At 71.9% G+C, this 56,912-nt stretch carries 49 protein-coding genes and 1 tRNA gene (1 of these 50 running past the window's edge); 24 read left to right on the top strand and 26 right to left on the bottom strand.

Annotated elements, in window-relative coordinates; translation table 11 throughout:
- Together ABZ930_RS09855 and ABZ930_RS09850 are read left to right on the top strand one after the other, a co-directional pair.
- A protein-coding gene (locus tag ABZ930_RS09855) for a S8 family peptidase (protein ID WP_361544362.1) crosses the window boundary here: on the top strand, positions 1-460 show its 3' portion. Its footprint begins 1,280 nt before the window's first position; 460 of the gene's 1,740 nt are visible here — the last part of the coding sequence; its start codon lies off the left edge, out of view; the stop codon is at positions 458-460.
- A gap of 38 nt (positions 461-498) precedes the next feature.
- Positions 499-1,146 carry a hypothetical protein gene (locus ABZ930_RS09850; RefSeq protein ID WP_361544359.1) on the top strand — a complete coding sequence of 216 codons (648 nt, stop codon included), beginning with the start codon at positions 499-501 and terminating at the stop codon, positions 1,144-1,146.
- A gap of 111 nt (positions 1,147-1,257) precedes the next feature.
- Here the strand turns inward: ABZ930_RS09850 and ABZ930_RS09845 are convergent, their stop codons facing one another.
- From ABZ930_RS09845 to ABZ930_RS09820, 6 genes are all read right to left on the bottom strand, one after another.
- A complete protein-coding gene (locus ABZ930_RS09845) occupies positions 1,258-4,341 on the bottom strand; it encodes an NPCBM/NEW2 domain-containing protein (protein ID WP_361544356.1) in 3,084 nt (1,027 codons plus the stop codon).
- A 148-nt stretch (positions 4,342-4,489) separates the two neighbouring features.
- Positions 4,490-5,719 carry a cysteine--1-D-myo-inosityl 2-amino-2-deoxy-alpha-D-glucopyranoside ligase gene (gene mshC, locus ABZ930_RS09840; protein ID WP_361544353.1) on the bottom strand — a complete coding sequence of 410 codons (1,230 nt, stop codon included), beginning with the start codon at positions 5,717-5,719 and terminating at the stop codon, positions 4,490-4,492.
- A 113-nt stretch (positions 5,720-5,832) separates the two neighbouring features.
- A complete protein-coding gene (locus ABZ930_RS09835; protein WP_361544350.1) occupies positions 5,833-6,273 on the bottom strand; it encodes an SRPBCC domain-containing protein in 441 nt (146 codons plus the stop codon).
- Positions 6,274-6,316: 43 nt separating this feature from the next.
- Positions 6,317-7,156: an SCO1664 family protein gene (locus ABZ930_RS09830; RefSeq protein ID WP_361544347.1), complete on the bottom strand. Its 840-nt coding sequence runs from the start codon at positions 7,154-7,156 to the stop codon at positions 6,317-6,319.
- Positions 7,120-7,710: a DUF3090 domain-containing protein gene (locus ABZ930_RS09825; protein ID WP_361544344.1), complete on the bottom strand. Its 591-nt coding sequence runs from the start codon at positions 7,708-7,710 to the stop codon at positions 7,120-7,122. The genes ABZ930_RS09830 and ABZ930_RS09825 overlap by 37 nt, the downstream gene beginning before the upstream one ends.
- A 71-nt stretch (positions 7,711-7,781) precedes the next feature.
- A complete protein-coding gene (locus ABZ930_RS09820; RefSeq protein ID WP_361544341.1) occupies positions 7,782-8,468 on the bottom strand; it encodes a histidine phosphatase family protein in 687 nt (228 codons plus the stop codon).
- 62 nt (positions 8,469-8,530) lie between these two features.
- Between ABZ930_RS09820 and corA the strand changes: the two genes are divergently transcribed.
- The gene (corA, locus tag ABZ930_RS09815) at positions 8,531-9,538 is read left to right on the top strand and encodes a magnesium/cobalt transporter CorA (protein ID WP_361544338.1); all 1,008 of its coding nucleotides are present in this window, start codon (positions 8,531-8,533) and stop codon (positions 9,536-9,538) included.
- A 22-nt stretch (positions 9,539-9,560) separates the two neighbouring features.
- Here the strand turns inward: corA and ABZ930_RS09810 are convergent, their stop codons facing one another.
- Together ABZ930_RS09810 and ABZ930_RS09805 are read right to left on the bottom strand one after the other, a co-directional pair.
- Positions 9,561-10,349: a ferritin-like domain-containing protein gene (locus tag ABZ930_RS09810; RefSeq protein WP_361544335.1), complete on the bottom strand. Its 789-nt coding sequence runs from the start codon at positions 10,347-10,349 to the stop codon at positions 9,561-9,563.
- Between the two features lie 247 nt (positions 10,350-10,596).
- Complete coding sequence (locus tag ABZ930_RS09805) at positions 10,597-11,661, bottom strand: LLM class F420-dependent oxidoreductase (RefSeq protein WP_361544332.1); 1,065 nt, start codon at positions 11,659-11,661, stop codon at positions 10,597-10,599.
- 146 nt (positions 11,662-11,807) lie between these two features.
- Here ABZ930_RS09805 and ABZ930_RS09800 point away from each other — a divergent pair, with 146 nt between their 5' ends.
- Together ABZ930_RS09800 and ABZ930_RS09795 are read left to right on the top strand one after the other, a co-directional pair.
- Entirely contained in the window at positions 11,808-12,791 is a 984-nt protein-coding gene (locus tag ABZ930_RS09800) for an aldo/keto reductase (RefSeq protein WP_361544329.1), read from the top strand.
- Positions 12,788-14,995, top strand: coding sequence for a helix-hairpin-helix domain-containing protein (locus ABZ930_RS09795; protein ID WP_361544326.1), 2,208 nt, complete (start codon positions 12,788-12,790; stop codon positions 14,993-14,995). Before ABZ930_RS09800 ends, ABZ930_RS09795 begins: the two co-directional genes overlap by 4 nt.
- Positions 14,996-15,127: 132 nt before the next feature.
- On the opposite strand, the gene ABZ930_RS09790 is transcribed toward ABZ930_RS09795, so the two are convergent.
- Positions 15,128-15,787: a hypothetical protein gene (locus tag ABZ930_RS09790; RefSeq protein ID WP_361544323.1), complete on the bottom strand. Its 660-nt coding sequence runs from the start codon at positions 15,785-15,787 to the stop codon at positions 15,128-15,130.
- A 47-nt stretch (positions 15,788-15,834) separates the two neighbouring features.
- On the opposite strand from ABZ930_RS09790, the gene ABZ930_RS09785 reads away from it, so the two are divergent.
- Complete coding sequence (locus ABZ930_RS09785) at positions 15,835-16,023, top strand: DUF5703 family protein (protein ID WP_111666225.1); 189 nt, start codon at positions 15,835-15,837, stop codon at positions 16,021-16,023.
- A gap of 84 nt (positions 16,024-16,107) precedes the next feature.
- On the opposite strand, the gene ABZ930_RS09780 is transcribed toward ABZ930_RS09785, so the two are convergent.
- From ABZ930_RS09780 to ABZ930_RS09770, 3 genes are all read right to left on the bottom strand, one after another.
- Entirely contained in the window at positions 16,108-16,851 is a 744-nt protein-coding gene (locus ABZ930_RS09780) for a chaplin (protein ID WP_361544320.1), read from the bottom strand.
- 167 nt (positions 16,852-17,018) lie between these two features.
- Entirely contained in the window at positions 17,019-17,252 is a 234-nt protein-coding gene (gene chpH, locus ABZ930_RS09775; protein WP_361544317.1) for a chaplin ChpH, read from the bottom strand.
- A gap of 167 nt (positions 17,253-17,419) precedes the next feature.
- Entirely contained in the window at positions 17,420-18,745 is a 1,326-nt protein-coding gene (locus ABZ930_RS09770; protein ID WP_361544314.1) for a M20/M25/M40 family metallo-hydrolase, read from the bottom strand.
- 197 nt (positions 18,746-18,942) lie between these two features.
- Between ABZ930_RS09770 and ABZ930_RS09765 the strand changes: the two genes are divergently transcribed.
- Positions 18,943-19,030, top strand: a tRNA-Leu gene (locus tag ABZ930_RS09765).
- Between the two features lie 44 nt (positions 19,031-19,074).
- On the opposite strand, the gene ABZ930_RS09760 is transcribed toward ABZ930_RS09765, so the two are convergent.
- The 9 genes from ABZ930_RS09760 to tkt all read right to left on the bottom strand — a co-directional run bounded on the left by ABZ930_RS09760 (position 19,075) and on the right by tkt (position 32,485).
- On the bottom strand, positions 19,075-20,775 hold the full coding sequence (locus ABZ930_RS09760) for a carbohydrate binding domain-containing protein (protein WP_361544311.1): 1,701 nt from the start codon (positions 20,773-20,775) through the stop codon (positions 19,075-19,077).
- Between the two features lie 175 nt (positions 20,776-20,950).
- Entirely contained in the window at positions 20,951-22,642 is a 1,692-nt protein-coding gene (locus tag ABZ930_RS09755) for a methyltransferase (RefSeq protein ID WP_361544308.1), read from the bottom strand.
- 89 nt (positions 22,643-22,731) lie between these two features.
- Positions 22,732-23,967: a 4-hydroxybenzoate 3-monooxygenase gene (locus tag ABZ930_RS09750; RefSeq protein WP_361544305.1), complete on the bottom strand. Its 1,236-nt coding sequence runs from the start codon at positions 23,965-23,967 to the stop codon at positions 22,732-22,734.
- Positions 23,968-24,152: 185 nt separating this feature from the next.
- The gene (gene gnd, locus ABZ930_RS09745) at positions 24,153-25,028 is read right to left on the bottom strand and encodes a phosphogluconate dehydrogenase (NAD(+)-dependent, decarboxylating) (protein WP_361544302.1); all 876 of its coding nucleotides are present in this window, start codon (positions 25,026-25,028) and stop codon (positions 24,153-24,155) included.
- Between the two features lie 50 nt (positions 25,029-25,078).
- A complete protein-coding gene (pgi, locus tag ABZ930_RS09740; protein WP_361544299.1) occupies positions 25,079-26,734 on the bottom strand; it encodes a glucose-6-phosphate isomerase in 1,656 nt (551 codons plus the stop codon).
- Positions 26,727-27,668, bottom strand: coding sequence for a glucose-6-phosphate dehydrogenase assembly protein OpcA (opcA, locus tag ABZ930_RS09735; RefSeq protein ID WP_361544296.1), 942 nt, complete (start codon positions 27,666-27,668; stop codon positions 26,727-26,729). The genes pgi and opcA overlap by 8 nt, the downstream gene beginning before the upstream one ends.
- The gene (gene zwf / locus ABZ930_RS09730; RefSeq protein ID WP_361544293.1) at positions 27,665-29,212 is read right to left on the bottom strand and encodes a glucose-6-phosphate dehydrogenase; all 1,548 of its coding nucleotides are present in this window, start codon (positions 29,210-29,212) and stop codon (positions 27,665-27,667) included. Before zwf ends, opcA begins: the two co-directional genes overlap by 4 nt.
- Positions 29,209-30,336, bottom strand: a complete 1,128-nt coding sequence (gene tal, locus ABZ930_RS09725) for a transaldolase (RefSeq protein WP_361544290.1) — start codon at positions 30,334-30,336, stop codon at positions 29,209-29,211. The genes zwf and tal overlap by 4 nt, the downstream gene beginning before the upstream one ends.
- A gap of 52 nt (positions 30,337-30,388) precedes the next feature.
- Positions 30,389-32,485 carry a transketolase gene (gene tkt, locus ABZ930_RS09720; RefSeq protein ID WP_361544287.1) on the bottom strand — a complete coding sequence of 699 codons (2,097 nt, stop codon included), beginning with the start codon at positions 32,483-32,485 and terminating at the stop codon, positions 30,389-30,391.
- Between the two features lie 184 nt (positions 32,486-32,669).
- Here tkt and ABZ930_RS09715 point away from each other — a divergent pair, with 184 nt between their 5' ends.
- The 11 genes from ABZ930_RS09715 to ABZ930_RS09665 all read left to right on the top strand — a co-directional run bounded on the left by ABZ930_RS09715 (position 32,670) and on the right by ABZ930_RS09665 (position 46,876).
- Positions 32,670-33,581, top strand: coding sequence for an AraC family transcriptional regulator (locus ABZ930_RS09715; protein WP_361544284.1), 912 nt, complete (start codon positions 32,670-32,672; stop codon positions 33,579-33,581).
- A gap of 152 nt (positions 33,582-33,733) precedes the next feature.
- On the top strand, positions 33,734-34,735 hold the full coding sequence (locus ABZ930_RS09710) for a LacI family DNA-binding transcriptional regulator (protein WP_361544281.1): 1,002 nt from the start codon (positions 33,734-33,736) through the stop codon (positions 34,733-34,735).
- A 50-nt stretch (positions 34,736-34,785) separates the two neighbouring features.
- A complete protein-coding gene (locus tag ABZ930_RS09705; RefSeq protein WP_361544278.1) occupies positions 34,786-36,063 on the top strand; it encodes an MFS transporter in 1,278 nt (425 codons plus the stop codon).
- A gap of 32 nt (positions 36,064-36,095) precedes the next feature.
- Positions 36,096-37,868 carry a glycoside hydrolase family 3 N-terminal domain-containing protein gene (locus ABZ930_RS09700; RefSeq protein WP_361544275.1) on the top strand — a complete coding sequence of 591 codons (1,773 nt, stop codon included), beginning with the start codon at positions 36,096-36,098 and terminating at the stop codon, positions 37,866-37,868.
- Between the two features lie 179 nt (positions 37,869-38,047).
- A complete protein-coding gene (locus ABZ930_RS09695; RefSeq protein WP_361544272.1) occupies positions 38,048-39,334 on the top strand; it encodes an ABC transporter substrate-binding protein in 1,287 nt (428 codons plus the stop codon).
- A 43-nt stretch (positions 39,335-39,377) separates the two neighbouring features.
- Complete coding sequence (locus ABZ930_RS09690) at positions 39,378-40,319, top strand: sugar ABC transporter permease (protein ID WP_361544269.1); 942 nt, start codon at positions 39,378-39,380, stop codon at positions 40,317-40,319.
- 20 nt (positions 40,320-40,339) lie between these two features.
- A complete protein-coding gene (locus ABZ930_RS09685; protein WP_361544266.1) occupies positions 40,340-41,197 on the top strand; it encodes a carbohydrate ABC transporter permease in 858 nt (285 codons plus the stop codon).
- Positions 41,194-42,219 carry a LacI family DNA-binding transcriptional regulator gene (locus ABZ930_RS09680; RefSeq protein ID WP_361544263.1) on the top strand — a complete coding sequence of 342 codons (1,026 nt, stop codon included), beginning with the start codon at positions 41,194-41,196 and terminating at the stop codon, positions 42,217-42,219. Before ABZ930_RS09685 ends, ABZ930_RS09680 begins: the two co-directional genes overlap by 4 nt.
- A 43-nt stretch (positions 42,220-42,262) precedes the next feature.
- On the top strand, positions 42,263-44,197 hold the full coding sequence (locus ABZ930_RS09675) for a cellulase family glycosylhydrolase (protein ID WP_361544260.1): 1,935 nt from the start codon (positions 42,263-42,265) through the stop codon (positions 44,195-44,197).
- Entirely contained in the window at positions 44,194-46,473 is a 2,280-nt protein-coding gene (locus ABZ930_RS09670) for a glycoside hydrolase family 3 N-terminal domain-containing protein (RefSeq protein WP_361544257.1), read from the top strand. Before ABZ930_RS09675 ends, ABZ930_RS09670 begins: the two co-directional genes overlap by 4 nt.
- A gap of 22 nt (positions 46,474-46,495) precedes the next feature.
- On the top strand, positions 46,496-46,876 hold the full coding sequence (locus tag ABZ930_RS09665; protein WP_361544254.1) for a YchJ family metal-binding protein: 381 nt from the start codon (positions 46,496-46,498) through the stop codon (positions 46,874-46,876).
- Positions 46,877-47,069: 193 nt separating this feature from the next.
- Here ABZ930_RS09665 and ABZ930_RS09660 read toward each other — a convergent pair whose 3' ends face one another.
- Positions 47,070-47,771: a FadR/GntR family transcriptional regulator gene (locus ABZ930_RS09660; protein ID WP_361544251.1), complete on the bottom strand. Its 702-nt coding sequence runs from the start codon at positions 47,769-47,771 to the stop codon at positions 47,070-47,072.
- A gap of 130 nt (positions 47,772-47,901) precedes the next feature.
- Between ABZ930_RS09660 and ABZ930_RS09655 the strand changes: the two genes are divergently transcribed.
- Positions 47,902-48,426, top strand: a complete 525-nt coding sequence (locus ABZ930_RS09655) for a gluconokinase (RefSeq protein ID WP_361544248.1) — start codon at positions 47,902-47,904, stop codon at positions 48,424-48,426.
- Positions 48,427-48,497: 71 nt separating this feature from the next.
- Entirely contained in the window at positions 48,498-49,904 is a 1,407-nt protein-coding gene (locus tag ABZ930_RS09650) for a gluconate:H+ symporter (RefSeq protein WP_361544245.1), read from the top strand.
- A 118-nt stretch (positions 49,905-50,022) separates the two neighbouring features.
- Here ABZ930_RS09650 and ABZ930_RS09645 read toward each other — a convergent pair whose 3' ends face one another.
- The 4 genes from ABZ930_RS09645 to ABZ930_RS09630 form a co-directional block, all read right to left on the bottom strand.
- A complete protein-coding gene (locus tag ABZ930_RS09645) occupies positions 50,023-50,631 on the bottom strand; it encodes a cytochrome b/b6 domain-containing protein (RefSeq protein ID WP_361544242.1) in 609 nt (202 codons plus the stop codon).
- Positions 50,615-51,268 (bottom strand): molybdopterin-dependent oxidoreductase, encoded by a 654-nt coding sequence (locus ABZ930_RS09640; protein ID WP_361544469.1) that lies wholly within the window; start codon positions 51,266-51,268, stop codon positions 50,615-50,617. The genes ABZ930_RS09645 and ABZ930_RS09640 overlap by 17 nt, the downstream gene beginning before the upstream one ends.
- Before the next feature lie 268 nt (positions 51,269-51,536).
- Positions 51,537-53,075, bottom strand: a complete 1,539-nt coding sequence (locus ABZ930_RS09635; RefSeq protein ID WP_361544239.1) for an APC family permease — start codon at positions 53,073-53,075, stop codon at positions 51,537-51,539.
- Between the two features lie 36 nt (positions 53,076-53,111).
- The gene (locus ABZ930_RS09630) at positions 53,112-54,089 is read right to left on the bottom strand and encodes a hypothetical protein (protein ID WP_361544236.1); all 978 of its coding nucleotides are present in this window, start codon (positions 54,087-54,089) and stop codon (positions 53,112-53,114) included.
- 350 nt (positions 54,090-54,439) lie between these two features.
- On the opposite strand from ABZ930_RS09630, the gene ABZ930_RS09625 reads away from it, so the two are divergent.
- Genes ABZ930_RS09625 through ABZ930_RS09610 form a run of 4 tightly spaced genes read left to right on the top strand, consistent with a single transcriptional unit; the run spans position 54,440 to position 56,633 of the window.
- Positions 54,440-55,330: a DMT family transporter gene (locus ABZ930_RS09625; protein WP_361544233.1), complete on the top strand. Its 891-nt coding sequence runs from the start codon at positions 54,440-54,442 to the stop codon at positions 55,328-55,330.
- 55 nt (positions 55,331-55,385) lie between these two features.
- Positions 55,386-55,895, top strand: a complete 510-nt coding sequence (locus ABZ930_RS09620) for an NUDIX domain-containing protein (RefSeq protein WP_361544230.1) — start codon at positions 55,386-55,388, stop codon at positions 55,893-55,895.
- Between the two features lie 21 nt (positions 55,896-55,916).
- Positions 55,917-56,309, top strand: coding sequence for a DUF202 domain-containing protein (locus ABZ930_RS09615; RefSeq protein WP_361544227.1), 393 nt, complete (start codon positions 55,917-55,919; stop codon positions 56,307-56,309).
- A gap of 3 nt (positions 56,310-56,312) precedes the next feature.
- Positions 56,313-56,633, top strand: coding sequence for a DUF202 domain-containing protein (locus tag ABZ930_RS09610; RefSeq protein WP_361544224.1), 321 nt, complete (start codon positions 56,313-56,315; stop codon positions 56,631-56,633).
- Positions 56,634-56,912 lie beyond the last annotated feature (279 nt).

Raw genomic sequence — 56,912 nt, 5'->3', positions numbered from 1 at the left:
GTACACCGATACCTTCTCCGGCACCTCGGCTGCCTCCCCGGTGGTCGTCGGCGCGCTGGCCGCCCTCCAGGGCATGCTCAAGGCCGGCGGCCAGCGCCCGATGAATTCGCCGCGGGCGCGCGAGGTGCTGCGAGCGTCCGGCTCTCCGCAGCAGGACGCCCCCGGCCGGCCCGCCTCCCAGCGGATCGGCAACCGGCCCGACATCAGAGGAGCGGTGACCCATCTGCTGCCCTCGACGGTCGGTTCGGGCCAGGCAGAGCGGTACTGGGACGAACTGATCCCGTATCCGCGCGAACTCCCGCCCCGGCTCAGGCTGTTCGTGGCGGGGACCTGGCGCAACCTGAACGATCCGTCCCCGGAGATCCGCCAGGCGGTGCACAGCGCCTTCGCGGGGGGACGGCCCGATGTCCGTGTCTGGTTCTCGGACGACGAGATCGTCGGCCTTGTGGTCACGGGCTGAAGCGACGCAGCCAACCATCGATGGAAGGTGGCACCCGCATGAGCATGACCCCGCAGATGAGTCAGCAGGGGCAGCAGTTCCCGAGCACGTCGCCCTACCAGCAGCACCAGCAGCCGTTCGGCCAGCAGGGCCAGCAGGGCTACGGCCAGCAGGGCTTCGGCCAGCAGCAGCCGTTCGGCCAGCAGGGCCAGCAGGGCTTCGGCCAGCAGCAGCCGTTCGGCCAGCAGGGCCAGCAGGGCTACGGCCAGCAGATGGGCGGCTCGCTGGAGCAGCTGCAGCAGCTCGGTCAGCAGCAGCCGTTCCAGGGGCTGCTCCAGCAGCTCGGTCAGCAGCAGGGCTTCGGCCAGCAGCAGATGGGCGGCCAGCAGCAGCAGGTCGAGCAGCAGGTGCTGCAGCACCTCCACCAGATCGCGCAGATGGCGGTGCAGCACGCCCAGCAGCAGGTCCAGCAGCAGGTGCTGCAGGCCGGCATCGCGGACGCGTACATCGACGTGGTGCAGCCGCTGCCCGGTCAGCCCAGCATCATCGCGCTGCGGATCCAGGGCCAGTTCCGGATCTTCGCCAACCCCAACCCGCAGACCCACGACCAGGTCCAGGAGGCCTTCGCCTTCGGGCACCAGGTCGTCGGCGTCTGGGACTCCGGGTCGCCGCACGTCCTGCGCAGCATCCAGGTGCGCAAGATCTGACCCGCGAGATCTGAACCGCGGGATCCGGCCCGTCGGATCCCACAGCGACACATGAGCGGTGACTGGTAGAAGAGGGGCGCTTCCTCCGCCGGGAGGAAGCGCCCCTTTCGGTCAGCTGCCGCCCGCGCAGGTGAACGCGGCGGCGGCCCAGTCACCGTGGTCGCCGGTCTTCGATCCGTTGGTGTCGGTCACCTTCAGCCGCAGGTGCCGGGCACCGCTCACGTCCACGTCGACCGGGACGGCGGCCGAGGCGCCGGTGACCTTCGGCGAGGTCCACAGCACCCTGCCGTCGGCCTCGACGGAGAAGGCGACCTCGCCGTATCCGGCGATCTCGTCGTCGATCCCGACGTCCGCGGTGAGCCTCGAGCACTGCCCGCCGAGATAGACCTCGATGTCGGAGTCGGCGTGCACCCCGATGCCCTTGTCGTAGGTCTTGCCGGCGAGGGTGAGGGGGTGGCCGTCGGTGGCGCCGGACTCGCCGTTGCTGCGGTCGCGTTCGGCGGGCCCGTACCCGTTGGTCGAGGTCAGCCACTCCAGGTCGCTCGCCCAGGTGTGCCCCGCGGGCGGTTTCGGCATGACGGAGACCGCGAAGCGGCCCTGCGCGGTGCGCTGTTGCCCCGCGGCCCGGTAGCGGGCGGTGGATGTGAGCGCCCGCTCCCCCGGCTTCGCGTCCGCGCCGGGTGTGACGGCGACGTCGACGCGCCGGGTGGTCCCGGCCGGGATCCGGTCGACGGTCACCGGGGCGCCCGCGGTCCACCCCTCGGGTGCGTCGACGCCGACGGTGACACCGGTGGCGTCCCGGTTCCCCGCGGTGACGTCGACGGCGACCGTGCCGGTGACGCCCGCGCCCAGCTCCTGGCCCGCGGCGGCGGACACGGCCGCGGCGGCGTTCGGTGCGGCGCCGCCCACGGCCGCGGTGTCGCGCAGGTCGAGGGTGAAGGCCCGCCCGGTGGACCGGGTGCCGGTCTTCACGCGCACGACGCCGCCCCGGTCGTCCGGGTCGTAGAACCAGCCCTGCGCGGCCTTGTCGAACGCGCGCTTCGACCCGGCGCGCGCCAGCTTCTTCCCGTCCAGCTCGACCCGGCCCGGCGCGTCCCCGGTGTGCACGGTGAAGGAGTAGGGCCGGGCGGTCTGCTTCCCCTTGTACGAGCCCTCGCTCGCGCCGATCCGCACCCGCACGTCACCGGGTCCGGACCGCGGCGCGGTGACGGTGGCGCGCTGGGTCGCGAAGGCGCCGCCGCGGTGGTCGCGGGTGACGCCGTCGTCCTCGTACAGCTCGAAGGACGAACTCCCCTGCGGGTACACGTCCCAGGCGACCTGGGAGTCCTCGTCCCGGTCGGTGTACGAGCGGATCCCCGGCCACATCGGCACGGCGGCGCCGCCCTTCACGAACAGCGGGAGGGTGTCGAGCGGCGCGCTGTACCCGTCGATCGTGGTCGGCCCCCGGTAGACCCGGCCGGTCCAGTAGTCGGTCCACGTCCCCTTGGGCAGATAGATGCCGTCGCGCACGGCGGAGTCCTGGTAGACGGGTGCGACGAGGAAGTCCTCCCCGGTCAGGAACTCGTACTTCGCGGCGTCCGTGGCGGCCTTCGGGTCGTCCGGGTACTCCAGCGCGAGCGGCCGTACGGCGCCCACTCCGGTCTTCGTGGCCTCGTGGGCGTACGAGTACAGGTAGGGCAGCAGCGACTCGTGGAGCTTGAGGTACTTCCGGTTGATCGTCGTGTACGGCTCGCCCTGCCGGAACGGCTGCTTGTCGCTGGCCGCCCAGCCGTCCATGGTCATGGTCACGGGCAGCAGAGACTTCCACTGCAGATCGCGTACGTACGTCTTGGGGCTGCCGCCGAAGATGCCGTCCACGTCACCTGTCGTATACGCGAGCCCGGACAGGGTGGCGCCCGCGTACGTCGGGATCTGCCAGCGGATGTAGTCCCAGGAGCCGGACTGGTCGCCCGACCACTGCACCCCGCACCGCTGGGCGCCGGCCCAGCTCTCGGGGGCCCAGGTGAAGCCGCGGGCGTCGGAGTTGTCCTCGATCCCCTGGTAGGCGCCCTTGCAGCCGTCGAGGGCCTTCTTGTAGCCGTCGCCGACCCAGGCGACGTCCAGCTTGGCGACGCGCTGCCCGGCCTTCACCTGGTCGGCGATCCTGTCGATGCCGTCCTCGGTCCACAGGCCCAGTTGCGCCTTGTCGTCTCGGAGTCCGCTCGCGGTCTCGGCCAGGTCCTCGTATCCGCAGCCGTAGCCGTCGTTGACGAGCATCCAGCCGAGCGGCATGTCCTGCTCGACGTACTGCCGGGAGATTTTCAGGGCGTCCTTGGTGTGCCGTTCGCCGCGGTTGGCGTTGTGCAGATAGCAGTCGGCGTCGCCCACTTCGAGCCCGTAGACCGGTGGGAGGAACGGTTTTCCGGTCAGCCGCGTGTACTGGCCGATGACGTCTTTGGCACTGTCCTCGCCGCTGCCCGCGAAGTAGTAGGCGTCGAAGCGCCGCTCGGCTGCGGCGGCGGTGACGGGCGCGCCGAAGGTGTACGTGTTGGGCGCGTAGGTGTTCCGGAAGACGCCGTACCCGGCCGAGGAGAGGTAGAAGGGCACGGAGTTGGGGTGTCCTCCGTCGTCCCAGTCGTAGCTGACCTCGGCCTTCGCGGTCTGTCCGCGCAGGCTGGTGTTGCCCCGCCCGTTCTGCATGCCGACGCCGTAGAACTGTTCGTCGGCGCCGCGGTCGAGGCTCTGGGTGGTGCCGTCGGCGCTCCAGTTGACGGGCGCGCTCTCGGACCACACCTCGGTGCCGTCCTGCCGGAACAGGGCGAAGCGCAGCGGGGACTTGTAGGCGCGCAGGGTGATCTCGGAGCTGCTCAGCTCGTAGCGGTCGCCGCGGTCCTTCCAGCGGGTGGTGGGCGGCGCGCCCTGCGGCAGGACGATGTCGTCGCCCACGGGATCGGTGAACGTGCCGTCGGGCGCGACCTCGATCCGGAAGCTCTCGGCGGACACGAAGCTGACCCGGGCCTCGGCGGTCCCGGCGTCGAAGGTGTAGCGGGACGTCCCCGGATGGAACCCGGTGACGTCGCCGAGAGCTCCGGGACTGTCGGCTGCCCGGGCCGCCTGTCCGGGCCCGGCGAGTGCGGCCGCGAGCCCGATCAGGGCTACGGCGACGAGGGATCTGAGGCGTCCAGAACGCCTGAGCGTGCTCGATGCTGTTCGCATCCCCATGGTTTAGCGCACAAACGAGCACGGCGCTAGAGCACGGAAAAGCCCCTCCGGCGATGGAGGAGCGGGGCCCGGGGCGGAGCCCCGTGACCTCAACTCCCTCGCCCTGGAGAGGCTTTTCGGAGAACGAACAGATCGGCGCAGCCTAGAGCGCGACCCCGAGCAGCGCGTCGACGGCACGCGAGACGACACCCGGCGCACCCTCGTCGGAGCCACCCTCGGCATCCTGCAGCTCGGCCCACCGGTCGACGGCGACCAGCGCGGCGGGCGCGTCGAGATCGTTCGACAGAGCCGCGCGGATCTCCTCGACCAGCCCCTCCGCAGGAGGCCCGTCGGGCCGCGACACGGCGGCCCGCCAGCGGCCGAGCCGGGCCACGGCGTCGGCGAGCACCTGGTCGGTCCACTCCCAGTCCGAGCGGTAGTGGTGGGCGAGCAGCGCGAGCCGGATGGCGGCCGGGTCGACCCCGTCGCGGCGCAGCTGCGACACGAAGACGAGGTTGCCCTTGGACTTGGACATCTTCTCGCCGTCGAGCCCGACCATCCCGGCGTGCACGTACGCCTTGGCCATCGGGAACTCGCCGGTCAGCGCCTGGGCGTGCGAGGCGCCCATCTCGTGGTGCGGGAAGGCCAGGTCGGAGCCGCCGCCCTGGACGTCGAAGCCCATGCCGAGGTGGTCGAGGGCGATGGCGACACACTCGATGTGCCAGCCGGGGCGTCCCTGCCCCAGCGAGCCGCCGTCCCAGCTCGGCTCGCCCTCGCGGGCGGCCATCCAGAGCATCGGGTCGAGGGGGTTCTTCTTGCCCGCGCGATCCGGGTCGCCACCGCGCTCGGCGGAGAGCAGCCGCATCGTGGCGGCGTCCAGGTTCGAGACGGAGCCGAAGTGCGGGTCGGCCTCGACGGAGAAGTAGATGTCGCCGTCCAGCTCGTAGGCCGCACCGGCGTCGCGCAGCCGCTCGACGAGCGGCACGATGCCGGGTATCGCCTCCACGGCGCCTATGTAGTGCTGCGGCGGGAGCATCCGCAGGGCGGTCATGTCCTCACGGAACAGGGCGGTCTCCTGCTCGGCGAGCCCCACCCAGTCGACGCCGTCGCGCACGGCCCGCTCGAGCAGCGGGTCGTCGACGTCCGTCACGTTCTGGACATAGTGCACCTGCCGCTTGGTGTCGAGCCACACGCGCTGCACCAGGTCGAACGCGTTGTAGGTCGCCGCGTGACCCATATGGGTCGCGTCGTACGGCGTGATGCCGCATACGTAGATACGGGCGACGGGACCGGGGTCGAGGGTGACGAGCCCATCGGTCGCGGTGTCGTGGATCTCCAGGTCGCGGCCCTTGCCAGGCAGGGCGGGGACCTCAGAAGCGGGCCAGGCATGCATGTCATGAGCGTAACCGGACGGTGCTTCCGGATACGAACCGGACCAGGTCCGATGGCCGACGAGGCCCTCTTGCGCGCCCACGCCGACGATGCTGTACGGCCCCTGGAGCCCCGCTAGTCGGTCACGGTGGCCCGGATGCCGTCCGAGAGCCCGAAATGGCGGATGCCGTGCAGCAGATAGGCGCGCAGGGTGCACACGAAGTACGTCCAGCCCTGTGTCTGCCCGACCGCGCGCCCCGCGCCCTCGATCCCGTCGCCCATCGGCTGCTCCATCACGGTGAGTGCGGTCGCCCCGGAACCGGTCTCGCGCAGCTCGATGACGACCTGGCCGCCCGGCCAGCTCCACGAGACGAGCCGATCGGGCTCGATCTCGCCTATCTCGACGTCGAACTCCGCGTCGACATGAGGGAAGGTCCAGGTCACCGTGGTGCCGGGCACCATCGGCGCGGAGGTGCGCTCGACGAAGAAACCCGACAGCCCCTCGACCGTGACGATGGCCTCGAACACGTCCTTCACCGGGCGGTCGATCCGGTCCTCGACAATCAACTTGGTCATGCCGTCGAACGTAGCGCGGGCCACTGACACCCGCCGCCGGGCCTCAGATCGGCGGCCACGGGATGGCGGGCCACTCGCCGCTCGGCTCCCGGTGCCGGCCGGACTTCAGCAGCGCGGCCACCCGCTCCCGTACGGCGTCCAGCTCGGCGCCGGTGATCAGCTCGGCCAGCCGCGCCGCGAGCGGCTCGCCCTCGGCCAGCCGTCCCCGCAGCGCCTCCAGCGCCCCGGTCGCCTCCTCGGTCAGCGGTTCACCGGCCCAGCCCCACAGGAGCGTGCGCAGCTTGTCCTCGACGTTGAAGGTGACGCCGTGGTCGATGCCGTACAGCCGCGCCCCGGCGTCGACGAGCAGGTGCCCGCCCTTGCGGTCGCCGTTGTTGATCACCGCGTCGAGCACGGCGAGGCGTCGCAGCCGGGCGTCGTCGGCGTGCACGAGGAGCGCGGTGCGGCCCTCGCCGACCTCCGCGAACCCGACGGCCTTCCAGCCCTCCCCCGGCTCCTCGGCGTCCACGAGCGCCAGCAGCCCGGCGTCGTCGCCCTGCTCCTCGGGGGTGTCGATCCACAGCTGGCACATGCCCTCGCCGTACGGGCCGTCGCGCAGCACGGTCGGCGGGACCAGGCTCCAGCCGAGCGCCTCGGAGACCTCGAAGGCGGCCACCTCGCGCTGGGCGAGCGTGCCGTCGGGGAAGTCCCACAGCGGCCGCTCACCGCGGACCGGCTTGTAGACGCAGGCCGCCTCCCGGTCCTCGTGGCTCACCCGGCACAGCAGGACGGCGTTCGACGCGTCCCTGATCTGCCCCTCGACGTGCAGCTCCCCGCGGGTGAGGAGGTCCAGGGCGTCGCGGCCGGTCACGCGCCGCGCCGGTATCCGTTCTGGCGCGGACATACGTGTCCCTCCGGGTCGAGCGGCAGACTGCACAGCGGGCACGGCGGGCGGCCCGCGTTCACGACCTCCAGGGCCCGCTTGGCGAAGGCGCGCGCCTGGTTGCCGGTGAGCCGGACGCGGAGCATCGGCGGACCGTTCTCCTCGTCCTGGAGAAGCCTTTCCTCGGCCTCGGCCAGGTCCTCGTCGGACTCGGCGTCCATCTCGACGAGGGCCTGCGCCTCGACGATCATGCGCTGTTCGTCGCCGTCCCAGGCCAGTGCCATGGTGCCGACCCGGAACTCCTCCTCGACCGGTGAGTCGAGCGGGGCCGTGTCGGAGATCTCGGTGGGTGCCACGGCGGGCACCGGCGCGTTTCCGCCGCTGCGCCGCACCACCTCGTCGAGCAGCTCGTCCATGCGCTCGGCGAGCGCGGCCACCTGGGTCTTCTCCAGCGCCACGCTGGTGACCCGGGTTCCCGCCGAGGCCTGCAGGAAGAAGGTGCGGCGCCCGGGGAGTCCGACCGTACCGGCCACGAAACGCTCCGGAGGGTCGTAGAGGAACACCTGACGCGACACGTCCTGACTCCATGATCTGGGGATGGGGATCGACTGTGCTTGACGGAGCTTCACCCTACTGCGGCGGACGATCACGGTGCGCCAGCGCCGCCACCGACGGTCGCATCCGGACCCTGCGGCTGCTCGCGCGGGGCGAGCGAGCCGAAGTCGCCGGTGTCCCCGAGGCGGACGAGAAAGGGGCGCAGTCGTGTGTAACGGATCGCGGTGATGGAACACGGCTCTACGGAGATCCGCTGAAAGAGGTCCAGATGAAGCCCGAGAGCGTCCGCCACAAGGGACTTGATGATGTCGCCGTGCGAGCACATGACGTACACGGCGTCCGCGCCGTGATCGCGCTCCACGCGCGCGTTCCACTCCCGCACCGCTTCCGCCGCCCGGTGCTGCATCTGCCGCATGGACTCGCCGCCGGGGAAGGCGGCGGCGGTCGGGTGCTGCTGGACGACCTGCATCAGCGGTTCGTCGGCGAGTTCGGCCAGCTTGCGGCCCGACCAGTCGCCGTAGTCGCACTCGCCGATCCGGTCGTCGGTGTGCGCGCTCAGCCCGGGCCGTGCGGCGAGCAGCGGCGCGACGGTCTCCTGGCAGCGCTGGAGCGGGCTGCTGACGATCTCGGCGAGCGGCAGGTCCTTCAGCCGCTCGGGCAGCGTGGCGGCCTGCGCGCTGCCGCGCTCGTCGAGGGCCACGCCGGGCGTCCACCCGGCGAGCAGACCGGCGGTGTTGGCGGTGGAGCGTCCGTGGCGGACGAGGATCAGCGTGGGCATGCCCGCCAGCCTAAAGGCACGCGGAGGTGCAGTCGGCGAACCCTCTGGGAAGAATGGCTGCCATGATCGTCGACTGCGCCGTGTACCGGGACGGGCGCCGCGTCGAGGCCCCGGCGGACATCAAGGACCTGTCGGACGCCCTCGCGGAGGCACGGGCGTCGGACGACGCCTTCGTGTGGATCGGGCTGCACGAGGCCACGGAGGCCGAGTTCGGGACGGTGACCGAGGAGTTCGGGCTGCACCCGCTGGCCGTCGAGGACGCCATGAAGGCGCACCAGCGGCCGAAGCTGGAGGTCTACGACGACTCGCTGTTCGTGGTCCTGAAGCCGGTCGGGTACGAGCCCAGGAGCGACAAGGTCTCCTCGGGCGAGGTGATGCTCTTCCTGGGCGACTCGTTCGTGGTGACCGTGCGGCACGGCGAGGGGTCGTCCCTGGCGGCCGTGCGCAAGCGCCTGGAGCGCGATCCGGTCTTCCTGCGGCACGGCCCGACGGCGGTGCTGTACGCGGTCGCGGACGCCACGGTCGACCACTACCTGGACGTCGCGACCGAGCTGCAGACCGATCTGGAGGAGCTGGAGGCCGAGGTGTTCTCGCCGGACGGCGGGGGCTCGCGGGACACGGCGTCGCGGATCTACGCCTTCAAGCGGCAGATCCTGGAGTTCCGCCGGGCCACCGGCCCGCTGGCGCTGCCGACGGCCCGGCTCGCGGGGCTCGGCCCGTACCCCACGGCCGTGCCGTTCGTGGCCGAGGACGCGCGCCCGTTCTTCCGCGACGTGCACGACCATCTGACCCGGGTCAACGAGTCCGTGGACGGCCTGGACCGCCTGGTGACGGACATCCTGTCGGCGCACCTGGCGCAGATGAGCGTGCGGCAGAACGACGACATGCGGAAGATCTCCGCGTGGGCCGCGATGGCCGCGGTGCCCACGATGATCGCGGGCATCTACGGCATGAACTTCGACCACATGCCGGAGCTGCACTGGATGTGGTCGTACCCGGCGGTGATCGTGCTGATGGCCGTCCTGGAGATGGTGCTGTACCGGATGTTCAAGCGGCGCGGCTGGCTGTAGCGGCTCACCGGGGACGTGCCGCTCACGCGAACTCGACGGAGGTGGTCGCGGGGCCGCCGAGCGCGTCGCGCCGCCGCGGCATCGACAGGGAGACCATCCGCCGCCAGCCGCCGAGGCGCTCGTACGCGTACACGGCGCGGATGCCGGCGGCGAGCACCGCGGCCTTCGGGGCGGACCAGCCGAGGACGCGGCCCATGCGGTCCATGACGGCGAGGCTCACGTCGCGGTAGACGGCGATCTCGGCGAGGGCGCACTCCCGCAGGACGCGCTGGATGGTGCGGCCGTGGCCCGCGTGGGCGAGGCGCAGCAACTCCTCGTGGCAGTAGGCGAGGTGGTTGTCCTCGTCGTTGGAGATCATCTTGACCGCGCGGCCGATGTCGGGGTGGCCGGAGAAGTGCTTGCGCAGCAGTTCCATCTGCTCGGAGGCGCGCTGCTCGGTGACGCGGCTGTGGGCGAGGTAGGTGACGATGTCCCGCACGGACAGCGGCTCGTCGCGCCGGAGACGCTCGTGCGGGAGGCCGATGCCGTGCCGCTCCAGGAGCATCGTGTAGTCGGTCTCGTCCGGGACCGGCACCGGGGTCAGGCCGCGCTTCTTCAGCAGGGCGTTGAAGATGCGCCCGTGCTTGTCCTCGTCGGCGCCGTGCCGGGCGATCTTGGGCGCGAGGGCCCGCTCGCTCTCGGGGACGAGGGCGGCGATCCGACCGTTCTCCCAGCCGCCCTGCGCCTCGCCGCCGGCCGCGATCGAGCAGAACAACCGGAACGATTCGTCGTCGTCGAGAATCTCCTGGAACAGGCTCTTGGCCGACAGCATCTGGCTACCTCCGTGCCTCCACGCGCGGTCCGCGGCTCCATGGCTCGCAAAGACCGAGTCAAATGCGGGAGGCGGTGACAGGCAACAGGTATGACCGACAACTCGGCCGAAAGGAGGATCCGTGCCGGGATGGGAGGCGTAACCGTGGGCCCGGTGGCGCGTTGTTCTCCATGACGGCCGTGGCGGGGAAGACCCCCCGAGCCCCCACCACGGCCGCGGAAGACTCCGCCGGTGCCGCCGCCGCGATCTAGGCCAGCCCGGCCCGCTCCACCGCCTCGACGCCCGCGCGCAGCGAGGCGAGCCGCTCGTCCAGCGTGAAGCCGGCCGGGGACAGCGTCAGCGTGGTGACACCGGCCTCGGCGTACTCGCGCATCCGGTCCGCGATCCGGTCCACGGAGCCGAGCAGCGTGGTGGAGTCGATGAGCTTCTGCGGGACGGCCGCGGCGGCGCCGTCCTTGTCGCCGGCCAGGTACTTCTCCTGGATCTCGGCGGCCTCCTTCTCGTACCCCATGCGCTGCGCGAGCTGGTTGTAGAAGTTCTGCTTGGCGCTGCCCATGCCGCCGACGTAGAGCGCGGTGTAGGGGCGGAACGCGTCGGCGAGCGCGGACACGTCCTTGTCGCCGCTCTCCGGGCCCACGGCGATCGGCACGGTCGGGCAGACGTCGAAGCCCTCCATGGTCTTGCCGGCCTTCTCGCGGCCCGCGCGCAGGTACTTGATCGCGGTGTCCTCCAGGTGCTCGGCGGACGGGAAGATCAGCAGGGCGCCGTCGGCGATCTCGCCGGTCTGCTCCAGGTTCTTCGGGCCGATCGCCGCGATGTAGAGCGGGATGTGCTCGCGCTTCGGGTGCACGGTCAGCTTCAGGGACTTGCCCGGGCCGTCGGGCAGCGGCAGGGTCCAGTGGGTGCCCTCGTAGGAGACACGTTCGCGGCTCATGGCCTTGCGCACGATGTCGACGTACTCGCGCGTGCGGGCGAGCGGCTTGTCGAACTTCACTCCGTACCAGCCCTCGGAGACCTGCGGCCCGGAGACGCCGAGACCGAGGCGGAAGCGGCCCCCGGAGAGGGTGTCGAGGGTCGCGGCGGTCATCGCCGTCATGGTGGGCTGGCGGGCCGGGATCTGCATGATGGCCGAGCCGACGTCGATGCGCTCGGTCTGCGCGGCGACGTAGCTGAGCACCGTGACGGTGTCGGAGCCGTACGCCTCGGCCGCCCAGCACACCGCGTAGCCGAGCTGATCGGCCTCCTTGGCGACGGCGAGGTTGTCGGTGTCCATCCCCAGGCCCCAGTACCCGAGATTGATGCCGAGCTTCATTGACCACATCCCCTTAACCGCGTGCGGGAACCGCTGGATTACCCATCGGTAACGTCCTCTTCTCCGGGCACCCTAGCGCGGCGGGCGGCACCACAGATATGCACCGGGCCCCCCATCCTGACCTTCGGCCAGTACTCTCAGCGCCCATGGAGCAGAGGCATCTCGGCCGTACCGGCCTGCGTGTGTCCCGGATCGGGCTCGGCACCCTGACGTGGGGGCGGGACACGGACGAGCACGCCGCCGCCGACCTGTTGAAGGTCTTCTGGGAGGCGGGCGGCTCGCTCGTCGACACGGCCGACGTGTACGGGGACGGAGAGTCGGAGTATCTGCTCGGCCGCCTCGTCGAGGGCCTGGTCCCCCGCCGTGACCTGGTCATCTCCACCAAGGCGGGCAGTGTGCCCGACCCGGACCGGCGCTTCGACGGCTCGCGCGGCCATCTGCTCGCCGCGCTCGACGCCTCGCTCGCCCGGCTCGGCACCGATTACGTCGATCTCTGGCAGATTCACGCCTACGACCCCGGCACCCCGCTCGACGAGACGCTCCAGGCCCTCGACATCGCGGTCAGCAGCGGGCGGGCGCGCTATGCGGGAGTGTCCAATTTCTGCGGGTGGCAGCTGGCCAAGGCGGGCACTTGGCAGCTCGCGGCGCCGGGCACCCGCACCCGGCTCGCCAGTACGCAGATGGAGTACTCGCTGCTGCAGCGCGGGGTGGAGCGGGAGGTGCTGCCGGCCGCCCTGGACCTGGGCATCGGGCTGCTGCCGTCGTCGCCGCTCGGGCGCGGGGTGCTGACCGGGAAGTACCGGGGCGGCACCCCGGCGGACTCGCGCGGCGGCTCCGACCACATGGCGCCCTTCGTCGCGCCGTACCTGGACGAGGCAGCGGGGCACATCGTGGACGCGGTCGCCATAGCCGCGGACGGGCTCGCGGTGACGCCGCTCCAGGTCGCCCTCGCCTGGGTCAGGGACCGGCCCGGCGTGACCGCGCCGATCATCGGCGCGCGCAACACCCAGCAGCTCACGGCGGCATTGTCAGTGGAGGCCCTTAGTCTTCCTGACGAGATCTGCCAGGCGCTCGACGATGTGTCGGCGCCCGTGCACCGCTATCCCGATCAGGACTGGAGCACGTTGTGAGTACGGAGTCCGCTGCCGCGGAGAACGAGTCAGGGCAGGTCCCCGACGCCGGGCCGGACACGGAGGCGCCCCTCGATGCCGCCGAGGCGGCCGAGCCGGCCGAAGCGGCCGAAGCGGCCGAGGACGGGACCGAGGAGGCCGGGACCGAGAAGACCGGCACCGAGGACGCGGCGGCCCAGCCGTCCGAGGCGGAGGCCGAGCTGGCCGCGCAGCGGGAGCTGCGGGAGCGCATCGCGCAGCGCAAGGCCGCCAAGGACGGACCGATCGCCGCCGGCACGAAGCTGAGCGGCACGGCCGCCGATCTGCTCGCCGCCGTACGTGCCGTGGAGAGCGGCGAGAAGCCGGCCGTCGCCGAGTTCGCGAAGCGGGCGCCGGAGCCCGCGCCGCGCCCGGCCGCCGCCGTGCCCGAGCCACGGCCCCACGCGCCCGCCGTGCCCGCGGCGTCGGCCGTGGACGCCGGGCCCGACGCCGGCACGGTCGCCGCCGTGCGCGCCGTGCTCGTCGAGGGCGGTGCGCCCGACTCGCTCGCCGTGGGTGCCGCCACGGCGCTGGGCGAGGGCGCAGAGGACCTGCTGCGCGAGGATCCCTGGCAGCTGCTGCGGGTGAGCGGGGTGCGCCCGGAGCAGGCCGACGGGTTCGCGCGGGCGCTGCTCGGCGCGGAGTGCGGCCCCGAGGACGAGCGGCGGGGCCGCGCGGTCACCGTGTGGCTGCTCGAGCAGGCGGCGGTCGCCGGGCACACGGCCCTGGATCTTCCGGTGCTCTCGGACGCGCTCGGCAAGCGCGGGGTGCCCGATCCGGACGAGGCCGTGCAGAGCGCCGCCGCGGAGGGCGACGCCATTCTGTTCCAGGACCCCGTCGAGGACGCGCCCGAGCCCGAGCCGGCGGAGGAGGGCGAGGAGGAGGCCGAGCGGCCGGTGCGGATCCTCGTCGGCCTCGAGCGGTACGCGCTCGCCGAGGAGAGCCTCGCCGACGGTCTCGCCCGCATCATCAACTCCGCGCCCAAGGACGGCGACTCCCTCGCGGGTGACTGGGAGGCGGCGGCCGACGCCGCTTCCGGGACGACGGCCGAGCTGATCCGGGCCGCCGCCGCGCACCGCCTTGTACTGCACACCGGCGGCGAGGCCGCCCGCGCCGAGCCGGTGGCGCTGGCCTCGGCCGCGGCCGGTCTCGGGCTGCGGGTGTGCGTGGCCGCCCACAGCGCGGACGGGCGCCGCCGGGCCGCGGCGCTGCTCGGCGGCGAGGCGCCGGAGAGCGCGACGGCCACCGTCGAGGGGCTGCTCACCCAGACGCAGGGCCCCGGCCGGGACGCCGACGGCGCGCTCGCGGTCGATCTCCTGGTCGTCCTGGACGCGCCGCAGCTGGACGTGGACGCGGGCGCGATGCTCGTGGAGCTGCTGGCCGACGGCACCTGTCTGGTGCTCAGCGGCGATCCGGGGGTGCTGTGGTCCGCGGGGCCGGGACGGGTCTTCGCCGATCTGCTGGCCGCCGGGATCTGCCCGCGCCTGGCCTCTCGGACGCCGGACTTCGGGCCGGTCGGCGAGCTGGTCTCGGGCATCGGCATCGGTGAGCTGAACCAGGTGGAGGCGCCCGGCAAGGAGGTCGTGATCGTGCCGGTGCGGGACGGCGCCGAGGCGATCCACCGCACCGTGCAGCTCGTCGCGGACTCGGTGCCGCGGGCCATCGGGGTGCCCCCCGAGGAGACCCAGGTGATCACTCCGGGGCATGCGGGCGCGGCGGGGACGCGGGCGCTGAACGCGGCACTGAAGGAACGGCTGAATCCGGGGCCCGGGCGGTTCGGGGGGTTCGACCCCGGGGACCGGGTGGTGCACGTGGCCGGTCCGGGGCGGATCAGGCCCGGGCGGGTCGTCGGGGCCGATGCCGAGGGGCTGCGGCTCGACTGTGACGGCGAGGCCGTGCTCGTACCGAAGGAGCAGGTGGAGCGGGCCGTGCGGCACGGGTGGGCGGTGACCGGGCACCAGGCCGTGGGGCTGCGGTGGGCCGCCGCGGTGGTGGTGCTGCCCGGGGACGCCGCGGCGGGGCTGAGCCGGCCCTGGGTGTACACGGCGTTCGGGCGCGGGGAGCGGCATCTGTCCGTGGTGCACGGGGTGGATGCCGCGTTGCCGCGGGCCGTCGCCGAGGTGGTCGCCAAGCCGCGGACGACCCGGTTGCAGCGGTTGGTCCGGGCTCAGGTGCCGGGGGCTTAGAGCGGGGTTGGGGCGGGCGCCCATCGAGGCGCCTGCCCGGCGCTGGGGTGCCGCCTTGCCCACCCTGCCGCCCCAGGCGGCAGACTGCCCAAGGCGGGGGCGGCAGGCTGCCTGGCCTGAGGCGGCCTGGGATCAGTGGTCGGCGTCTTCCAAGGGTTCCGTCGTGACGGTGTCGTCGTCGGGGTCGAGGTCGTCGTCGAAGACCGAGCTGACGTCGAAGCGGCACACCACCCGCTGCGGATCCGCCTGGTCGAACGGGGCCTCCAGCCACTCCCCCGGTTCGGCCGGCTCGTCGGCGGCCGCGACCCAGAGTGTCGAGTCGCCCTCCTCCAGGCCGAACTCCTTGTGCCGGGAGGCGATCTCGTCCGGCTCGAACTCGCCGAAGAGCACACCCAGTGCGGCGTGGACGCTACTGCCCGCGCTGTCCGGGTCGGGACCGGCCTCGAGGTCGGCGACCCGGCCCGCCTGGGCGAGAAGACGCTGCGGCTCGACCACGGCGTAGTCGCGTCGGATCAGCACGCTCAGCGCGTTCGGCTCCTCCGGTCCGGTGTACGGCGGCAGCGAGTCGTCGCCGCTGGGGATCTCGAAGGGGGTGACCTCGTCGTAGCGGTCGTAGAGGAGTTCGTCGTACTCCTCGGCCGCGACGGCGAGCTCGTTGAACGCTTCGTAGACGGCCGGGTCGTCCTCTCCCGACCTGCGCTCGACAGCCGCCAGGTGACGGTCGAGCGCAGCCTTGACCGCCTCTGCGGCGGCGCGTACCTCGGCAGCGGTGGGCTGCGCAGCATCAGACATAGTGCAGACGCTATCCGTACCGGGCCCGTGCCCGCACAATAGATGCGATGCCGGAATACGAATTTGTCGACGTGTACGTGCCGCGCGGGGTCTCCCGCAAGGATGCGACGCGCCTGCTGACGGACCATGCAGAGTACGGACACTGGGAGTTGGACCGATTGAGCCTGCGCCGCGACGGCAGTCGCCGCGTGCGGCTGCGGCGGCGGATCATCCGCCAGGTGCGGGCCACATGGTGACCTGATCCTGACGTCCCGCGGCCGAAAACGGAGCGGGCCCCGCCGATGCGGGGCCCGCTCCGTAGCCGCTGCCTGCCGTGCGCGCTACGCGCCGGTCCGGGAGCGGCGGTAGAGCACCGCGCCGCCGAGCAGCGCGCCCGCGGCCAGTGCGCCCGTCGCGCCGACGGGCAGCGAGCTGCCGGTCATGGCGAGCTGGGACTCGCCCTTGGCCTGGGGGACGCTGTGCGTCTCCGGCTGGTTGGGCTTGCTCTCGGTCGGGTGCAGCGCCCGCGTCACGGGCTTGACGGCCTCGCCCGGCGCTCCGGGCTTGCCCGGCTGGTGCGGCTTCCCGGGGGTGGCGGGCGGCGTGGACGGCGGCGTCGCCTGCTCACCGTTGGCGCAGTCGTCGCCCGTGGTGGGGTTGCCGACGGAGACGACTCCGACGGAGTTCCCGCAGACGTTGACCGGAACCTCCACGGGCACCTGGACGTGGTTGCCCGAGCCGATGCCCGGGGAACCACCGGTGTGACCGCCCGCGTGCGATCCGCCGCCGGACGGCTGGTGGTGGGAGCCGCCGCCGCTGTCGTCGCCGTAGCCGCCGTCGTGGGAGGTGTTGGCGCAGTTGTTGCCCATCGCCGGGTTGAGCAGCCCGATGACGTTCACGGTGTTGCCGCAGACGTTGACCGGGACGTCGACCGGCACCTGCACGTTGTTTCCGGAGGCGATGCCGGGTGAGTCCGACGCGCTTCCGTGCGCACCCGAGTCGGCGTGCGCGTAGCCGCCGGTGACGGCGAGCACGCCGGTCGCGGCCGCCATGATGGTCAGGCCCTTGCGCGTGACCTGTCGCATAGCAATCCCTGCCTTAGCAATCTCAGCGCTCGAAGCACTGCACTTCGCCTGGGTGGGCCGGGGAACTGGTGTGCCCCGGGTCCCCGAATGCCGGTCGGCCCCGGAGTGCATGGCGCGCACTCCGGGGCCGACGGACTCAGACCCTCAAGGGGTGAGGCTCAACAGCGTCAGCTGTTGACGCAGGTGTTGCCGAAGGCGGGGTTCAGCAGCCCGATCACGGAGACCGTGTTGCCACAGACGTTCACCGGGATGTGGATGGGCGCCTGGACGACGTTGCCCGAGAGCACGCCGGGGGAGTGCACGGCGGCACCCTGGGCACCGGAGTCGGCGACGGCCATGCCCGCACCCGCGAGAACCAGACCACCAGTGGCAGCCGCAGCAGCGACGACCTTCTTGATCATTATTCCTCCTTGTTGGCAAATGCAGTCCCAGCCGCGGACTGCACTCCCTGTAACGAGGAGAAAGTGATGGGGCTACGAGCCTATGGTTCCTTTCACTCTTTTCAGCCCAGTACGCACGGACGGCCGAATTAACGGGTTGTTGCCAGGTTGACGCGGCAGGGGCCGGCTCAGGACGCGTCGATGAAGCGGTCGAGCACCCGCACACCGAACTTCAGGCCGTCCACCGGGACCCGCTCGTCGACACCGTGGAACATGCCGGCGAAGTCCAGCTCGGGCGGCAGCTGCAGCGGCGCGAAGCCGAAGTTGCGGATGCCCAGCTCGACGAAGGACTTGGCGTCGGTGCCGCCGGAGAGCATGTACGGAATGGCCTTGCCGATCGGGTCCTCGGCGGCGATCGAGGTCTGCATGGCCTCGACGAGCGCGCCGTCGAAGGTGGTCTCGACGGCCTTGTCGGCGTGCACGTCCTCACGCCTCACGTTCGGGCCGAGGAGCCGGTCGAGGTCGGCGAGGAACTCGTCCTCGTACCCCGGCAGGAATCGTCCGTCGACGTGCGCGGTGGCCTCGCCGGGGATGACGTTGACCTTGTAGCCGGCGCCGAGCTGCGTCGGGTTCGCGGTGTTGCTCAGCGTGGCGCCGATCAGCTTGGCGATGCCGCCCAGCTTGGCGATCGTCTCCTGCATGTCCTCGGGGTCGAGCTCGGTGCCGAGCGCGTCGCCGAGTTCGTCGAGGAAGTGGCGCAGCGTCTTGGTGACGCGGACCGGGAACTGGTGGCGGCCGAGCCGGGCGACGGCCTCGGACAGCTCGGTGATGGCGTTGTCCCGGTGGATCATCGAGCCGTGTCCGGCGGTGCCGGCCACGCTCAGCTTCATCCAGTGCATGCCCTTCTCGGCGGTCTGGATGAGGTAGAGCCGGCGCTGCTCGTTCACGGTGAAGGAGAAGCCGCCGACCTCGCTGATCGCCTCGGTGACGCCGTCGAAGAGCTCCCGGTGGTTGTCGACGAGGTGGCGCGCGCCCCAGGTGCCGCCCGCCTCCTCGTCGGCGAGGAAGGCCAGGACGATGTCGCGCGGGGGCTTGCGGCCGGTGCGCAGCCGGTCGCGGACGACCGCGAGGGTCATCGCGTCCATGTCCTTCATGTCGACGGCGCCGCGGCCCCATACGCACCCGTCGGCGACCTCGCCGGAGAAGGGGTGGTGGGTCCAGTCCGCCGCGTTGGCCGGGACGACGTCCGTGTGGCCGTGGATGAGGAGCGCGGGCCGCGACGGGTCCTCGCCCTCGATGCGGGCCACCGTGGAGGCGCGGCCGGGGTGCGACTCGAAGATCTTCGGTTCGAGGCCCACTTCGGCGAGCTTCTCCGCGACCCACTCGGCGGCCTTGCGCTCGCCGGGGCCCGAGTGGTCGCCGTAGTTGCTGGTGTCGATCTGGATCAGTTCTCGGCAGAGGTCGACGACCTCGTCCTGCCCGGAGACGGCCCTGCCCGTGCTCGGCTCACTCACGCTTGTTCCTCTCTCCCTGTGGATCCCTCTCATCCTCTCTCCCCCGACGTCAGGACCCAAGGGCGGGCACGGCTCGTCACGTGCCGTTCACAGGGGAAGCGCCGAGGTGGGCGTGTGATCGGAGCACTCCGAAACCCTGGTAATGTTCTCTGTGTCGCCGCGGGGCAGCCCCTCGCACTCAAGGCGGCAGACACCTTGTCCGGGTGGCGGAATGGCAGACGCGCTAGCTTGAGGTGCTAGTGTCCTTTATCGGACGTGGGGGTTCAAGTCCCCCCTCGGACACCACAGAAAGAAAGCCCCTCTTCGAGGGGCTTTCTTCGTTGTGCGGATCAGCCGGTGAAGCCGGCCGTGATCTTGGTGAACTGCCAGTTGTCCTGGCTGATGCCGGAGCAGTTCTCGGCGACGCCGCCGCCCGCGCACGGGCGGTCGCGGTTGACCGACCAGAAGGCGAGGCGGGCGATGTGCTTGCTGTTCGCCCAGTCCTTGATCTGGGTCCAGATCGCGGGGGTCGTGGTCTCCTGCTGGTCGCTGAGGCCGTTCATCCCGGAGATGCCGAGGTGGGCGTAGGCGGTCGCGTCGTCCCAGCCGAAGACCGACTTGAGCTTGGTCTTCAGGCCCTCGGCGGCGTTCACGGTGTTGCCGTACATGTCGTTGCCGCCGCCGAAGTCGAACGGCATGATCGTGAAGACGTCGATGTCGGCGTTCAGGGCCTTGGCCTGCTCGATGAGGCGGTTGCCGTACGAGGTCGGGCCGGTGGTGGACGTACCGAAGGTGAGGATCGTCCTCAGGCCGGGGTTGTTGGCCTTGACGATCTTCAAGGCGTTCAGGACGCGGTCCTGCACGACCGTGTTCTCGAACTCGTCGGAGTTCTCGATGTCGACGTCGATCGCCTTGAGCTGGTAGGCGTCGATCACCTTCTGGTAGGCGCCCGCGAGGGCCTCGGGCGTCGAGCAGTTGGGGCCGAGCTTGTTGCCGCTCCAGCCGCCGATCGACGGGACGATGTCGCCGCCGGCCGCCCGGATGGCGTTGATCGCGGTCTGGTCCTGGCCGCCGGTGAGGGCGCGCGAGCCGTCCCAGGCCGGGTTGCAGCCGCCGGAGGAGAGGATGAACGCCATCGTGAACCACTTCACGCCGGTGGCGCTCATGACGGTGGCCGGGCTGGGCGGGTTGCCCCAGCCGGTGTAGAGGTAGGGCGCGGCCTGCTTGAAGCCGGTGGTGCCGCCGGAGCCCGCGCTCGTCGTCACGGAGACGGCGTTGGAGGCCGGTGAGCTGTTGCCCGCCGCGTCGCGCGCCTTGACGGTGAAGCTGTACGCGGTGGAGGGCGAGAGGCCGGAGACGGTGGCCGAAGTGCCGCTGACCGTCAGGAGTTTGTTGCTGCCGCCGCTGTAGATGTCGTAGCCGGTGACCCCGGTGTTGTCGCTCGCCGCGCCCCAGGACAGCGAGACGCTGGACGAGGTCTTGGCGGTGGAGGTCAGAGCGGTGGGCGCGGTCGGGGCCTGGGTGTCGGTGCTGCCGCCGGGGCCGTCGAGGCTGATGTCGTCGGCGTAGTAGGTGCCCTGGCCGTACCAGCCGTGGGTGTAGACCGTGGCGCTGGTCTGCGAGGCGCCGGTGGTGAACTTCACCGTCAACTGGGCGTACGCGGACGGGGACTGGGTCCAGGTGGAGCCGCCGCCGTCGACGCCGAGGTAGGCGTAGCCGCCGCGCACCCAGCCAGAGAGCGTGTACGTGGTGTTCGGCTGGACGGCGACGGTCTGGCTGCACTTGGCGTTGTCGCTCGCGCTCGCGGCGCCGGCCAGGGCCTTGGTACCGCCGTGGACGGGGCTGGAGACCACGGAGCCGAGGTTGCCGGTGCAGGACCAGGAGCCGAGCGAGCCGGTCTCGAAGCCCGCGTTGCCGAGGATGTTGGCCGCCTGGGCGGTGCCCGGCAGGGCGACCGCGCCGCCGACGGCGAGGGCGGCGGTGCCGAGGAGGGCGAGGATGCGAGATCTTCCGAAGCGTCGCGAGGGACGCCGTCTTCGGGTGAGGGACACACGAACTCCCGGTGTTCAGGGGGGTGTTGGGGAGGTGCGCGAAGCCGGTGGTGCCGTACTGCCTTGGTGCCGCACCCAAGTTGGTATGGACCAATGCCGTTGTCAAGACCACTCGCGCTGTTCGTGGCTCCGCCCGGGAACGTCGTGTCCCGGGCGGAGCATCCCCTGTCCCGGGTCAGTTCGCGGCGGCCGCCTTCCGTACGTGCAGCACGCTGCCGTCCAGCGGCAGCGGCTCCCGGCCGACCAGGGTCAGGCCCGCGTCCGCGAAGAGGCGGGCGTAGTGGTCGGCGCGGCGTTCACGGCCGCCGACGTTGCACATCATGTGGAGGTCCCAGGCGGTGGCCAGGGAGGCGGAGCCGTCGGCGGGCAGCACCCGTTCGACGACGAGCAGATCGGCGTGGCCGGGCATCGCGCGGGCGACGTGCCGCAGGATCTCCAGACACCGGTCGTCGTCCCAGTCGTGCAGGACGCGCGACAGGAGATAGACGTCGCCGCCGGTGGGGACGTCCGCGAAGTCCCCGCTCCGGTACGTGCAGCGCGCGCCGTGTCCCGCGGCCTCCAGGGCCTCCCGCGCGGCGTCGACGACGTGCGGGCGCTCCAGGAGGACCCCCCGCAGGCGCCGGTGCACGGCGAGGATCCGGCCGAGCAGCGCGCCGTTGCCGCCCGCGATGTCGACCACCGTCGCCGGGGTGTCCGCCCGGCCGGCGGCGAGCAGGACCGGGTGGGTGGGCAGCGGCCCGAACATGGCGGCCCCGGCGGCCATGGACCGGTCGAAGAGATCGGCGAGTTCCGGGTCGGCGGCGAAGTGGTCGAAGTGGTGGGCGCCGAAGAGGTGCTCGAAGCCGGGCTCCCCGGTGCGCACGGTGTGGGCGAGCGCGCCGAAGGAGCGGTAGAACGGGCCGCCGTACAGGAGGGCGAGGGGGCGCATCGACTCCGGTGCGTCGGTGCGCAGCAGGGCGCCGAGCGCGGTGAGCCGCCAGCCGTCGGTGATTCCCGGGTCCGCCGTCACCGCGCCCAGGGTCTCCAGATAGCGCAGGAGGGTGGCGAGGGTGCCCGGTCGGGCGCCGATACGTTCCGCCAGGTCGTCGACGCCGGTCCCCCGCCGGGTGTCCAGGGCGTCGGCGATCCGCAGTTCGGCGCAGGCGGCGAGGGCCTGGGTGGTCCAGGCGCCGGTGAGCAGGCGCAGCAGCGCCTCGGCGGGCTGCCGCTCCCGGTGTGCGGCGAGATGGGCGGTGAGGACGTCGCGGTGGTCGCCGGGGGCGTAGAGCTCCATGCGGCGGTATTCGGTCTTGGCGCCGTCGGGGGCGGCGAAGTAGAAGACCGTGCCGTTCTCGTGGGGGTTGTAGCCGCCGCCGTCGGGCACCGCGCCGTGCCGGGCAAGCGTGGCGCACAGGCCGCGCAGCACCAGGGGGTCGGGGCCGTCGACCTCGAAGGCGAGATGGGCCTCGTGCTGCCGCTCGCGCTCGTGGGCGACGAGGGGTTCGAGGCCGGAGCCCGGGGCGACGGTCAGGGCGAACACCTCGACGGTGCGGTGCGCTCCGTCGAGGCCGGTGACGGCGGGGCGCAGGATGCCGACGTCGAGGTCGGCCGGGTCGCGGCGGTGGCGTACGGCGAGGCGCTCACGGACGACGACGCTCGGCCGGGGCGGGCCGTCGGCGGTGAGGCCGCACTCGGTCAGCGTGGTGTGCAGTTCCTGCTCGTCGCAGGGGAAGAGCAGCAGGGCCGCGTGGGCGAAGCGGCAGCGGTCCGCCAGGGAGCGCAGCTCCGGGCCGTCGAGGCCGGGCAGCAGCAGCGGGAGCAGGGTGGCGGTGTCCTGCTCGCGGACGAAGTCGACCGTCGCGCGCAGACGGGACGTTTCGTCTGCCATCGTGGTGACCATCGGGTGTGGTGCCTCGATTCCAGTGATCGGTATCAAAAAGGAAAAGGTCGGAAAGGAAAACAAGAAGAAAGAAACGTTCAGGCAGCACGGACGGGGCCGACGGCACCGATCCCCACGTAGTGCTCGGCGAACCAGTCCTGCTGGGCGCGGGAGTCGCGCAGGGCCGAGATCCGGGACCGGCGCAGGGAGTCGCGGAACCGCGCCTCGCCGTCCGATCCGGTGCTGCCGTGCAGCAGCCCGATCATCCAGTGGGAGAACTCCTGGGCACGCCAGATGTGGTCCAGGCAGCGCGCCGAGTAGGTGTCGAGGCCCGCCGGGTCGCCGTGCGTGAGGTCGTCGAGCAGGGCCTCGGCGAGGAGTTCGGCCTCCAGGACGGCCAGATTGGCGCCCTTGGCGGCGGACGGGCTGATCAGGCTGGCGGCGTCACCGGCGAGGAACAGCGAGCCGTGGCGCAGGGGTTCGATGACGTCGGACTCCAGGTGGACGACGCCGCGGTGGCCGATCCGGCCCCGGTGCAGCGGTCCGTAGGCGTCGGCGCGCAGACGCAGGGCCAGTTCGTCCCAGATCCGGTCGTCGGGCCAGTCCTCGGCGCGGGTGTCGCGGGCGCACTGGAGGTAGTAGCGGGTGACGGTGGAGGTGCGGGCCATGTGGCCGGCGAAGCCGCGGCCGTGCACCCCGTAGCCGACGGCGTCGAGGCTGGGCGGGGCGTCGGCGAGCAGACCGAGCCAGCTCACGCCGTGGTCGAGGTGGTGGCGGACCGATGCCGCGGGGAGCGAGCGGCGGGCGGCGCCGTGCCGGCCGTCGCAGCCCGCCACGTACCGGGCCCGCCAGAGTCCGGGTCGCCCGTCGGCCGTGCGGACGGTGACCGTGGGACGGTCGGTGCCGGTGTCCCGGACGTCGAGCGCCTCGGTGGTGAAGCGGACGCGTCCTCCGGCGTCGAGGTAGTGCGCCAGCAGGTCGGTCACCAGGGCCTGTTGGGGGTAGACGGTGTGCCGCTCACCGCGGCCGAGGCGGCTGTAGTCGAGGCGGAAACGTCCGTCGTCGGAGCGGAACTCGCAGGTGCTGTGGTCGTGGCCGTGCCGGTCCAGGCCGTCGGCCAGGCCGTGGCGCCGGAGGATCCGTACGGTGTGGGCGGCGAGGAATCCGGCGCGGGCCCGGGTCTGGATGTGCTCCCGGCTGCCTCGCTCCAGGACGACGCAGTCGACGCCGCCGCGCTGGAGGAGGTTGCCGAGGAGGAGGCCGGCCGGTCCGGCTCCGAGGATGACAACGTCGGCCGTATCACCGGCTGTTGTCGTGGATTGGCGTTCTGTCACAGCGGGTGATCGTAAGTGGCCCCCGGTGCCGCTCCGTGCCGGATTCCCCCGGACGCACGGACCGTGGCGCATGCACGCAGGTCACAGGCCCGGCCGGGTGTCCCGGAAAACAACGGCCGGCGGGGAACGTGCCACGTGACGTGGACCGTTCCCCGCCGGCCGGGGTGGAGCGGATGTTCGGAGAGTTACTTCTTCTCCACCGCGTGACCGCCGAACTGGTTGCGCAGCGCGGCGATCATCTTCATCTGCGGCGAGTCGTCCTGGCGCGAGGCGAAGCGGGCGAAGAGGGACGCGGTGATCGCGGGCAGCGGCACCGAGTTGTCGATGGCGGCCTCGACGGTCCAGCGGCCCTCGCCGGAGTCCTGCGCGAAGCCGCGCAGCTGGTCCAGGTGCTCGTCGTCGTCGAGGGCGTTGACCGCGAGGTCGAGCAGCCAGGAACGGATGACCGTGCCCTCCTGCCAGGAGCGGAAGACCTCGCGCACGTCGGTGACCGAGTCCACGGCCTCCAGGAGCTCCCAGCCCTCGGCGTAGGCCTGCATCATGGCGTACTCGATGCCGTTGTGGACCATCTTGGAGAAGTGGCCGGCGCCGACCTTGCCGGCGTGGACCGAGCCGAACTCGCCCTCGGGCTTGAGGGCGTCGAAGATCGGCTGGACCTTGGCGACGTTCTCCTCGGAGCCGCCGTACATCAGCGCGTAGCCGTTCTCCAGGCCCCAGACGCCGCCGGAGACGCCGCAGTCGACGAAGCCGATGCCCTTCACGCCCAGCTCGGCGGCGTGCTTCTCGTCGTCCGTCCAGCGCGAGTTGCCGCCGTCGACGACGATGTCGCCCTCCGACAGGAGCTCCTTGAGCTCGTCGACGGTGGACTGGGTCGCGGCACCGGCCGGGACCATCACCCAGACCACGCGCGGGCCTTCGAGCTTCTCGACCAGCTCGGCGAGGGAGGCGACGTCGGAGACCTCGGCGTTGCGGTCGTAGCCGATGACGTCGTGGCCCGCGCGGCGGATGCGCTCGCGCATGTTGCCGCCCATCTTGCCGAGACCGATGAGACCAAGCTGCATGTCAGTTCACTTACTTTCGGAGTCTTGAGAACGAGAACGAGTCGGAGTGGTCAGGACGTGCGGCCGCGCAGCGCGCGGTAGGTGTCGACCAGGGCCTGGGTGGACGGGTCGAGGCCGGGGACCTCCGCGCCGTCGGTGAGGGCGGGCTCGACGCGCTTGGCGAGGACCTTGCCCAGTTCGACGCCCCACTGGTCGAAGGAGTCGATGTTCCACACGGCGCCCTGGACGAAGACCTTCTGCTCGTAGAGGGCGATGAGCTGGCCCAGGACCGAGGGGGTCAGTTCCTTCGCCAGGATCGTCGTGGTCGGGTGGTTGCCCTGGAACGTCTTGTGGGCGACCAGCTCCTCGGCGACACCCTCGGCGCGGACCTCGTCGGGCGTCTTGCCGAAGGCGAGCGCCTGGCCTTGCGCGAACAGGTTCGCCATCAGCAGGTCGTGCTGGCCCTTGAGGTCGCCGCTCAGCTCCTCGACCGGGTTCGCGAAACCGATGAGGTCCGCCGGGATCAGCTTCGTGCCCTGGTGGATCAGCTGGTAGTAGGCGTGCTGGCCGTTGGTGCCCGGGGTGCCCCAGACGACCGGGCCGGTCTGCCACTGAACGCGGCGGCCCTGGCGGTCCACGGACTTGCCGTTGGACTCCATGTCGAGCTGCTGGAGGTAGGCGGTGAACTTGGACAGGTAGTGCGAGTACGGCAGCACCGCGTGCGACTGGGCGCCGTGGAAGTTGCCGTACCAGATGCCCAGCAGGCCCAGCAGCAGCGGCGCGTTCGCCTCCGCCGACGCCGTGCGGAAGTGCTCGTCGACCAGGTGGAAGCCGTCGAGCAGCTCGCGGAAGCGGTCCGGGCCGATGGCGATCATCAGCGACAGGCCGATGGCCGAGTCGAAGGAGTAGCGGCCGCCGACCCAGTCCCAGAACTCGAACATGTTGGCCGTGTCGATGCCGAAGTCCGACACCTTCTCGGCGTTGGTCGACAGCGCCACGAAGTGCTTCGCCACCGCGTCCTGGTCGCCGCCGAGCCCGGCGAGCAGCCAGGTGCGGGCGGCGGTCGCGTTGGTGATCGTCTCGATCGTGGTGAACGTCTTCGAGGCGATGATGAACAGCGTCTCGGCCGGGTCGAGGTCGCGGACGGCCTCGTGCAGGTCGGCGCCGTCCACGTTCGACACGAAGCGGAACGTCAACTCCCGCGCGGTGTACGGGCGCAGCGCCTCGTACGCCATCGCGGGGCCGAGGTCGGAGCCGCCGATGCCGACGTTCACGACGTTCTTGATGCGCCGGCCGGTGTGGCCGGTCCACTCCCCCGAGCGGACCTTCTCCGCGAAGGCGGCCATCGAGCCGAGGACGGCGTGCACGCCGGGTACGACGTTCTCGCCGTCGACCTCGACCACGGCATCGGCCGGGGCGCGCAGGGCCGTGTGGAGCACGGCGCGGTCCTCGGTCGTGTTGATCTTCTCGCCGCGGAACATGGCGTCGCGCTGCCCGAACACGTCGGTGGCGGCGGCCAATTCCTGCAGCAGGGCGAGCGTCTCGTCCGTGATCAGGTGCTTGGAGTAATCGATGTGCAGGTCGCCGACCTGCACGGTGTAGCGCCGGGCACGCTCCGGGTCACCGGCGAACAGGTCACGCAGGTGCGTGCCGTTGAACTTCGCACGGTGGTCCTCAAGGGCGGTCCACTGCGGGCGGCGCGTCAACACAGGGGCGTTCTCAGGCATGTTGAACGGACTCCTTGGTGCCGGAGGCGCTTCCGTGGAGCGCTACGGCGTACATCTCGTCGGCGTCGAGGCGGCGCAGCTCCTCGGCGATCAGTTCGGCCGTGGAGCGGACCTTCAGGGCGAGGGTGCGCTGCGGCTGGCCGGGCAGGGACAGGGTGGCGAGCGGGCCGTCGGGGCGGTCGATGACGATCTCGCCGTTCGGGGTGCCGAGGCGGACCGCGGTGACGACCGGGCCGTCCGTGGTGACCCGCTCGACCTCGACGCCGAGCCGGGTGCCGAGCCAGCGCGCGAGCAGTTCGGCGCTGGGGTTCTCGGCCTCGGACTCGACGGCCGCGGAGACGATCTCGGCGCGGGCCTGGTCGAGGGCGGCGGCCAGCATGGAGCGCCACGGGGTGAGGCGGGTCCAGGCGAGGTCGGTGTCGCCGGGGGCGTACGACGCGGCGCGCAGGGCGAGGGCCGCGATCGGGTCCTCGACGGCGTACGCGTCGGTGATCCGGCGGGCGGCGAGCGCGCCCAGCGGGTCCTTGGCGGGCTCGTCAGGGGCGTCCACCGGCCACCACACGACGACCGGGGCGTCAGGGAGGAGCAGCGGCAGCACGACCGAGGCGGCGTGCTTGCTGACCTCGCCGTGGGTGCGCAGGACGACGGTCTCGCCGGTGCCCGCGTCGGAGCCGACCCGGACCTCGGCGTCGAGCCGGTTGCCCTGGCGGTCGCGCGGCGAGCGCGCGGTGCGCTTGATGACGACGAGGGTGCGCGAGGGGTGCTCGCGGGACGCCTCCTGGGCGGCCTTCGTCGCGTCGTACGCGTTCTCCTCGTCCGTGACGATGACCATCGTCAGGACCATGCCCACGGCGGGCGTCCCGATGGCCCGGCGCCCTTCGACGAGCGCCTTGTTGATCTTGCTTGCCGTGGTGTCGGTCAGGTCGATCCTCATGGCCTGCGCCAGCTCCGTCCGTCTCGTGCGAGCATCTCGTCCGCTTCCCCCGGGCCCCAGCTGCCGGAGGCGTACTGGGCCGGCTTGCCGTGGCTGTCCCAGTGCTCCTCGACCGGGTCGAGAATGCGCCAGGACTCCTCGACCTCCTCCGTGCGCGGGAAGAGGTTCGAGTCGCCCAGCAGGACGTCCAGGATCAGCCGCTCGTACGCCTCGGGGCTGGACTCCGTGAACGACTCGCCGTAAGCGAAGTCCATGGAGACGTCACGGATCTCCATCGAAGTACCCGGGACCTTCGAACCGAAGCGTACGGTCATGCCCTCATCGGGCTGGACCCGGATGACGATCGCGTTCTGGCCGAGTTCCTCGGTGGACGTGTGGTCGAACGGGGAGTGCGGGGCGCGCTGGAAGACGACCGCGATCTCGGTGACGCGGCGGCCGAGGCGCTTGCCGGTGCGCAGGTAGAACGGGACGCCCGCCCAGCGGCGGTTGTCGATCTCCAGCTTCACCGCGGCGTAGGTGTCGGTCTTCGACTGCGGGTCGATGCCGTCTTCCTGGAGGTAGCCGCGGACCTTCTCGCCGCCCTGCCAGCCCGCCGCGTACTGGGCGCGCACGGTGGAGCGCTCCAGGTCGGCGGGGAGCCGGACGGACTTGAGCACCTTCAGCTTCTCGTTGACGAGGGACTCGGCGTCGAACGCGGCCGGTTCCTCCATCGCGGTGAGGGCGAGGAGCTGGAGCAGGTGGTTCTGGATGACGTCGCGGGCGGCGCCGATGCCGTCGTAGTAGCCGGCGCGGCCGCCGATGCCGATGTCCTCGGCCATGGTGATCTGCACGTGGTCCACGTACGACCGGTTCCAGATGGGCTCGTACATCTGGTTGGCGAAGCGGAGCGCCAGGATGTTCTGGACGGTCTCCTTGCCGAGGTAGTGGTCGATGCGGAAGACCTGCTCGGGCGCGAACACGTCGTGCACGATGCGGTTGAGCTCGCGCGCCGACTCGCTGTCGTGGCCGAACGGCTTTTCGATGACGGCGCGCCGCCACGAGCCCTCGGGGGCGTCCGCGAGACCGTGCTTCTTGAGCTGCTGGACGACCTTCGGGAAGAACTTCGGCGGGACCGAGAGGTAGAAGGCGTAGTTGCCGCTCGTGCCGCGCTTCTCGTCGAGCTCGTCGACGGCCTCGCGCAGCTGCTTGAACGCGGTGTCGTCGTCGAAGTCGCCGGGGATGAAGCGCATGCCCTCGGCGAGCTGGGCCCAGACCTCCTCGCGGAAGGGGGTACGGGCGTGCTCGCGCACCGAGTCGTGGACGACCTGGGCGAAGTCCTGGTCCTCCCACTCGCGGCGGGCGAAGCCGAGGAGCGAGAAGCCGGGCGGCAGCAGACCGCGGTTGGCGAGGTCGTAGACCGCCGGCATCAGCTTCTTGCGGGACAGGTCACCGGTGACGCCGAAGATGACGAGCCCCGAGGGGCCCGCGACGCGCGGCAGGCGGCGGTCGCGGGGATCGCGGAGCGGGTTGGCCCACTCCTGCGACGGAAGGGAGGCGCCGCTCACTTGGCCTCGCCGCCCTTGAGGCGGTCGGCGACGGTGGCGAGCAGGTCGTTCCAGGCGATCTCGAACTTCTGCACGGCCTCGTCCTCGAGCTGCTGGACGACCTCGTCGTAGGAGATGCCGAGCTTCTCGACGGCGGCCAGCTCCTCGCGGGAGGTCTCGTAGGTGCCCGAGACGGCGTCGCCGTGGATGTCGCCGTGGTCGGCGGTGGCGTTCAGGGTGCCTTCCGGCATCGTGTTGACGGTGCCCGGGGCGGCCAGCTCGTCGACGTACAGGGTGTCCTTGTACGCCTTGTCCTTGACGCCGGTCGAGGCCCACAGCGGGCGCTGCTTGTTGGCGCCGGCGGCCGCCAGCTTGGTGGCGCGCTCGGCGGCGAAGACCTGCTCGTAGGCCTCGTAGGCGAGGCGGGCGTTGGCGAGGGCGGCCTTGCCGCGCACGGCCTTGGCCTCGTCGGTGCCGAGGGCGTCGAGCCGCTTGTCGATCTCGGCGTCGACGCGGGAGACGAAGAACGAGGCGACGGAGTGGATGACGGAGAGGTCGAGGCCGCGCTCGTGGGCCTTCTCCAGACCGGCCAGGTAGGCGTCCATGACGGCCTTGTAGCGGTCGAGGGAGAAGATCAGCGTGACGTTGACCGAGATGCCGAGGCCGATGACCTCGGTGATCGCCGGGAGGCCCGCGAGGGTCGCCGGGATCTTGATCATGACGTTGGGGCGGTCGACGAGCCAGGAGAGCTGCTTGGCCTCGGCGATCGTGGCCTCGGTGTTGTGGGCCAGACGCGGGTCGACCTCGATCGAGACGCGGCCGTCGCGGCCGTTCGTCGCGTCGTACACGGGGCGCAGGATGTCGGCGGCGGCGCGGACGTCGGCCGTGGTCATCATGCGGACGGCCTCGTCGACGGTGACCTTGCGGACGGCGAGGTCGGCGAGCTGGTCCTCGTAGCCCGTGCCGGAGCCGATGGCGGCCTGGAAGATCGACGGGTTGGTGGTGACGCCGACGACGTGGGACTTCTCGATCAGTTCGGCGAGGTTGCCGGACTCGATGCGGGTGCGGGACAGGTCGTCCAGCCAGATGGAAACGCCTTCGTCGGAGAGGGCCTTGAGGGGCGACGAGGTAGCGGCGTTGCTCATGGTGTGCTTCATCTTCCTTCGGTGTGACTCAGTGCGGTGAGGTTCGTGAGGGTCAGGCGCGGGCGGCGGCCAGCGACTCGCGCGCCTTGTCGGCGACGTTCTCGGCGGTGAAGCCGAACTCCGCGAAGAGGACGTTCGCGTCGGCGGAGGCGCCGAAGTGCTCCAGGGAGACGATGCGGCCGGCGTCTCCGACGTAGCGGTACCAGGTCAGGCCGATGCCGGCCTCGACCGCCACGCGGGCCTTCACCGACGGCGGCAGGACGGAAGCACGGTAATCGGCGTCCTGCTCCTCGAACCACTCGACGGACGGCATCGACACGACGCGGGTCGCGACGCCCTCGGACTCCAGCGTCTCGCGGGCGGCGACGGCCAGCTGCACCTCGGAGCCGGTGGCGATCAGGATGACGTCGGGGGTGCCGGTGGACGCCTCGGCGAGGACGTAACCGCCCTTGGCGGCGGCCTCGTTGGCCTCGTAGGTGGGCAGGCCCTGGCGGGACAGCGCCAGGCCGTGCGGGGCCGGCTTGACCGAGCCGCGGCGCAGGATCTCGCGCCAGGCGATGGCGGTCTCGTTGGCGTCGGCCGGGCGGACGATGTTCAGGCCCGGGATGGCGCGCAGCGAGGCCAGGTGCTCGACCGGCTGGTGCGTCGGGCCGTCCTCGCCGAGACCGATCGAGTCGTGGGTCCAGACGTACGTGACCGGGAGCTGCATCAGGGCGGACATGCGGACGGCGTTGCGCATGTAGTCGGAGAACACCAGGAAGGTGCCGCCGTAGATGCGGGTGTTGCCGTGCAGCGCGATGCCGTTCATCTCGGCGGCCATCGAGAACTCGCGGATGCCGAAGTGGACGGTGCGGCCGTAGGGGTCGGCCTCGGGCAGCGGGTTGCCGACGGGCAGGAACGACGAGGTCTTGTCGATCGTCGTGTTGTTCGAGCCCGCGAGGTCGGCGGAGCCGCCCCACAGCTCGGGGACGACCGGGCCGAGCGCCTGGAGGACCTTGCCGGACGCGGCGCGCGTGGCGATCTTGGTGCCGGTCTCGAAGGCGGGCAGGTGCTGCTCCCAGCCCTCGGGGAGGCGGCCGGCGAGGACGCGGTCCAGCGTCGCGGAGTTCTCCGGGTTGGCGTTGCGCCACTCGGCGAGCTTCTTGTCCCAGGCCGCGTGGGCCTCGGCGCCGCGGTCCAGGGCGAGACCGGCGTGGGCGGCGACGGCGTCCTCGACGGCGAAGTCCTGCTCGGGGTCGAAGCCGAGGACGCGCTTGGTGGCGGCGATCTCCTCGGCGCCGAGCGCGGAGCCGTGCGAGCCCTCGGTGTTCTGCTTGGTCGGGGCGGGCCAGGCGATGATCGTGCGCATCGCGATGAGGGACGGCCGGTCGGTCACGGCCTTGGCGGCGGCGAGCGCCTCGTGCAGGGCCTTGACGTCGACGTCGCCGTTCTCCTGCGGGGTGATCCGCTGGACGTGCCAGCCGTACGCCTCGTAGCGCGCGAGGACGTCCTCGGAGAAGGCGGTCGCGGTGTCGCCCTCGATGGAGATGTGGTTGTCGTCCCAGACGAAGACGAGGTTGCCGAGCTTCTGGTGGCCGGCCATCGAGGAGGCCTCGGCGGAGACGCCCTCCTCCAGGTCGCCGTCGGAGACGATGGCCCAGATCATGTGGTCGAACGGGCTCTCGCCCTGAGCGGCCTCGGGGTCGAACAGGCCGCGCTCGTAGCGGGCGGCCATCGCCATGCCCACCGCGTTGGCGACGCCCTGGCCCAGCGGGCCGGTGGTGGTCTCGACACCGGCGGTGTGGCCGTACTCGGGGTGGCCGGGCGTCTTGGAGCCCTGCGTGCGGAACGCCTTCAGGTCGTCCAGGCTCAGCTCGTAGCCGGACAGGAAGAGCTGGGTGTAGAGGGTGAGGCTGGTGTGGCCGGGCGACAGGACGAAGCGGTCGCGGCCGGTCCACTCCGGGTCGGCCGGGTCGTGGCGCATGGCCTTCTGGAACAGGGTGTACGCGGCGGGGGCGAGGCTCATCGCCGTGCCCGGGTGTCCGTTGCCGACCTTCTGCACGGCGTCCGCCGCCAGGAGGCGGGCGGTGTTGACGGCGCGCTGGTCGAGCTCGGTCCACTCGAAGGGGCGCTCAAAGGGGTCGAGGCCGTCGGGTGTCTGCGTGCTCATCTGTATGACTTCCTTCGCATCCGTTGTCCATCAAAGGCGCCGCGAGGCACCCGCCGCCAGAATCTAAAGCTCCTGGTCGGACCTGGTTCAAATTTAAAGGTCATACTTTTGAGGGGACAGGTGGCCCCGTGCCAGCGTTCGGTGAAAATGGGACAGCAGAAACGGCCGACACCGAGGAACACGCATGCCGGAGCAGGGCCCCGCACATCCGAGCGCACATCTGGGACCGACGGAGCACATCCGTACGTATCCCTTCGACCCCGCGGAGAGCCTGTCCGGGGTCGGCATGCGGGTCGGACCGATGGGGACCGGCACCCCCTGGGACGACGCCGCCCCGTCCCGGCGGGCGCACCGCATCGACTTCCACGTGCTGCTGTTCTTCCGCGCGGGCCCGGTCCACCACATGATCGACTTCACCGAGTACGAGGTCGGGGCGGGCGACATCCTGTGGATCCGGCCGGGGCAGGTGCACGGCTTCTCCGCGACGGAGGAGTACGTCGGCACCCGGCTGACGATGCAGCCGGGCTTCCTGCCGCGCGCGATCGTCGAGGCGACCGGCATGTACCGCTACGACCGGCCGCCGCTGCTCCACCCCGACGCGGCCCAGCGGGACGCGATCCGGGCGTCGCTGGAGCAGTTGCAGCGCGAGTACCTGGACACCTCGACCCTCCCGCTGAGCCTGCACACCAGCGTCCTGCGCCATGCCCTGACCGCCTTCATGCTGCGGGTGGCGCACGTGTCGGCGCAGGCCGCGGCGGACGCCCTCGAACCGCAGGCCGACACCACCTTCACCCGGTTCAGGGCGGCCGTGGAGAAGCAGTTCACGACGAACCACAGCGTCAGCGCGTACGCCGACGAACTCGGCTACTCGCGGCGCACCCTGGTCCGCGCGGTGCGCGCCGCGACCGGCCTGACCCCGAAGGCGTTCATCGACCGGCGCGTGGTCCTGGAGGCGAAGCGGCTGCTGGCGCACACCGATCTGCCGGTGGGCCGGATCGGGGCGGCGGTCGGCGTGCCGGACTCGGCGAACTTCTCGAAGTACTTCCAGCAGCACGCCGGGGTGACACCGGCCGGGTTCCGGGCGGAGCAGGTCTGAGCATCACGGGAGCGACCCCGGCGCGGCAGGTGCCTCTTGCGCCCCACGACCCGTCGGGGTTACTTTCGGAACAGTTCCGCAATCGATTGCGGAACTGTTTCAGAACCGAGTGAGAGACCCGAGCGACCGCTCGACGACCCAGGTGAGGCCCCATGCCCCGTGTCACCATCGCGGACATCGCCCGGGAGGCCGGTGTCAGCAAGCCCACCGTCTCCCGCGCGCTGAACGGGCACCCGGACGTCGGCGCCGAGACCCGCGAGCGGATCCAGCGGATCGCCGCCGATCTCGGGTACGCGCCGAGCGTCAGCGCGCGCTCCCTGCGCACCGGCCGGCACGACACGCTCGGGCTGCTCATGCCGCTGGAGCAGTGGTGGGGCTACTCCGACATCCAGTACGGCATCGCCGAGGAGAGCGCGCGGCGCGGGCTGCACCTGCTGGTCCACCCGCTGCGGCCGGGCGAGCAGGCGGAGCGGGAGTTCGTCACCCAGACCCTGCCGACGCTGCCGATGGACGGGCTGATCCTGCTGATGCCCGAGGGCACGCCCCGGCACATCGGCGCCATCGCCCACACGAGCATGCCGACGGTGGTCATCGACGACCGCGGCCACCGGCTCGACCTGCCCTACGTCGAGAGCACCAACCGCGCCGGTTTCCGCGAGGCGGTGCTGCACCTGGTGCGGCACGGGCGGCGCCGGATCGCCTTCGTGGGCGGCCAGATGAACGACGCGTTCGCCCAGGAGCGCTTCGAGGGCTACCTCGACGCCCTGCGCGAGGGCGGCATCGCCTACGACCCGGCCCTCACCCTGCTGCCCGGCGACCGCGAGCCGACCGCCGACGAGATCACCGAGCTGCTCGGCACCGACCCCGACGGTCTCGCCGCGGCCTGGGACGAGATCGCCTTCTCGGCGCTGAACGCCCTGCACACCAGCGGCCACCGGGTGCCCGAGGACGTCGCCGTCACCGGGTTCGACGACTCCCCCATCGCCCGCGTCATGCGGCCCCCGCTGACCACGGTCCGCCAGCCGTTCCGGCAGATGGGCGCGGCGGCGGTGCGGATGCTGCTCGACTCCATCGAGCACGGCCGGCCCCCGGCCCACTTCACCGTCCCCACCGAACTCGTGATCCGTGACTCCTGCGGCAGCCACGCCGGCTGATCGCCCCCGCACCACGAGCACCACCCATGACTCGAAGGAGAGTTGTGACCATGTCCGTCCCCGTCAGTGCCGATCCCGGCGCTGCCCCCGTACCGCCCGGGGACGACGCCAAGCAGCGCGTCCCCGGCACCTTCGTCCTCGTCCACTTCCTGGCGCTGCTCGGCGCCTGGATGGGCGTCCTGGTCCCCTCGCTGGTCTCCGTCGCGCTCAAGGTCGAGCGGATGGACGCGGCCGGCAAGGTCGGCACCCTGTCGCTGGCGCTCGGGGTGGGCGCGCTGGTCGCGCTCGTCGCCAACCCGCTGTTCGGCCTGCTCTCCGACCGCACCACGTCCCGGTTCGGCGCCCGCCGCCCCTGGATGGTCATCGGCACGGCCGGCGGCTTCGTCGGCATCGCGGTCATCGCGTACGCGAGCAGCACCTGGGAGATCGTCGTCGGCTGGTGCCTGGCGCAGTGCTTCTACAACGCGCTGGTGGCCGCCATCTACGGCGCCCTCGCCGACCAGGTGCCCGAGCGGCAGATGGGCTTCGCCTCGGCCGTGCTCGCCCTCGCCAACCCGCTCGCGACGCTCGGCGGCACCTTCCTGGTCGACGCCCTCAACGCCTCGACCATCGCGCTGATGCTGGTCCCCGCGATCGTCGGCGCCGCCCTGGTCGTGCCGTTCCTGCTCTACGGACGCGACCGCCGCGTCACCGAGGACCAGGTGCCGTCGCTCACGCTCCGGCAGCTCATCGCCTTCCTGTGGACCAACCCGGTGCGCTTCCCGGACTTCGGCTGGGCCTGGCTGAGCCGCTTCCTGATGTGGACCTCGTACGCCACCGTCACCACGTACATGGCGTACTACCTCTCCGACTACCTCGGCCAGAACGACGACGCCGTCACGCACTACGTGTTCATCGGCAGCCTCGTCGCCAACATCTTCATCCTGATCGCGACCGTGCCCGCGGGCCGGATCTCCGACCGGATCGGGCGCCGCAAGCCGATCGTGTTCGCGGCCGCCGTGCTGCTCGCCGCGTCGATGGGCGTGATGGCGCTGGCCACCTCGGTGACCGGGTTCCTGATCGCGCAGGCGATCGTCGGCGTCGGCATGGGCGTGTACTTCGCCGTCGACATCGCGCTGCCCGCCGATGTGCTGCCCGATCCGAACAACGCGGCCAAGGACCTCGGCGTCATGAACATCGCCGCCACCCTGCCGTACTCGCTGATCACCCTGATCGCACCGACGCTGCTCGCCCTCGGCGGCGGGGACAACTACCCCGCCCTGTTCGTCTTCGGTCTGCTCGCCGCGCTGCTCGCGATCCCCGCCGTGCTCCCCGTCAAGCGCCGCTGAGCAACCCCCCAGCTGTACAAGGAAGTTCCGCCATGAACCACCCCACCACCCCGTACCTGGACCCCGAACTCCCCGTCGAGCGGCGCGTCGAGGACCTGCTCTCCCGCATGACGCTGGAGGAGAAGGCCGGACAGCTCTTCCACACCGCCAACACCCTCGCGCCCGGTGGGCAGTTGCTCGCCGAGCCGGACGCCGCGAACGGTGTGCGCACCGCGCACGAGCTGGTCGTCGGCCGGCACATCACCCACTTCAACCTGCTCAACGGCACCGACCCGTACGAGATCGCGCTCTGGCACAACCGGCTCCAGGAGCTCGCCGCCGACACCCGGCTCGGCATCCCGGTCACCGTCTCCACCGATCCGCGCCACGGCATGTTCTCCAGCCCGGCCGCGGGCCAGGCCATCGAGCGCATGTCCCGCTGGCCCGAGCACACCGGCATCGGCGCGATCGGCGACGCACGGCTCGCCGAGGAGTACGGGGACGTGGTGCGGCGCGAGTACACCGCGCTCGGCATCCGGGTCGCCCTCGGGCCGATGGCCGACCTGTTCACCGATCCGCGCTGGTCGCGCGGGTACGGCACGTTCGGCGAGGACCCGGTCACCGTCGCGAACATGACGGCCGCGTTCATCCGCGGGCTGCGCGGCGGCGACGCGCTCGGCGCCGACTCGGTCGCGGCGATGGTCAAGCACTTCCCGGGCGGCGGACCGCAGTTGGGCGGCGAGGACGCGCACGACCCCGCGCACCGCGAGCAGGTCTACCCGGGCGGTCTGGCCCGGCTGCACGAGCTGCCGTTCGACGCGGCGTTCCGCGCCGGGGCCACGCAGGTGATGACGTACTACGGGATGCCGCTGGCCGTGCCGGGCTGGGAGGAGGTCGGCTTCGCCTTCAACAGGCCCGTGGTGACCGACCTGCTCCGGGGCCACTACGGGTTCGACGGCATCGTCTGCACCGACTGGAACGTCATCGAGTCGACCATGCTCGCGGGCGATGTCTTCGACGCGCACGCCTACGGACTGGAGAACCTCACCCCGGCGCAGCGGCTGGCCCGCGCCCTGGACGCGGGTGTCGACCAGTTCGGCGGCGACGACTGCACGGAGCTGGTGGTCGAGCTGGTGCGCGGCGGCGCGGTGTCCGAGGCGCGGATCGACGTGTCGGTGCGCCGGCTGCTGCGCGAGAAGTTCCGGCTCGGGCTGTTCGAGCGGCGCCGGGTCGACGCCGAGGCCGCTGCGGAGACGGTCGGTTCGGCGCCGCTGCGCGAGGCGGGGCGGCGGGCGCAGCGCCGCTCGCTGGTCCTGGTGAAGAACGCCGACGCGCTGCTGCCGCTGTCCGACGGCACGGGCCTGCGCGTGTACGCGGAGGGTCTCGACCCCGAGCAGGTCGCCGCGTACGGCACGCCGGTCGCGGACGTGGCGGACGCCGAGGTCGCCGTGGTGCGGCTGCGGGCCCCCTTCGAGGACCGGGGCACGGCGCTCAGCGAGTGGTTCCACGGCGGGTCGCTCGACTTCCCCGAGGCGGTCGTCGAGCACGTGGGCGCCCTCGCGGCGCGCGTACCCACGGTCGTGCTCGTCTACCTGGAGCGGCCGGCCGTGCTCACGGAGATCGCCGGGGCGGCGACCGCCGTCGTGGGTGACTTCGGGGCCGAGGACGACGCCCTGCTCGACCTGGTCTTCGGGCGCTGCGCACCCGAGGGACGGCTGCCGTTCGACCTGCCGTCGTCGATGAAGGCGGTCGGGGAGAGCCGCGAGGACGTGCCGTTCGACACCCGCTCGCCGCTGCACCGCTTCGGGCACCACCTGTCGTACTGACCCGCCCCCGCCTGTGGCCGCCACCGGATCCGGTGGCGGCCACAGGCATGCCGCCACGTCACCGTTTCACCCTGCGCAACAGGGGGTTGACCGTTTCCCCCTGCCCTCGTACGGTGCTCGCACCCCCGTAGGTATATCGATTAACCACTCCCGGTTGGAGACATACCGCTGTGCCCGCTGTGCGCTCAACGACGAGTCGGCGTGCTTTTCTCGCCGCCGGCGGCTCCCTCGCAGCCGCTTCCGCCCTGCCCGCCCTGTCCGGCTGCTCCTCGCTGGCCGCGGCCGACGAAGACCCCGACACCCTCGTGGTGCACAGCCAGCTCGGCACCACGGCGCCCGGCTCTCCCACGTATCTCGCGGCCCTGGACCGGTTCCGGAAGGAAACGGGCCTGAAGGTGCGCAACCTGGTCAACGGCGACGACCTCGCGCAGGTCTACGAGACCTCGCGGCTGGCCCGCAAGGAGCCGGACGTCGTCATGGTGAACCTGTACGACAAGACGCTGGCCTGGACGGACGTCGGCGCGACGGTCGACGTCAAGGGCTACCTGGACGACTGGGGGCTGCGCGAGCGGGTGCGGGACGTGGCGCTCGACGCCTGGACCGACGCCAAGGGCCGGCTGCGCGCCTTCCCGTACTTCGCCACGAACTGGCCGGTCGCCTTCAACCGGTCGCTGCTCGACCGGGCCGGTGTCGGCCGGATCCCCACCACGGGCGACGAACTGATCGGCGCCGCACGGAAGTTGCGCGGCAAGAACCTCTCCCCCGTGACCGTCGGCGGCAACGACTGGACCGGGCAGAAGCTGCTCGCACAGGTCATCCAGACGTTCCTGAGCCAGGACGAGGCGCGGCACGTCTACACGACGGGCGACTTCAGCGGGCGGAACGCACGCCGGGGCATCGAGTACTTCGTCGAGCTGCGCGACGCGGGCGTCTTCACCGACAAGGCGCAGGGCCTGACGTCCGACACGATGACGACGCAGTTCAACACCCAGTCCGCGGCGATGCAGTCGGCGATGTCGTCGGCGCTGGCGAAGGTCCCGGACGCGGTGGCCCGCCACACGGACGTGGGCGGCTGGCCGCTGGCGCCGGGCGCGGCGCACGACAAGCCGACGATCATCCGCACGTACACCCTCATCGGCTTCTGGATCAGCCCGAACGGCACGAAGAAGATCGACGCCGTCGAGAAGTTCCTGAAGTTCTTCTACCGCGAGGACACCGTCGCCCGCTTCATCAAGGAGGCGGGCCGGGACATGGCACTGCGCTCGGACGCGGTGAGCACGGGCTTCCCGCTGGTGGCGGCGGCGCAGCGGCTCGGCGGGGACGTCAGCGAGGTGCTGCTGCCGGACGTGTACGTGCCGCCCGCGGCGAGCCAGCCGCTGATCACGGCGACGAGCACGTCCTTCACGCGCGGCACGAGCGCGGCGAAGGTCCGCTCCGTCCTGGAAGCCGCGTACCGCGGCGTCTGACCGCCCGCCCCCTCATCTCTCCTCCTGTGTAAGGGAGTTGCTCATGGCGACTACGACGTCAACGGCGGCGGGCGGCACTGCGGTCCGCCGGCCGGTCCCGCCCTCCCCCGCGCCGGGCGCCCGTCCGCGCCGCCAGGGCGGCACGGGCCTCGCGGTGCCCGCGCTGATCTGGTACCTGGTGTTCATGGTCGGCCCGCTGATCGCCATCTTCGTGGTGGCGGCGCTGCACTGGCCGGGCATGCTGCAACCGGTGTCGTTCGCCGGGTTCGACAACGTGCGGACCGTCTTCGCGGACCCGGTGTTCTGGGACGCGGTGCAGAACACGGCCGTCCAACTGGCCGTCGCCGTCCCGGTGATGGTGGTCTGCGCGTACATGGTGGGCTACTACGTGGCGCAGCGGCCGCCCGGCCATCGCGTCATCCGGTACCTGCTCTTCATCCCCGGGCTGATCTCGACCCCGGCCAAGGCGATGGTCTTCTACGCGGCCCTCTCCCCCGACGGGCTGCTCAACGGCGGCCTGAAGGCGGTCGGCCTCGGCTCGCTGACCGACGCCTGGCTCGCCTCGCCGTCCACCGCGCTGGCCTGCCTGATCGCCCTCGACATCTGGGCGGGCATCGGCTTCACGGCCGTGCTGTTCGCGGCCCGGCTCGGCAGCGTGCCGGAGGAGCTGGGCGAGGCGGCGCAGCTGGACGGGGCCGGGCACTGGCGGGCCATGTGGCGCATCCACTTCCCGGTGATCCGGGACTACGTGGGCGTGGTCACGATGCTGCAGTTCCTGTGGACGCTGTTCGGTTCGGCGCAGCACGTGCTGCTGCTCACCCAGGGCGGTCCGGGCAGTTCGTCGACGACGCTGTCGTTCCTCGTCTACCAGAAGGCGTTCATCGCGGCGGACCTCGGCTACAGCCAGACCGTCGGCGTCATCCTCTTCCTCGTCGGCCTCGCCGGACTGCTCGCCATCCGGCGGGTCTTCCGCCAGAGCTACTGAACCGATCGGAGCCGTACGTCATGAAGTCCTCGGCCCGTCCGCAGGCCCGGTCGAAGTTCGGCCGCTCGTGGCTGCCCGCGCACATCCTGGTGTGGCTGTACGCGGTGCTTCTGGTCATCCCGCTCTACTACTTCATCGCCTCGGCGTTCAAGTCGAACGACGAGATCTTCGCGCATCCCTTCGCGCTGCCGACGTCGTTCTCGTTCCACAACTTCTCGACGGCGTTCACCAGCGCCGACCTGGGTCTCGCGGTGGTCAACTCCGCGCTGGTGACGGTGTTCTCGCTGGCGCTCACGCTGCTCCTCGCGATTCCGGCGGCGTTCGCGCTGGCCCGCTCCACGGGGCGGCTCGCGTCGGCGGTGGAGAAGGTGTTCTCGCTGGGGTTCCTGATCCCGACGTTCGCCGCGCTGTTCCCGACGTTCCTGCTGGCCGCCGCGACGGGGCTGTTCCACACCCGGATGTTCATGGTGCTGTTCCTGCCGGCGACGGCGATGCCGCTGTCCGTGGTGATCCTGGTGCAGTTCATGCGGACGATCCCGAAGGAGATGGAGGAGGCGGCCCGTCTCGACGGCGCGTCGACCTTCGCGGTGCTGCGGCACGTCTACACGCCGATGTGCCTGCCCGGCATCGCGACGGTGCTGCTGCTGAACTTCCTGACGTTCTGGAACGAGTACCTGTACTCGCTCGTCATCATCGGCCCCGACCCGGCGCAGCGCACCGTGCAGGTCGCGCTGCCCACCCTGAAGGCCATCACGGGCACGGACTACGGCGTGCTCACCGCGGGAACCGTCCTGACCCTGGTCCCGGTGTGGGTGGTCTATACGGTGCTGCAGAAGCGGATGCAGCAGGCACTGGTGAGTGGGGCGGTGAAGATGTGAGCGGGGCGAGGGCAGGTGCGCGGCCGACCATCAAGGCGGTGGCGGCGGCGGCCGGAGTGTCGACGGCGGCGGTGTCGCAGGCGTTCAACGACAAGGGGCGGCTCGCCGAGTCGACCCGGCAGCGGATCCTGGCGGCGGCGCTCGACCTGGGCTGGTCGCCGAGCGCGTCGGCGACGGCGCTGCGCAGCGCGCGGACCCGGACGCTGGCGCTCGTGGTGCGCAGGCCGACCGACGTGCTCGGCGCCGACCCGCACTTCAGTGAGCTGATCACCGGTATAGAGGGCGAGTTGGCGCCGCGCGGCTACGGCCTGCTGCTGCACCTGGTGGCGGACGTCGCCGAGGAGAGCGCGCTGTACGAGCGGCTCGCCGCCGAGAAGCGGGTGGACGGCGCGGTCCTCACGGACGCGCGGGCCGACGATCCGCGTCCGGCGCTGCTCGCCCGGCTCGGACTGCCCGCGGTCCTGCTCGGCGCGCCCACGCCCGGGGTGCCGGCGGTCGGGCTCGCCGACCAGGGCGCCGGTGTGCGGGAAGTCGCCGCGCATCTGAGGGAGTTGGGGCACCGCAGGATCGCGTACGTCGCGGGCCCCGCCGAACTCCAGCACACCCGGCTGCGGCTCGCCGCGTTCGAGGAGGCGCTGGGGTCCGCGCCCTCGGCCGTGCTGCACACCGACTTCAGCGAGGCGGCGGCCGTCGCCGCGACCCAGGACCTTCTCGCCCGCGCCGACCGGCCGACGGCCCTCGTCTACGCCAACGACTCCATGGCGGTGTGCGGTATCGGCACCGCCCAGCGCGCGGGCCTGCGCGTCCCCGAGGATCTGTCGGTCGTCGGCTACGACAACCTGCCGCTCGGCCGCTGGCTGCACCCACGGCTGACCACCGTCGACCAGCAGGTGCAGCGGGTCGGCGCCGCCGCCGCGCGGGCGCTGCTCGCCCGGTGCGGCGAGGACGTGCCCGACGCACCGCTCGACGGCCGGCCCGGACTTGTCGTCCGCGAGTCGACCGGACCCGCAACTCCCGCCTGAGAACCAGCACTTCACCAGCACTGCAACGGAGCTACGTACCACCATGCGACGCCACAGCGCCCACCTGACCCACGACGCCGCCGTCCTGCCCTGGCTCGGCGCCAACTTCTGGTCCCGCACCGGCGGGCCCCTGATGTGGCGCGACTACGACCCGAAGGTGGTCCGCGAGGAGCTGGCGGGACTGCGCGAGCACGGCCTGAACATGACCCGGTCGTTCTTCTACTGGCCGGACTTCCACCCCGAACCGCACCGGATCGACGAGGAGTTGTGCGAGAAGTTCCGCGACTTCCTCGACGCGCACCAGGAACTGGGGATGGGCACGGTGCCGACGTTCATCGTCGGGCACATGTCGGGCGAGAACTGGGACCCGGCCTGGCGCGGCGGCCGTGATCTGTACGAGGACGTGTGGATGGTGGGCCGCCAGGCCTGGTTCGCCTCGCAGATGACCCGCCGGTTCAAGGACCACGCCGCCGTGACCGGCTGGCTGATCACCAACGAGATGCCGGGCTACGGCCGCATCTACCAGGTCGACCCGCCGAACAGCGATGTCGTCACCGCATGGGCGCAGGCGATGTGCAACGCGGTGCGCGCGGCGGGCGCCACCCAGCCCGTCTCGCTCGGCGACGGCGCCTGGGGCATCGAGGTGACGGGCCGCGACAACGGCTTCTCGCTGCGGGAGACCGCCGAGTACGTGGACTTCGTCGGCCCGCACGTCTACCGCTCGGACACCGACCGGGTCCGCCAGCACTACCGGGCGGCCTTCGAGTGCGAGCTGGCGTCGGTGACCGGCCAGCCGGTCGTCCTGGAGGAGTTCGGCCTCTCCACGGACACGGTGTCCGCCGAGAACGCGGGCGTGTACTACCGGCAGACCCTGCACAACTCGCTGCTCGGCGGCGCGACCGGCTGGATCGCGTGGAACAACACGGACTACGACGACCTGTGGGACCGGTCCCCGTACGACCACCACCCGTTCGAGATGCACTTCGGCATCACGGACAGCACCGGCGCTCCGAAGGAGCCCCTGCGTGAACTGGCCGCGTTCGCCGAGGTGTTGAAGGGCGTCGACTTCGCGCGCTGCCGCCGCGCCGACGCGGACGCGGCGTTCGTCGTGCCCGCCTTCCTGGAACGCGGCTACCCCTACAGCCGCCCCGCCGACCGCCCGCTCATCTTCAGCTCGCTGCACCAGGGGTACGTCGCCGCGCGCGCCGCCGACCTGCCGGCCGCGCTGACCCGCGAGGCGGACGGCATCACGGACGACGCGCGGCTGTATCTGCTGCCCGCCACCCGGCAGCTGACGACGCGGACCACGCGGGCGCTGCGCCGCAGGGCCGAGGAGGGCGCCACGGTGTACCTGTCGTTCTGCTCGGGCGAGCACCCGGGCACGCGCGGGCCGTGGTTCGACGACCTGGACGGCCTCTTCGGGGTCGAGCTGCAACTGTCGTACGGGGTGGCGGAGCCCATCGAGGACGACACCCTGGAGCTGACGTTCCGGGAGGACTTCGGCGGCATCAAGGCAGGTCAGACGCTGCGCTTCCCGGTCGCGGGCAACGAGGACAGCCGGGCGTACCTGCCGGTGGTCCCGACGGACGCGCGGGTCGTCGCGGTGGACGGGCACGGCCGCCCGGCGCTGCTGTGCCACGAGACCGGGCGCGGCCGCACCGTGCTCGCCACGTATCCGCTGGAGCACATGGCGGCGCGCACGGCCCGGGTGAACCCGGAGCAGACGCACCGGCTGTACGCGGCGCTGGCCGAGGTCGCCGGGGTGGCGCGGCCGGTGACGGTCGACTCACCGTTCGTCGGCGCCGATGTGCTGGAGCACGAGGACGGGCGCCGGTTCGTGTGGCTGGTCAGCCAGGACGACGCGGAGCTGACGGTGTCCCCGGAGACGGCGGGCACCCTGCACGACCTGGCCACGGGCGAGCCGGTCACCGCGGTGACGCTCGGCGCCTTCGGCGTGCGCGTGCTGGAACTGCGATGAGCACGCCGCTGTACCGGGACCCGGCCGCACCGGTCGCGGACCGGGTGCGGGACCTGCTCGGCCGGATGACGCTCGCCGAGAAGGTCGGGCAGGTCAATCAGCGGCTGTACGGCTGGCACGCCTACGCGCGCACGCCGGACGGGGCGTTCGAGCTGACGGAGACGTTCCGCACGGAGGTCGCCGCGTACGACGGGATGGGCGCCCTGTACGGGCTGCAGCGCGCCGATCCGTGGTCGGGCGTGACCTTCGCGGACGGGATCACGGCGGCGGACGCTGCCGCCGTGGCCGACGCCGTGCAGCGGTACGTCGTCGAGGAGACACGGCTCGGCATCCCGGTCCTGATGGTCGAGGAGGTGCCGCACGGGCATCAGGCCCTCGACGGCACGGTCCTGCCGGTGAATCTGGCCGTCGGCGCCTCCTGGGACCCGGAGCTGTACGAGGAGGCGGCCGCCGCCGCTGCCGCCGAACTGCGGGCGCGCGGCGGCCACGTGGCGCTGGTCTCCGCGCTCGACCTGGTGCGCGACCCGCGCTGGGGGCGGGCCGAGGAGTGCTTCGGCGAGGACCCGTATCTGGCCGCCCGGTTCACCGAGGCGCTGGTGCGGGGCATGCGGTCGCGGGACGTCGGTGTCGTGCTGAAGCACTTCGCCGGGCAGGGCGCGACGGTCGGGGGCCGCAACAGCGCGGCGACCGAGCTGGGCGTCCGCGAGCTGCACGAGATCCATCTGGCGGCGGCCCGCGCGGGCGTGCGCGCCGGGGCGGCCGGGGTGATGGCCGCGTACAACGAGTTCGACGGTCTGCCGTGCGCGGCGAACCCGTACCTCCTCACCGAACTGCTGCGGGAGCGCTGGGAGTTCGACGGGATCGTGATGGCGGACGGCTGCGCCCTCGACCGGCTGGCTCGGCTGGCCGGGGATCCGGTGGCGGCGGGTGCCATGGCGTTGTCGGCGGGCACCGATCTGAGCCTGTGGGACGGCGCGTTCCCCCGGCTCGGGGAGGCGGTCGAGCGCGGCCTGGTGCCGGAGGCGGCGCTCGACGCGGCGGTGGCCCGGGTGCTCACCCTCAAGTTCCGGCTCGGCCTGTTCGAGAACCCGTACGTGGGCGATCGCGAACCCGGTTCGGATGTGCGGGAGTTGAGCGAACGTCTGGCCCGCGCCTCGGTGACGCTCCTCGGCCACGACACCCGGACGCTGCCGCTCGGCCCCCGGGTGCGGCGGATCGCGGTCATCGGCCCGAACGCCGACTCGGTGCCGCAGCAGATCGGCGACTACACGGCGCCGCAGCGGCCCGGCACCGGCGTCACGGTGCTCGACGGGATCCGGGCCGCCGCCGGTGCCGGGCGCGAGGTGACGTACGCGCGCGGCTGCGAGCTGGTCGGCGGCGACCCGTCCGGGCAGGCGCACGCGGTGGCGACGGCGACGGGCGCGGACGTGGCGGTGCTGGTGCTCGGCGGGTCGAGCGCCCGGGAGGCGGACACCCGCTTCGAGGCGAACGGCGCGGCCGTCGTCACCTCGGGCAACCCGGCCGGCATGACCTGCGGCGAGGGCGTCGACCTGGCGGAACTCTCGCTGCCGGAAGCCCAGTCGGCGCTGTTCGACGCCGTGGCCGCGACCGGGGTGCCGGTCGTGGTGGTCCTGGTGCAGGGCCGCCCGCACGCGCTGCCGGAACGGTTCGAGCGGGCGGCGGGCGTGCTGTGCGCCTGGTACCCGGGGCCGTGGGGCGGGCGCGCCGTCGCCGACGTGCTGTTCGGGGCCGTGGCTCCGTCGGGGCGGCTGCCGGTGTCGGTGCCGCGCTCGGCGGCGCAGCTCCCGGTCTTCTACAACGGCAAGGACCACGGCTACCGCGGCTACGTCGACCAGCCGGCGACGGCCCGGCACGCGTTCGGGCACGGCCTGTCGTACGGCACGGTCGGCTACGGCGCGCCGTGTCTGAGCCGGTCCGCCGTGTCCGCCGCGGATCCCGCGGTGACCTGCACGGTCGTGGTCGAGCACACGGGCGGGTCCGCCGTGCGGGAGACGGTGCAGCTGTACGTGCGCAGGCAGTCGGGCGGGGCGTCGTGGCCGCGGGTGCGGGAGCTGCGCGGGTTCGTTCAGGTGGATCTCGTGCCGGGTGAGCGCCGCGAGGTGGTCTTCGAGGTGACCGCCGAGACGCTGGCCTCGGTCGGGCGGGATCTCGAACTCCGCGTGGAGCCGGGCGAGTTGCTTTTGGAGACCGGGCCCTCGTCCGACCGCGTCCAGGGTGTGCCGCTGACCGTGGCCCGGGCGGCGGCGCGGGGCTGACGTGGGGCTTATCGTGGGCCCCATGTCACGCACCGCCCCCACCTGCCCCTGCGGCCTGCCGCAGCCCTACGAGAACTGCTGCGGCCGGTACCACTCCGGCCGGGCCGGGGCTCCCACCGCCGAGGCGCTGATGCGGTCGCGCTACGCGGCCTTCGTCCGGCAGGACGGTCCGTATCTGCTGCGGACCTGGCATCCGGAGACGCGGCCGCCGGTGATCGACTTCGCCGATGCGCCGCGGTGGACCGGGCTGGAGATCGTGGAGACCGGGGACGGCTCGGCGTTCCATCAGCACGGGACCGTCACGTTCCGGGCCCGCTATCAGGGTGGGGTGCTGCACGAGCGGAGTCGGTTCGCGCGGGTGGATGGTGCCTGGGTCTATGTGGACGGCGACTTCATCGAGTAGGCCGCCCTTGGGTCGTCTGCGGGCCGGTGGGGGCTGGTCGCGCAGTTCCCCGCGCCCCTGAGATGCGCACTTCGTGCGCCATCTCATCAGAGGCGTGCGCTGACGCGCAGCCTCCCTGCCCCTGGGCGAGCGGAGCTCGCTTCAGGGGCGCGGGGAACTGCGCGACCGGCCACGACGCACCCGCAGCCGAAGATCAGGGGGCCAGGATGTCCAGTTCCTGGAGCGCGCCCTCGGCGATTTCGCGGGTCAGGGACTCGGCGCGCCCCGCATCCCCTTCCCGCACCGCGTCAGCGACCCGTACGTGCAGGGTGACCGCCGCCGGGTCCGGGTCCTCGAACATGACCTGGTGGTGGGTGCGGCCCGAGAGGACCTCGGCGACCAGGTCGCCGAGGTGGGCGAACATCTCGTTGCCGGAGGCGCCGAGCACCGTGCGGTGGAACTCGATGTCGTGGACGAGGTACCCCTCCAGCTGATGGCCGCGTGAGGTGGCCACCATGCCGAGCGCGCACTCGGTGAGCCGCGCGCACTGCTCCGCCGTGGCGTTCCGCGCGGCGAGCCCGGCCGCCACCGGCTCCACCGCCGAGCGCAGCACGGTGAGCGAGCGCAACTGGCGCGGCCGGTCGGTGCCGGCCAGGCGCCAGCGGATGACCCGGGGGTCGTACACGTTCCACTCCGGCGCCGGCAGCACCGTCACACCCACCCGGCGGCGCGACGTCACCAGGTTCATCGACTCAAGGACCCGGACCGCCTCGCGCATCACCGAACGCGACACCTCGAACCGCTGCGCCAGCTCGTCCGTGCGCAACACGCTCCCCGCGGGGTACTCACCCGCCGTGATCGCGGGACCGAGGCTGTCCAGTACTCGGGCGTGCAGCCCCCGGTCCTGAGTGGTCATGGGAAAAGACTAGCCCGGGGCCAAAAGGTCTGACTTATAAGTCACACCCTCTTGAATTTGTCGGACCTATTGAGTTTGAGTGTGCAACAACAGCGATGTCGATGAAGACAGACAGCGAGGCAGCACAGCGATGAGCACCCCCCATGTCGTCGTGGTCATGGGCGTGGCAGGCACCGGCAAGACGACGATCGGTCCCCTGCTCGCCGAACGGCTCGGCGTTCCCTACGCCGAGGGCGACGACTTCCACCCCGAGGCCAACATCGCCAAGATGTCGGCCGGCACCCCGCTGACCGACGAGGACCGCTGGCCCTGGCTGGACGCCATCGGCGAGTGGGCGCACGGCCGGGCGGGGCTCGGCGGGGTGGCCTCCAGCTCCGCTCTCAAGCGGTCCTACCGCGACCGGCTGCGGGCCGCCGCCCCCGGCGTCGTCTTCGTCCACCTCACCGGTGACCGCGCGCTCATCGAGGACCGGATGTCGCACCGGCAGGGTCACTTCATGCCGACCGCGCTGCTCGACTCCCAGTTCGCCACGCTCCAGCCGCTCGGGCCGGACGAGGCGGGCGTCGAGGTCGATGTCGCGGGCTCCCCGGAGGAGATCGCCGACCGGGCCGTGCTGGCCCTGGCCGCGCTCGACTCCGCCCCCACGGACCAGTAGGCCCACACCCGCACCCCGTACTTCCCCTCCCCCGTAGTCCCCCTCCCCCCTCCACGTACAAGGGATCAGACGTGACCAGTCTCAGCGTCGAGATGCTGGCAGCGGACACCGTCGAGCCGATCACCTCCGCTGGCCATGCCCAGCTCGGGATCGCCGTGCTCGCCGGCATCGCCGTCATCGTCCTGCTCATCACGAAGTTCAAGGTCCACGCCTTTCTGGCGCTGACCATCGGCTCGCTCGCGCTCGGCGCGTTCGCCGGTGCCCCGCTCGACAAGGTGATCACCAGCTTCAGCGCCGGGCTCGGCTCCACCGTGGCCGGTGTCGGCGTGCTGATCGCGCTCGGCGCGATCCTCGGCAAGCTGCTCGCCGACTCCGGCGGCGCCGACCAGATCGTCGACACGATCCTGGCCAAGGCCGGGAAGTCGGGCGGCAAGGCCATGCCGTGGGCGATGGTCCTGATCGCCGCCGTGATCGGTCTGCCGCTCTTCTTCGAGGTCGGCATCGTGCTGCTGATCCCGGTCGTGCTGATGGTCGCCAAGCGCGGCAACTACTCGCTGATGCGGATCGGCATCCCGGCCCTCGCCGGTCTGTCGGTCATGCACGGTCTGATCCCGCCGCACCCCGGCCCGCTCGTCGCGATCGACGCCGTCGGCGCCAACCTGGGCATCACGCTCGCGCTCGGCATCCTCGTCGCGATCCCGACGGTGATCATCGCCGGTCCGGTGTTCTCGAAGTACGCCGCCAAGTGGGTCGACGTCCCGGCGCCCGAGAAGATGATCCCCGCGCGTGCGTCGGAGCAGCTGGAGAAGCGGCCGAGCTTCGGCGCCTCCGTCCTCACCATCCTGCTGCCGGTCGTGATGATGCTGGCCAAGGCGCTCGTCGACATCATCGTGGACAAGCCGGACGCCACCGTCCAGCGCGTCTTCGACGTGATCGGCAACCCGCTGACGGCCCTGCTCGTCGCCGTCGTCGTGGGCATGTTCACCCTGGGCCGGGCCGCCGGGTTCACCAAGGGCAAGCTCCAGGAGACCACCGAGAAGTCCCTCGCCCCGATCGCCGGAGTGCTGCTCATCGTCGGCGCGGGCGGCGGCTTCAAGCAGACCCTGATCGACTCCGGTGTCGGCCAGATGGTCCTGGACATCTCCAAGGACTGGTCGATCCCGACCCTGCTGCTCGCCTGGCTGATCGCGGTCGTCATCCGCCTCGCCACCGGCTCGGCCACCGTCGCGACGGTCTCCGCCGCCGGACTCGTCGCGCCCCTCGCGGCCGGCATGACCGACACCCACACGGCGCTGCTCGTCCTCGCGATCGGCGCGGGTTCGCTCTTCTTCAGCCATGTCAACGACGCCGGGTTCTGGCTGGTCAAGGAGTACTTCGGGCTCAGCGTCGGCCAGACGGTGAAGACCTGGTCGGTCATGGAGACGATCATCTCCGTGGTCGCGGGCGGCCTGGTGCTACTGCTGTCTCTGGTCCTCTAGCGACAAGCGACAGGTGACGTACAAGAGGGCGGTCCGGCTGTGCGCGGGCCGCCCTCTCGCGTACGCGGACGGGTCGTACGCGGACGAGTCGTACGCGGACGAGTCGTACGCGGACCGGTCAGGGCAGCCACTCGCCGTGCTCCCGCTCCGCCCACTCGCGTCGTACGAATCCGGTGCGCATGCCCGCGCGGGACTCCGGGTCGCCGACGGCCATGCCGATGTGCCCGGCGATGACGATGCCGAGCGCGAGGGCGAGCCAGTCGTGCACGAAGGTGCTGCCGGTGCGCCAGGCCAGCGGCGCGAGGTGGGTGAACCACATCAGCAGGCCGGTGCCGAGCATCACCAGGACGGCTCCGGCCAGCCAGGACGCCCAGAGCTTCTGGCCCGCGTTGAACTTCCCCGCCGGACGCGGGGCCGGTCTGCGCCGCAGCGCCGATCCCAGCCACACCCGGTCGTGGCGGCCGAACCGGTTGAGGCGGCGCAGGTCCGCGCGGAAGGGGCGGGAGGCCAGGCCGAGCAGGAACGGCGCGGGGAGCAGCAGCCCCGACCATTCGTGGAGGGTGACGACGAGTGCGCGGCGGCCGACGAGTTCGGCGAGCTGCGGGAGGTACAGGCAGGCCGCGGTGGCCACGCACAGGCCCATCAGGGCGGCCGTCGTGCGGTGCACCCAGCGTTCGGCCGGGCTGAAGCGCCGTACGCGGCCGGGGAGTTCAGCCGGTGGGTGCATCGCCGCGCCCGTTCGATTTTCCGACCCAGGCGTCGACGTCGTATCCACGGTCCTCCCAGTAGCCGGGGCGCACCTCGTCCGTCACGGTGATGCCGGAGAGCCACTTCGCCGATTTGTAGAAGTACATGGGCGCCACATAGAGCCGCACCGGTCCGCCGTGGGTGTGCCCGAGGTCCTTGTCCTGCATGCGCAGCGCCACCAGGACGTCGTCGCGGCGCGCCTGCTGGAGGGTGAGGCTCTCGCTGTACGCGCCGTCGAAGCAGGTCAGCCGGATGGCCGTGGCGGTCGGGCGGACTCCGGCGGCGGCCAGGATCCGGGAGAGCCGGACGCCCTCGAAGGGGGTGTGCGGCACGCGCCAGCCCGTGACGCACTGGACGTCGCGGACCAGGCGGGTCTGCGGCAGGGCGCGCAGTTCGGGGAGCGTGTAGCTGGTGGGGTGGTCGACGAGGCCGTCGACGGTGAGCCGGTAGTTCTTCTCGTCCTTGTGCGGGACGGAGGCGGTGACCGAGTAGTAGCGGAAGCCGCCGCCGGCCGGGAGCAGTCCCGTGACGCCGGTGGGGTCCTTGGAGGTGACGCTCTCCACGGCGCGCTGGAGGGCGGGCGCGGCGGCTACGCCCAGCGCGCCCGCGCCCAGCATGCCGAGGATGACGCGCCGGCCCACCGGGGTGCCGTTGTCTCTGTCCGTGGCTGATTCGTCGTGCGGGTCCACTCCGTGATTCGAGCATGTCCGGGGTGGGCGGGGCCAGGGTTCGGGCCCGCCCGTAAGCGTTCCGTCATTTCTCGGCTCTCGTGGTCGGCTGACGGCCGGTGGGGCTTCTCGCGCAGTTCCCCGCGCCCCTGGGCGAGCGAAGCTCGCTTCCAGGGGCGCGGGGAACTGCGCGACCGGCCACGACGAAAGCCGCGCCCTACGGAGTGCTCTTCTTCTCCAACTGGAAGGCCTCGTTGCCCAGGCCGATGCGGGCGTAGGCCGTCGGGTTGCGGCGGCGCAGGACCTCGCTGAGCGCCACTCCGGCCAGGGCGGCGAGGGCGATCAGGCCGGGGAGGATCCAGTTCAGCGCCGAGTCGGGGCCGGAGCCGACCAGGACGTCGAAGTCCTTGACCGTGTAGCCCGCGATGACCAGCAGGGCGACGCCGGACACCGCGGAGGCGGCCAGCCGCCAGGCCTGCGCGGCCGCCGCCCCGCGCCGGGCGAAGAAGACGATGACGGCGACGGAGGCCGTGGCCATCAGAAGGATCACGCCGAGGGCGCCGATGTTGCCGCCCCAGGTGAACAGGCGCAGGACCGGCGCCGTCGGATCACCCGCGGCACCCGAGTCGGTGACGGCGAAGGCGAGGACGACGACCGCCGCGATCACCGTCTGGAGCACCGACCCCGCGCCGGGCGCGCCGCTCGCGCTGTGGGTGCGGCCGAAGACGGCCGGCAGCAGCCCCTCGCGGCCCATGGCGAACGCGTACCGCGCGACGACGTTGTGGAAGCTGAGCATCGCCGCGAACATGCCGGTGATGAACAGGACGTGCACGATGTCCGTGAAGGTGGCGCCGAGCCGGTTCTCGGTGAGGCCGAAGAGCAGGCCCGCCGACTGCTTCTGGGCCTCGCCGACGATCGCGGACGGGCCGGTGGCGACCGTGAGCGCCCAGGAGCTGATCGCGAAGAACACGGCGACGCCGCCCACCGCGAGGTACATCACGCGGGGCACGAGGATGTGCGGGCGGCTGGTCTCCTCCGCGTACACGGGCGCCTGTTCGAAGCCCGCGAACGCCGCGATGCAGAAGCACAGGGCGGTGCCCACCCCGACGCCGGAGAGCGTGTCGGGGTTGAAGGCGTGCAGGGAGACGCCCTCCTTGCCGGGGTCGCCGAGCGCCGCGATGTCGAAGACCACCACGAGGGCGACCTCGATGAGGAGCAGCACGCCGAGCACCCGCGCGTTGATGTCGATCTTCAGCAGCCCGCACACGGCGACCACGGCGACGGCCACCAGCGCCGGGATCCACCAGGCGATCTGCACGTCGAGGTGTTCCTGGGCGAGGGCGGACACCTCGAAGCCGAAGATCCCGAAGATGCCGACCTGGAAGGAGCTGTAGGCGAGGAGGGCGACCAGCGCCGCCGCGGATCCGGCGGTCGGGCCGAGACCGCGGGTGATGTACGCGTAGAACGCGCCGGCGTTGTGGACGTGCCGGCTCATCTCCGCGTAGCCGACGCTGAACAGCGCGAGGACGACGCCGAGCACGAGGAAGAGCAGCGGCTGTCCGACGGCGCCCACCACGGCGAACGTGGTCGGCATGACGCCGGCCACCACCATCAGCGGCGCCGTCGCGGCGAGCACGGAGAGCAGCAGGCCCGTCGTGCCGAGCCGTCCGGCCCGCAGCGCGCTCTCCTCTCCCCGATACGTCGCTATGCCCGGTTCCGGCGCGGTGTCGGTGGTGCTCGGTCTTCCCGTGGTCATCGCGGGGTCGTCCCTTCCGATGGGTGCGGCTGGTCTCTAGACCGCGCCGAGCGCGGCGTCGTGGGCGGTGCGGTAGGCCGCGTACGGTTCCTGGCCGCCGTACGACCACGGGGCCTCGGTGATGTGCGGTCCGATGCGGTGGAAGAGGGCGGCCGCCTCGACGGGCCGGCCCTCGCAGTACTTGGCGTGGGCGAGGAAGTTCAGGTCGACGCGGCCGCGCGGGTGCACGACGCCGGCCCGGTCGTGGGGGTCGCCCCACTCCAGCCACCAGTCGAAGGCGGCCTTCATGACGAGGCGGGCGCGACGTCCGGCCCAGTGCCCGGAGCGTTCGGGGTCGCCCGGCACCGCGCCCGCCCTGGCGAGCACCCGGAACCGCTCGGCGTGCGCGACGACGGGGACCACGGCGAGCGGCGAGCCGGGCGGGGCCTGTTCGGCGGCCCAGGCGGCGAAGTCGTAGACCTCGTGCAGCGGGTCCTGCCCGGCGTCGGGGCGCCGCTCGGCGAGCCGGGCGACCATCAGGTGGTGGGCGTGGTGGTGCACGGGGTGCCGGTGGCGCACCTCGTCGAAGAGCCGTACGACGTCCTCCTCGCGGCCGACCGCCCGTTCCAGGTAGAGCAGGCCGAGCCAGGGGGTGGGGTCGTCGGGCACCCGTTCCGCCGCGTCGAGGCAGGCGTCCCGGGCCCGGTCGGGGCGGGTCTTCCCGGCGACGGCGCGGTGCACGGTGGCCAGGGCGAGCAGAACGGGGGCGTCGGTGGACTCGGGTTCGACGAGCCGCCAGTCGCCGGCCCAGGCGAGCGCGGTGGGCTCCCGGGCGAGCCCCATCACGCGGTGGCCGCGGCGGTCCCAGTCGTCGCCGGTGGCGGCGAGCAGCGCGCGGGCCTCGGTCCAGCGGCCCTGGGCCAGGGCCGTGCGCGCGGCCACGAGCTCGTGGTCGTCGAGCGCGGGGTCGCCGAAGCCCGCGGGGTGCCCGGGCTTCCGGCGGGAGCGCCCGAGGGGAGGCGGAGGTGGGGGCACCGCGACGGTTCCTCTACGGCTCTGCGGATCTCGGCAGATCTCTTCGGCTCCGCGCGACGCTGCGCGGCCAGGTCAATGATCACGGACAGCAAAGCGGTAGCGAGCACTCCACGTCAAGGGTGACCAGGTGACGGAGTTCACCAACTCACCTCTGGCATATGCGAGTTGCCGTTGTTGTCTCTTCAACCTGCCTCGTCAGGGCGAGAGTTGTCGAGGTGACACGAGTACAGAGGCCCGGTGTGCGGCCGCGGAAGGGCGCGCTCCCGTGGGGCGTGGGGCGCCGCGGGGCGCTATGGTCGGCGCATACCCACCCCTGCTCGTCCAGCCCGTAGTCCGTAGAGGTGCGCAGCGTGTCGGTCCTCGTCCTCGTCCTCGCCGTGAGCGCGGCGTTCTGCCTGGGCATCGGTTTCGTCCTCCAGCAGAACGCGGCGGCGCACGCCCCGCTGGGGGACTTCCTCTCCCCGCGCCTGCTGCTCGATCTGGTGCGGGTGCCGCGCTGGCTCGGCGGCATAGGGTTCATGGTGGCCGGCATGGTGCTCGGTGCGATCGCGCTCGGGCAGGGCGAGCTGACCCTGGTGGAGCCGCTCCTCGCGACCAATCTGCTCTTCGCGCTGATGCTGTCGCGCCGGCAGACGAGACAGCCGCTCGGCCGGCAGGGCTGGGCCGGCCTGGTGCTGCTCGCGGGCGGGGTCACCGCGTTCATCGTGGCCGGGCAGCCGCGCGGCGGCAGCGCGGTGACGGATCCGCTGCGGCACTGGCTGATCATCGGCGTGATGGTCGGGGTCGCCCTGCTGCTGACCACGCTCGCGAAGCGGTCGCGGCTGAGCGCGGCCCCGGCGCTGCTCGCGGTGGCCGCCGGACTGCTGTACGGGGTCCAGGACGCGCTCACCCGGGTGTGCGGGCAGCGGTTCTCGGCCGGGGGGATCGCGGCCGTGTTCACCGGCTGGCAGCCGTACGCGGTGATCGCCCTCGGGGTGACGGGGCTGGTGCTCGTCCAGAGCGCGTTCGAGACGGCGCCGCTGCGGATGTCGCTGCCCGCGCTGACCGCCGCGCAGCCGCTGGCCGGGATCGTGTGCGGGGTGGGGTTCCTCGGGGACCGGTTGCGCGCCGACACCGGAGCGCTGGCCTGGGAGGCGGCCGGGCTGGCCGGGATCGTGGCGGGCGTGGTGCTGCTCGGGCTGCATCCCGCGATGCCGGGCGCCACCGCGCGGGCACGGGAGCGGGCGGGGGCCGGGGTCTGAGGCGCCGCGCGTCCCGCGCCCCGGGATGCGCGGGGCGGCGCGTAGCCTCGCCGGCATGAAGCCCGCTGAAGAGATCCTGGACATCGTCGACGAGCACGACACCGTCGTCGGGCAGGCCCCGCGCGGCGAGGTGTACGCGCGCGGGCTGCGCCACCGGTGCGCGTTCGTCCTGGCGCGGAACCCGGCCGGGGAGGTGTTCGTGCACCGGCGCACCGCCACCAAGATGGTCTTCCCCGGGAGGTACGACATGTTCGTCGGGGGTGTCGTCGGCGCGGGCGAGACCTATGACGAGGCCGCGCTGCGCGAGGCCGAGGAGGAGCTGGGGGTCAGCGGGCTGCCGCAGCCGACTCCGCTGTTCCGGTTCCTGTACGAGGGTGACGGCTCGCGGGGCGGCTGGTGGTCGGCCGTGTACGAGGTCACCTTCGACCTTCCGGTGCGGCCGCAGGCGGAGGAGATCGACTGGTACGCGTTCATCGGCCTCGACGAGCTGGAGGCGCGGCTCGGCGAGTGGACGTGGACGCCGGACGGGCTGGCCGCCTTCGACCGGTGGCGGGCGCACCGGTGACCCGGAGGTAATGTCCTGCCGGTGATCGATTTCGTGCGCAACATCCGGCTCTGGTTCGCGCCGGAGCGGATCAGGGACGAGGGCGATACGCCCGACTACCGCTTCTCGCTCGCCAACGAGCGGACCTTTCTCGCCTGGGTGCGGACGGCGCTCGCGCTGATCGGCGGCGGGTTCGCGGTGGACCAGTTCCTGCCCGATCTGCGCTGGGGGTGGCGGGTGGGGCTCGCTCTGGCGCTGCTGGCGTCCGGGGTGCTCTGTTCGCTGCGGGCCGTGAGTCACTGGGTGCGGTGCGAGCGGGCGATGCGGCGTGGCGAGGATCTGCCGGCGTCCCGCTTCCCCGCCGTCCTCAGTGTCGTCGTGGCGCTGGTCGCCGTGGCCATGGTCGTGGTGGTGCTCGTGGGCTGGGAGGGGTGACGGGTGGCGGACGCGGGTGTGCGTGATCCCGGGTTGCAGCCGGCGCGGACCCGGCTCGCCTGGCGGCGCACCACGCTGTCGTGCACCGTCGCCGCCGTGCTCGCCGTCAAGACCGTGCTGCACGGTGCTGTCGGGGTGGTCGAGTGGACGGCTGCCGCGCTGGTGCTGCTGGTGTGGCTGGGCTTCCTGGCCGTGGCCCATCGCCGGATCACCGGCCTGGCCCTGAACGAGGCCGCGCCGCCGGTGATGTCGTTGCGGGGTGCCGTGACGGCGACGGCGTGCACGGTGGCGCTGGCCGTGTTCGCGGTGGCCTTGGTGGTGTGACCCCGGGCGGCGCGCGTCGGGCCTGGCCACGGTTGCCGTTCAGCTGCCGGCCGGCGGGGGCTGGTCGCGCAGTTCCCCGCGCCCCTGGGTAGTTCTTCGGCTGCGGCCCGGCGGCCGCTTCCCGCGCAGTTCCCCGCGCCCCTGGGCGGTTCTTCGGCTGCGGCCCGGCGGCCGCTTCCCGCGCAGTTCCCCGCGCCCCTGGGTGGTTCTTCGGGTGCCGGCCCGGCGGCCGCTTCCCGCGCAGTTCCCCGCGCCCCTGGGTGGTTCTTCGGGTGCCGC

The organism is Streptomyces sp. NPDC046716 (genome assembly GCF_040645755.1).
Lineage (GTDB): Bacteria > Actinomycetota > Actinomycetes > Streptomycetales > Streptomycetaceae > Streptomyces.
Note: the sequence above shows the minus strand (reverse complement) of the source record. Positions and strands in the feature narration are given on the sequence as shown.

Excerpts from the sequence above, each read along its gene's own strand:
- ABZ930_RS09690 (WP_361544269.1), top strand. The coding sequence starts at position 39,378 with ATGGCGACTACGACGTCAACGGCGGCGGGCGGCACTGCGGTCCGCCGG.
- pgi (WP_361544299.1), bottom strand. The coding sequence starts at position 26,734 with ATGCCTGAGAACGCCCCTGTGTTGACGCGCCGCCCGCAGTGGACCGCC.
- ABZ930_RS09845 (WP_361544356.1), bottom strand. The coding sequence starts at position 4,341 with ATGCGAACAGCATCGAGCACGCTCAGGCGTTCTGGACGCCTCAGATCC.
- chpH (WP_361544317.1), bottom strand. The coding sequence starts at position 17,252 with ATGATCAAGAAGGTCGTCGCTGCTGCGGCTGCCACTGGTGGTCTGGTT.
- ABZ930_RS09655 (WP_361544248.1), top strand. The coding sequence starts at position 47,902 with ATGAGCACCCCCCATGTCGTCGTGGTCATGGGCGTGGCAGGCACCGGC.
- ABZ930_RS09830 (WP_361544347.1), bottom strand. The coding sequence starts at position 7,156 with ATGTCCGCGCCAGAACGGATACCGGCGCGGCGCGTGACCGGCCGCGAC.
- ABZ930_RS09785 (WP_111666225.1), top strand. The coding sequence starts at position 15,835 with ATGCCGGAATACGAATTTGTCGACGTGTACGTGCCGCGCGGGGTCTCC.
- ABZ930_RS09665 (WP_361544254.1), top strand. The coding sequence starts at position 46,496 with ATGTCACGCACCGCCCCCACCTGCCCCTGCGGCCTGCCGCAGCCCTAC.
- ABZ930_RS09645 (WP_361544242.1), bottom strand. The coding sequence starts at position 50,631 with ATGCACCCACCGGCTGAACTCCCCGGCCGCGTACGGCGCTTCAGCCCG.
- tal (WP_361544290.1), bottom strand. The coding sequence starts at position 30,336 with ATGAGCAACGCCGCTACCTCGTCGCCCCTCAAGGCCCTCTCCGACGAA.
- ABZ930_RS09790 (WP_361544323.1), bottom strand. The coding sequence starts at position 15,787 with ATGTCTGATGCTGCGCAGCCCACCGCTGCCGAGGTACGCGCCGCCGCA.
- ABZ930_RS09670 (WP_361544257.1), top strand. The coding sequence starts at position 44,194 with ATGAGCACGCCGCTGTACCGGGACCCGGCCGCACCGGTCGCGGACCGG.
- tkt (WP_361544287.1), bottom strand. The coding sequence starts at position 32,485 with ATGAGCACGCAGACACCCGACGGCCTCGACCCCTTTGAGCGCCCCTTC.
- ABZ930_RS09685 (WP_361544266.1), top strand. The coding sequence starts at position 40,340 with ATGAAGTCCTCGGCCCGTCCGCAGGCCCGGTCGAAGTTCGGCCGCTCG.
- ABZ930_RS09620 (WP_361544230.1), top strand. The coding sequence starts at position 55,386 with ATGAAGCCCGCTGAAGAGATCCTGGACATCGTCGACGAGCACGACACC.
- ABZ930_RS09805 (WP_361544332.1), bottom strand. The coding sequence starts at position 11,661 with ATGAAGCTCGGCATCAATCTCGGGTACTGGGGCCTGGGGATGGACACC.
- ABZ930_RS09640 (WP_361544469.1), bottom strand. The coding sequence starts at position 51,268 with ATGCTGGGCGCGGGCGCGCTGGGCGTAGCCGCCGCGCCCGCCCTCCAG.
- corA (WP_361544338.1), top strand. The coding sequence starts at position 8,531 with ATGATCGTCGACTGCGCCGTGTACCGGGACGGGCGCCGCGTCGAGGCC.
- ABZ930_RS09810 (WP_361544335.1), bottom strand. The coding sequence starts at position 10,349 with ATGCTGTCGGCCAAGAGCCTGTTCCAGGAGATTCTCGACGACGACGAA.
- ABZ930_RS09850 (WP_361544359.1), top strand. The coding sequence starts at position 499 with ATGAGCATGACCCCGCAGATGAGTCAGCAGGGGCAGCAGTTCCCGAGC.
- opcA (WP_361544296.1), bottom strand. The coding sequence starts at position 27,668 with ATGAGGATCGACCTGACCGACACCACGGCAAGCAAGATCAACAAGGCG.
- ABZ930_RS09660 (WP_361544251.1), bottom strand. The coding sequence starts at position 47,771 with ATGACCACTCAGGACCGGGGGCTGCACGCCCGAGTACTGGACAGCCTC.
- ABZ930_RS09835 (WP_361544350.1), bottom strand. The coding sequence starts at position 6,273 with ATGACCAAGTTGATTGTCGAGGACCGGATCGACCGCCCGGTGAAGGAC.
- ABZ930_RS09715 (WP_361544284.1), top strand. The coding sequence starts at position 32,670 with ATGCCGGAGCAGGGCCCCGCACATCCGAGCGCACATCTGGGACCGACG.
- ABZ930_RS09675 (WP_361544260.1), top strand. The coding sequence starts at position 42,263 with ATGCGACGCCACAGCGCCCACCTGACCCACGACGCCGCCGTCCTGCCC.
- ABZ930_RS09780 (WP_361544320.1), bottom strand. The coding sequence starts at position 16,851 with ATGCGACAGGTCACGCGCAAGGGCCTGACCATCATGGCGGCCGCGACC.
- ABZ930_RS09635 (WP_361544239.1), bottom strand. The coding sequence starts at position 53,075 with ATGACCACGGGAAGACCGAGCACCACCGACACCGCGCCGGAACCGGGC.
- gnd (WP_361544302.1), bottom strand. The coding sequence starts at position 25,028 with ATGCAGCTTGGTCTCATCGGTCTCGGCAAGATGGGCGGCAACATGCGC.
- ABZ930_RS09705 (WP_361544278.1), top strand. The coding sequence starts at position 34,786 with ATGTCCGTCCCCGTCAGTGCCGATCCCGGCGCTGCCCCCGTACCGCCC.
- mshC (WP_361544353.1), bottom strand. The coding sequence starts at position 5,719 with ATGCATGCCTGGCCCGCTTCTGAGGTCCCCGCCCTGCCTGGCAAGGGC.
- ABZ930_RS09820 (WP_361544341.1), bottom strand. The coding sequence starts at position 8,468 with ATGCCCACGCTGATCCTCGTCCGCCACGGACGCTCCACCGCCAACACC.
- ABZ930_RS09710 (WP_361544281.1), top strand. The coding sequence starts at position 33,734 with ATGCCCCGTGTCACCATCGCGGACATCGCCCGGGAGGCCGGTGTCAGC.
- ABZ930_RS09700 (WP_361544275.1), top strand. The coding sequence starts at position 36,096 with ATGAACCACCCCACCACCCCGTACCTGGACCCCGAACTCCCCGTCGAG.
- ABZ930_RS09755 (WP_361544308.1), bottom strand. The coding sequence starts at position 22,642 with ATGGCAGACGAAACGTCCCGTCTGCGCGCGACGGTCGACTTCGTCCGC.
- ABZ930_RS09800 (WP_361544329.1), top strand. The coding sequence starts at position 11,808 with ATGGAGCAGAGGCATCTCGGCCGTACCGGCCTGCGTGTGTCCCGGATC.